Origin of the sequence: Paenibacillus caseinilyticus, assembly GCF_027533645.1 — a bacterium.
In the GTDB taxonomy this organism is placed as follows: domain Bacteria; phylum Bacillota; class Bacilli; order Paenibacillales; family NBRC-103111; genus Paenibacillus_G; species Paenibacillus_G caseinilyticus.
The window spans coordinates 56,794-112,789 of record NZ_JAQAGY010000005.1 but is presented as its reverse complement, the minus strand read 5'-3'; the positions used below and the strand labels follow the sequence as shown (position 1 = coordinate 112,789).

The following is a 55,996-nucleotide window of genomic DNA, read 5'->3' as shown; positions in this document are numbered from 1 at the left end:
TATTCGCTTTTTTCCAACTCGTCTGTCTACTAAAGCTAGAATATTCATTAAGATATCATTACTCTCTAAGCTCTCCTCTACAGAGGTAGACAAAAACTTAGTAGCTGCAACGATAAAATCTGATCTGCTTAATGAGGCCTGTGCTGACAAAAGCTCCTTTGCGCATTCTGATAGTTTTCTACTTCTTGCAATTACGATTAGACGATCCTCCGGAACGACTCCCTTGGTATCTTTTCGGACCGCTTCAATTTCCTCATGGTTGATAGGAATTTGGATATCTGGATCATTCTTAATTTCCTGCTCCGTCTGATACCATCGGATTGAGCTAGTTGTATCACTCATATGGAGTACGTTCTTTTTATCTACGGCAATATAACAAATCCCAGGTTTATCAGGTAAATAACGGTAACCGGTTGCCCGGTATTCGACCCTTCCATATAACGCAGGACAGAGGAACCCCTCCAGATTTTGCTTCACTTTGCTCCAGGTCATGTATTCTCCTATGTTCTCAAAGCCTACTGCCAGGATTTGCGGCTGTCAGGCTTTCTTTTTGAATGATAAGAAAATAGGGGCGCAGCCTAGTTAGGCTGTCCCCTCCATTCCATCAATGATATGCACTCCACATGGTGCCGTATTCGTAAACATCATCCCCATGTGGGCATCATGCTCTTCCTACTACTTCCCCTCATACGCCTTTGTCGCTGCATCCAGCATCGACTGCCAGTTATCGAACCCTGTCTCCCGGGCTACATGCCGGTCGAACAGCTCGCCGTGGAGGTTGTTGATCTCCTCATGCGTCTCCGCCTGGAAGTTGCCTTTCTCCAGGAACTCCGCGAAGCTCTTGTAGCTGGAATGCTTGCTCATGAACGATTCGTTGAACAGCTTATCCAGCGAGATGTGGTTCGGATCTTCCTCTACTGTCTTCTGACCTTGCAGTTCCTTGAGCAGATCGTCGAACGACATTGGCTTTTGCTTTCTCAAATGACCACCCCATCGATTAATTTTGGTTTGCCTGATTACAGGCTGACTGGCTGACTACTTATCGGACTTATTGCCCTTCGGATTGCCGGAGGCGGCGGCTGTGCCGTCCTGGTTCTTGGTGCCCTTACTCTTATATGGCTTCGGCGCGCTCTTGGCCCGATTGGCGCTAGCCTGCCACCGGTTCCAGCCCTTCTTATCGGTTCCCCGGCCGGTGCCGCCCTTGCCTTTTGCTTTACTCAGGCTTATCACTCCATTATGATGGGTACTTCCCAAAGGATCAAGAGCTGCTTTCTGCGCATCGGCGCTGACGCAACCCCATTCTGCCCTAGTTCCCATACCCCGTTGTTCTATTCGGTGCGCTTGACGCTTGGCTCCTGTCCTACTGCTGCTTCTGCAGCAGGCCGGCCCACTCGGCTTGGAGCCAGGTGTCGAACTCCTCGCCCTTCTCGCCTTCGTAGGTGTCGTAGACATCGGTCCGCGTCTTCTGCAGCTTCTCCTTGAACTCCTCGTACGCGTGGCCTTCCGGCAGGCTCTTCTTCAGGCGCAGGAATACTTTGTTCGCGCCTTTCACGAGCTCGCCCTTCTTACGCGGCGGCAGCTTGACGTCTTCGCCGAAGGCTCTCAGCTTGCGGAACGCCGCTTCCTGCACCGGGAACACGGCATCGCCGCGCAGGACATGCTTCAGCACGTTGATCGTCTGGTCCGTGTTGTACTTGCCCAGCTCTTCCACCGCGGCGAGGCGCTCTCTCCAGTTCGACGTGCGGTTAGCGGCTTTCTTCAGTTCATCGTAGTTCTCGGGCAGTTCGTACTGTACTTCTGGTTTACTCAATCTATTCATTCTCCTTTGGTTTGTATCCTGGTGGCGGCCATCTTCATACCATAGTTTGCATCATTCGGCAGAATTTCTCCCGCCGGTCCGGTCCGCAGCGCGAAGAATCTTCGGTGAGCCGCTCTGATCCACGATACTATTCATTATACCGCAATCCTTCCGGATCGTGGAACAATTCAGTTACGGTCCAAGTCAAGCCCTGGCATGCTCAGACGGAAGCTTGAGAACCAGCTCATCTCCCCATACATCCCCAGTTTCCCTGAACCCCATACTTTGATAAAGCTTATAGGCCGCGGCGTTGTTGCGGTGGACGGTAAGCCGTATTTCCCGGCATTGGACGAACCGGTCTTTGATATAGGCAATCATCCGGAGCAGGGCGGTTCTTCCATAGCCCTTCCCTTGGTAACCGGCATCAATAAGAAAGCCATTAATCCAATAGGAGTGAGCTGTGTGTTCCTCATAGGCGTGCATGATAAACCCAATCATAACATCTTCATCATAAATAGCGAAAGGAAGATACTCGACATGGTCCCCATCCGGCTTCACATGAACCTTCGCGAGAGAAACGGCAACCGTGGGAACGAATCCGCTCTGGTCCTCTGTTACGGTTAACCGCAGCGCATCCAGCCAATTGTCTCTTGTTACGGGCTGTAACGTTATATTCATACTAAGTATTATTACACCGTCCCCACGTAAGAAAATCAGATTTCTTTTCTTACCAATACCGCGACGCTCTCGACATGCACGGTGTGCGGGAACATGTCGACCGGCTGCACCTGTACGGTGCGGTAGCCGCCGTCCTCGAGCACGCGCAGGTCGCGGGCCAGCGTCGACGGGTTACAGGAGACGTACACCACGCGCTCCGGGCGCATGGCGAGGATCGTCTCCAGCAGCGCCGGATCGCAGCCCTTGCGCGGCGGGTCGACGACGATGACGTCCGGGGCGATGCCCTTGGCGCGCCACGCGGGGATGACAACCTCAGCCGGGCCGGCCTCGAAGGCGGCGTTGCGGATGCCGTTCAGCCGCGCGTTCGCCCGCGCGTCTTCGATGGCTTCCGGCACGATCTCGACGCCGTAGACCTGATCGGCCCGCTGCGCGAGGAAGAGCGAGATCGTCCCGATGCCGCAGTAGGCATCGATGACGGTCTCCCGGCCGGTGAGCGCCGCGTACTCGAGCGCCTTGCCATAGAGCACCTCGGTCTGCACGGGGTTCACCTGGTAGAAGGACCGGGCTGAGATGGCGAAACGGATCTCGCCGATCGTGTCGTAGATGACGTCGCTGCCCCAGAGGGTGCGCGTCTCGTCGCCGAAGATCACGTTGGTCTGGCGGGTGTTGATGTTCTGCACAATGCTGGTCACGCCAGGCACGTCGCGGCGGATCAGGCCGGTGAGCTTATCCGCGTGCGGCAGGTCGCGGCCGCTCGTGACGAGCACGACCATGATCTCGCCGGTGTTGAAGCCGTAGCGGGCGATGACATGGCGCAGCAGGCCGCGGCCGGTCTCTTCGCTGTACGGGCGGATGCCGAGCTCACGCGCGATCTTCTTGACGGCGCCCACGACGGCGTCGTTGTTCTCATGCTGGATGAGACAGGCCTCCATGTCGATGATCCGGTGGCTGCCCTGGGCGTAGAAACCGCCGACCAGGCCGCCCTCTTCGGTCTCCGCGAGGCCGATCGGCACCTGCGCCTTGTTGCGGTAGCGCCAAGGGTCGCTCATGCCGAGCGTCGGGTGCACGAGGATGCCCTCCTCGCGCTCGCCCACGACTTGCAGCTTGCCGATCCGCGTCAGGTTGTCGATGACGAGCTGGCGCTTCCAGCGCATCTGCGCCTCGTAGCTCAGGTGCTGGAGCTGGCAGCCGCCGCACTGCTTGTAGATCGGGCACGGGGCGTCGATGCGGTCCGGGCTTGCTTCGAGCACGTCGAGCAGCTTGGCGTAGCCGTACTGCTTCTTCACCTTGACGACCTTCAGCCGCACCTTCTCCCCCGGCAGCGCTCCCGGCACAAAAAGGGTATAGCCATTCACCCGGCCTACCCCTTCCCCTTCGTGGCCGATCCCGACGATATCGGCGGTATAGTCTTCGTTCTTCGCGACCGGCAGGCCGCTGAGGTCTTCCGCCTTAGCGGCGTTACCCGGCCGTCTAGGATTTGATTTTGTAGCGGTAGTTCTCGTTGTTGTTTTCCTCGTTCTCGTCATCTTCGTCCACTCCGGGTTTGGTTTTCCATGGCAGCTTCATCAGGTTGATCGCCGGTGTCTTGTAGGTCGACTGGCCGGTCTCATCCACAAAAATATGCAGGTGCTGCGGCAGGTTGGTGAATACGCAGGGCAGCGTGCCGCCGAACTCGCCGTCCAGGTTGACCTGCACATAGTCCGGGGAAGTGACCTGAATCTGCTTCGTCTGCAAGTAGATGACGTTCGGGTCGGCGAGATGCTCGCCGCGCAGCGCCAGGGAGACGACGCGGATGAACTCCGCGAGGTTGCACTTGCGCAGCACGAGCACATCGAACAGGCCGTCGCTCAGCGACGCGTCCGGCGCGAGGCGCTCGAACCCGCCCACGGAGTTGGAGTTCGAGATGAGGAACAGCATGACCTCCTCGTGGAGCTCCACCTCCGCGGTCTTGATATACAGCTCGATGGGCCGCAGGCGGGGCAGCTTCTCGAGTCCCTTCATATAGTAGGCCATCTGGCCGATCATCGTCTTGAGCTTGCTCGGCACCTCGTATGTCAGCTCGGTCATCGACCCGCCGCCCGCGATGTTGATGAAGTACCGCTGGTTCACCTTGCCGACGTCGATCACCCGCGCGTGCTGGTGCAGGATTACGTCCACGGCGGCTTCCCAGTTCCGCGGGATGTTCAGAGCCCGGGCAAAATCATTCGTCGTCCCGAGCGGAATAATGCCGAGGGGCGGCCGGTAATCTTTCTCGGCCATCCCGTTGATGACCTCATACAGCGTGCCGTCTCCGCCCGCCGCGATGATGATATCGAAGCCGCGCTCGATCGCATCGGCTGCCGCCAAGGTGGCGTCCCCTTCGCCGATCGTCGCATGTGTGCTCGTCTCGAGGCCCCCGCGCTCCAGACGCTGCAGCACATCCGGCAGCCGCTTGCGCATCTCTTCCCGGCCCGAGGAGGGATTGTAGATCAGCCTTGCCCGTTTTGCCATTCTCTCTCTCACCCGTTCGTTTCGAAGTTGATAGTGGTTCCGACGCCCATATGGGATAAGGCCCGGCGCTCGATCCAGCGCGGGATGCCGCCGTGAGGCAGCATCGCCGCCCCGTTGTACCGGTATTCCCAGCCGGCGAGCCGCTCCGGGATCACTTCTCTTGTAAAATAGCCTTCGCTCAGGAACACCGGCGCCACGATCACGGAGCAGTCCGGCCGGCGCTTCTTCCACAGGCGCATCTTGAACGGCACCTGATCTGGCAGCAGCATGGCATAATCCGCTTCCGCATAGCCGCCCAGCGCTTTCATCCGTGCTGCGAGCCCTTCGAGCACCCGCCGCCACTGCAGATGGAAGCCCTTCTCGATGCTTCCGTGCCCCACGAGCAGCAGAATCTCGCGCGACGGGTCGGCGGACAGCGGGCCTGCTTTGCCCTGCAGAATCTCCGCCACCTCGGCATCGTCGTCCATGGGAGCGGCGAAGTGCACCCGCGCCCGGATCTCGAAGCGTTCCATGTCGGTCGGCAGCAGCGGCGCATCCTTCACGCCGAGCGCATACGAAATCTCGTCGATGTGCGTGCTCCCCGAAGAGACGAAGAGGGGCACAACGACGAGGTCCGTGCAGCCCAGGCTCTCCAGATGGGTGATCCCGTCCTGGATGAGCCGCCCTTCCACGATCTCGAGGAAGGAAGAATAGATCGGCACCCCGGCCGGCAGGCGCACCGCATCGACCGCTTCGTCGACGAGGCGCACCCAGTCCGCGCTCCGGGAGCCGTGACTTATCACTAATATACCGTATTTTACCACGCCGTATCCCTCCTGACACCCTCCGGGGCCGCCGATCCTCTCATCTTGTCCGGAGCCTGCCGCAGGGCAACGCCAAAAATCCCGCTCGGACCCAGGAGACGGGACAGAGATGCGGGCACCCGCAAGACCCCATAACCATAGGCAGGGCGCCCCTTTCTCCCATACCGCTGCAGAGAAAAAAAGAGCGCCCCGCCTTCCGTTCATGTACCTGCCTGCTCTCGCAGCTCTTAGCGTCCGAGCCGCTCCAACGTCATTTTGTACCCGTCGTTGCCATAGTTGAGGCACCGCTTCACGCGCGAGATCGTCGCCGTCGAGGCTCCGGTCTCCGCTTCGATCTGGTTGTATGTATTGCCCTTGCGGAGCATTCGGGCCACCTCTAACCGCTGGGAGAGCGATTGGATCTCGTTCACCGTGCACAGATCGTCAAAAAATACATAGCACTCTTCTATATCCTTCAGCGTAAGGATCGCTTCGAACAGCTGATCAATCGCCTTGTCGTTCAACTTCTTCAGTTGCATGGTTCCTTCAACCCCTATGATGGTCTGCTGTACGTGCTGCGTCGGCCTGCCATACGGCGGCGATGCGGCTGCATACTTGAACATATTTTCTTCCCATGATGAACGTATTCGACAACCGGGGCAGGATTCCTCCCTTTAGGTTAGCAAAACGTTACTATTTTTATGCGGTAATGGGCTAAACCACCAGCTCCTAGGCAAAAATCCCTGCCACCCGTGACAGGAGTCCATACCGTTCATTCGCCTATCACATACAGTATACAAGGAAACCGACTGCAGAGGAAAGTACGAACGTCCTCAATATGCGACAAGACTATGAAAAAAGGGTTGTGAAACCATGAGCTATCCGAAACAAACGATCATGAGCGGCACTGCGCGCGATCCGAGACCGCATTCCGGCCGGCCTTCGCACTATCACGGCGGCGGGTATCCCGGCCTGCAGAGAGCGCAGACCCGCAGCTTCCTGCAGGGCACGGCGCCAGGAGGCGACTTCACCGGCGGCGGCGTTCCCTTCGGCGGGGGCGGCATCGACTACCCCGGCCTCGGCGGCCAGGTGCCTGCCACGCAGGCGCTCGTCCCGCAGGGAGGCGACGGGGGCGGCGGTCTGGCCGGTCTCCTCGGCGGCGGGGGCGGCGGCCAAGGAGCCGGTGGTGGCGGCGGCGCTCTCGCCGGCTTGCTCGGCGGCGGCACCGGCGGCAAGGGGTTCAACATCGGCCAGATCAAACAGATCGTGGACCGCTTAGGCGGTGTCGAGGGCATCGTCAATACGTTTGGCAAGATGCAATCCGTGGTGCAGAGCGTCTCGCAGATGGCGCCGATGATCAAGCTGCTGCTCGGCTCCTTTGGCAAAGGCAAGAAAGGCGGCGACGATGCCGGCGACGGGCTCGCCCCCGTCCGGCGCAAGCGCCGCAAGCGCAAAGGGCCGGTACGCGGACGCCGCCGCAAAGGCGGTAAGCGGTAAGCGGCTGGAAGCTTGCAGGGAAGGCCGCACCGGTACGTGATGCCGGTGCGGCCTTGTTTTGCGTACTGCCGAGCTGCGGGTCAAGAGGGGAAGTGTCCTTGGCCGGTGCGCTTGGGCAGCACTGCCTCCTCTGCCCCTCCGTCCTTAATCGAAGGCCGATACCGGGCAGCGGACCGGGCGGCATGGCCTGAAGCCAGCGAGTCAGCGGACGAATCTCCAGAAGGGCACTGCCATGTAGGGCGGTGCCCGCATGAAGGGCAGGGAATCCGGCGGCATGGTATCGCCGCATAGCGAACGGCGCGGCTCTTAGAGGCCCTAGGCCCGGCGGGTGCCGCCTGCCTGTTAAGGGAACACCCGCAGGTCCCGTCCCACCGGCCTGGAATATACTTCCCATTGTTCCACAGGCTGGGGAAGCTTAAACCCCGGTTATCTTTTGCCATCGGGACTGGTATCTGCTAAACTTAAGTAAGTATGACACCTCATATTACATACTAACCAAATCGATAAAGAGAAGGATGTGGAGGATTCAATGCTGTTCACCCCGTATACCATCAAAGGACTTACCCTCAAAAACCGGATCGTGATGTCCCCGATGTGCATGTATTCGTGCATGGATGAATCCGGCCTCGTCCAAGATTGGCATAAAATTCACTACCCTGCCCGTGCGGTAGGACAAGTCGGCCTGCTCATCGTCGAAGCTTCGGCGGTAACGCCGCAGGGCCGCATCTCGGTGCACGACCTCGGCATCTGGAGCGACGCGCATACCGAAGGCCACCGCGAGCTCGTGCGGCTCGTCCACGGCCAAGGCGCCAAGATCGGCATCCAGATCGCCCATGCGGGACGCAAGAGCGAAGTGCCGGGCGCGATCGTCGCTCCGTCGGCGGTCGCGTTCGACGAGAAATCGCGTACGCCGGAGGCGCTGTCCGCCGATGGCATCGCCGAGACCGTCGCTGCTTTCGTCGAAGGCGCACGCCGGGCGAAGGAAGCCGGCTATGACGTCATCGAACTCCACGGCGCGCACGGCTACCTGATCAACGAGTTCCTCTCACCGCTGAGCAACCACCGTGAAGACGGCTACGGCGGGGACCGCGACAAGCGCTACCGCTTCCTGCGCGAGATCATCGATGGCGTGAAGACCGTCTGGGACGGCCCGCTGTTCGTCCGCATCTCCGCGAACGAGTACCATCCGGAAGGCAACACGCCGGACGACTACGCGTACTACGCCCGCCTCATGAAGAACCAGGGCGTCGACCTCATCGACTGCTCCTCCGGCGCCATCGTGCCGGCGGCGATCAAGCCGTATCCGGGCTACCAAGTCCCGCTAGCCGAGAAGATCCGCCGAGAAGCCGGCATTGCGACGGGGGCGGTAGGCCTTATCACCGAAGCGCAGCAGGCCGAAGAGATCCTGCAGAACGAGCGCGCCGATCTCGTCTTCCTCGGCCGCGAGCTGCTCCGCGATCCGTACTGGCCGCGCACCGCCGCCAAGGCGCTGCGGGTCGAGCTCGAAGGGCCGAAGCAGTACGGCCGGGGCTGGTAAGCCGCGCGAAGCCGTAAGGCCTCCCTGCTGCCATACGACCATAAAGGATTAGATTGACCCATAACGAACAGCGGCAGCCCATGGACGTGTAGATAAAGTCCTAGGCTGCCGCTGTTTCATTGAATGAACGTTCTCCGGAGTACTATCCTGTGGCCGGATCTTGCCTCAGTACTCGTGTTAAAGAATAACGGCCTCTCCCGCTTTGTAATGCCCCCCATTGTCAAGATACGAATTATTGAGGAATAAGTTATGTCCTCCAATCTCGTAGTCTATTGAATTAGGATGCGATCCGCTCTATCTTGTGCGTGTAGTGTTGGTCGGGCTTAGCACGATTAAGAGACTGGTGAGGGCGCTCCTCATTGTAAAATTGGACATAGCGAGCTATCCCTTTACGCAGCGCCTTGATCCCGAAGCACATTTGTCATACGCCGGTAACCGAAATAAGGGTGCTTCATGTACAGTTCATCGATTCAGTGCATGAGCTGCACATTCTCTTCGCTTTCCCGTTGCTCCTTACCTGGACGGTATACACTTATTCGGTTCACGCTGAGCAGGTCTGCCTGGCGCTTGATGGTAATCTCGGTATGGTCATGCTCCACCATGGCTTCACGGGCTTCCTGCGGTTCATTTGAGACCAGATTTTTTTGAGCCAATCGACCTCAACCGTAAGTTGACCGGCCAGCTTTTCCAGAGGCTCATGTTTGCTCTCGTATTCCTTTTTCAGTTTTTCAGTTTCTTGGGCTTTCTTCTCGAATACCGAGGAAGCACGCTCGAGGAAATCTGCCTTCCACCGCTAATTATAACCGGACTTAATTCGCACTTTGCTGCAATCTCGTTTACGGTCTGCTCTTCACGGAGGACCTCAGGACAACCTATACAACTTTATTCATATAAAGTTTCCCTATAATTACTAATGATGCTCTGAATTTTTCCGTATCGTTCTTCTAATGGTACGGAAAAATCATTCACAAACAACTCATCTTCAGGAAAATTTCTATATAACGTAAGTATAGTTTCAATGCATTCATTCAGTCTCTGCTCATACTCTACGGTCGAGATGTCCCCCCTCTTTGTAATTCTATTAGCAAAAACTTCTTGTAGCTGCCTTTCATTCATTTGATTAATTTGAGCTTTATCGAATGGAACAAATAAAATGTTACACACGATAGAGTTCGGAAACATTTGCTTAATCATAGTTAATCGTTCAAATTGGTTTGGCTCAAAAATTATTGTTTTACCTGATTCTGCTATCATACGTAAGGTTTTACGCTCTACCCCCACATAAAAGCCATAATACTTTCCGACAAAGCAAAGTTTGTCGTCGTAAAGCAACTCAAAAAAATGTTCTTCACTGATGAAAATTCGCTCAGCAGATGTCTCGTCTCCTCGCTTTTGTCTCGTGGTTACAATAGGAACTGTTATAAACGAATCTGGAAATTCTTTAGAGAGCATTCTGAGAATTGTACTTTTACCCGATGCGGAAGGCCCAAACAATGCCACAATTGGGACATTATTCGGTAGAGTGAAATTATTAGCCTTCGTTTTTGTCTCTAAATTCATAAATCATGTCCCCTTATATTTATCAATCTGGAATAAAAAATCACGGATAGCCTGATTAGGTGTGCCCCCCATCAATGGATCTGAATATAATTATGCACACTTACTCCTGTATTTGGAAGTAACAATATTGATTACAAACCCGTAACATATTGAGATAGGCCTTATTGATGTTTATAGCACCTACATTTAGGTTCACGTTAGTCCCGGTAAGAACGACGAGCAATCCTCTGGCGTTGCCGCCGAGCAATGGTCTCGCTGCACTTCGTATGCCGCCGGTCCGGCCGGCTCCCCGATCCGCTCCCTTAATTAATAAAGCTGCTCCCCGGCATCACCCGGAGGAGTAGCTTTTGTTTTACGCATTCATAAACTTCAAGCCCTAATCAAACGATCACGGACTTCTGTCAATGTGAATCCAAGCAGATTTTTCCCTGGCCATAACCAGCCTCAGTACTCGTGTTAAAGAAAAACGACCTCTCTGCTTTCAGAAAGGTCGTTCATTGAATGCCGCTTACGTTGCTTAGGAGATCCCCTTAACCACCTGGGTGAGAGCTTCGTGTACGGACGCAGCTGGACGACCGAGAAGCTTTTCAAAATCATTGCTCACGACTTCGAGTGCGCCTTCCCGAATGCCCTGCTGAATACCTGTAAGAATTGGGATCAAGAAGTCGGGTACGCCCGCGCCTTTCATGATATCAGCATAAGCCGCGTCGTCTACCTGCTGCACAGGAACATGCTTGTTCAATACCACCCCAAGAGCCGACGCAAGTTCTTCTTGAGTCATCAGCTTGCCGGAGAGCTCATAGATCGTATTCTCGTGGCCGTTCCCTGCCAGTACAGCCGCCGCCGCGGCCGCATAATCCTGCTGCATTGCCCATCCCACCTTGCCATTTCCTGCCGAGGTCACCCATGGGGCGCCTGCAAGTACGCCCTGAATGCTTGAAATTTCATTCTCCAGGTACCAGTTGTTGCGCAAGAATGAGTAAGGAATTCCTGTTTTCAGAATCGCTTCCTCTGTTGCTTTATGGGTGGGGGCAAGGAAAATATTGCTGTCCTGTGCATTGGCAAGACTCGTATAAGCAATAAATTGAACCCCGGCATGCACAGCCGCCTCTACCGCATGGGTATGTTGCCGAATCCTTGTTTCGTTGTCTCCATCAGCGGAAATAAGCAGCAAGCGGTCGATCCCTGCAAAAGCAGTGGTTAAGGTTTCAGGACGGTCGAAATCCCCCTGACGCACTTCCACTCTGCGTGCTTTAAATCCCTCTGCTTTCTCAGGATTTCGAACGCTGACCGCCAGTTGGTTGGCCGGTACGGATTTCAACAGCGTCTCTACCACTTTTGTCCCCAATTTGCCTGTTGCGCCAGTCACTAGAATTTTCATTGTCCATTCCTCCAATAATGTTTTGTAATTAAGCTTGTTACAACCATTTCGATTACAACAAAGCCATATAATAAAAGCTCTATGTTGATGAGCTTTTACTTGAACTTGTCGATGAGCTGGTTCAATGTCGTTTGTGCCAGCCTTTGTTCCATGACAGATTGAGCGTCTTTCAATTCGGCTTGAAGGACATTCTCGATATTCCGCCCAACGGGGCATGCAATATTAGGATTCTCGTGCATACGGAACAGTTGGTTCTCCTCCGTCACATTTACCGCACGATAAATGTCCAGCAGTGTAATTTGGGCGGGATCCTTGAGCAAGGTAGCGCCTCCCACACCCGGACGGACATCCACTAACCCCACTTTTTTCAACATCCCCATAATTCGCCGGATGATCACGGGATTCGTATTGACGCTGCCCGCTATAAAGTCGCCCGTGCAATCCTTAGGAATGACTGCAATGAGGGAGAGGATGTGCACTGCAATAGAAAAGCGCGTACTAATCTGCTTCAATAAGTATCACCACCGTTGTAACCAGTATAGTTCTAACTAAACGATTTGTCAATGTGAAGATCTCGCTCCCCTGCAGAAGCGGACATCATGATGAGATTGCCCTTAAGCGCAACTAATCGATACTACAGAAAAAGGGATCAGCTGCCGCGGCACGCTACCCCCTGGTTCCTTACTGGTTTTCTCCGTTACTTGGACTCTGCTCCGATTAAGCTTTTTGTGCGAAGAACACGGCAAAATCCAAATATTTGTACATACAATCCACTTCCGCAAACCCGGCTTCCCTCAGCCATCTAAGTTGATCGCCCGTTTTTGCATTTATATCTACTTTTCTTCTTTCGATAGAAGCCTCGATCGCTTCATGGGAGAGGCCGCTCTGCGAAATATATTCCAGCCACCGCTGTCGATAATAGGCATCCGCCGCTGCGGTTTCACCCTGCGCCTGATCGGCATTCACAAAGATACCGCCATCCTTGAGAGTCTGATGTATCGTCCGAAACAATTGTTTTTTGGCGGCGTGAGTCAAATGATGGATCGATAAAGACGAGATTACAATGTCATACTGCTCGGTAAATGAATAGTCGGAATAATCAGCAACGACATAAGTAACATTCGCAGCATCCCCGAACCTCGAACGGGCGCCCTCCAGCATGTTCTCACTAACATCGATCAGGGTAAAATGCGCATTAGGGTATTTCTGATAAACAAAACCAGAAAACAGCCCCGTTCCTGAGCCTAAATCAAGTATTCGCGGGGAGGCGTCGGCACTCTCCACCAGGGACAAAGCCATCCCATAAAACTCATCAAAACACGGAATAAGCTGACTTCTCTGACGGTCGTAATCGCCGGCGACGGCATCAAATAACTTTTTTACGGATTCGTTCATGGGGCCTGCCTCCTACACCATTTTCCATATTGTAAATAACCAAACCCTATATGTTAAATATATATAGCTTATTCACTATATAGTTAATGCCTATAATTCTGTGACGCCGGTTCTTACGGCCTTAGCAAATGGAGCCGCCATCTACGCCATTGGGCGATATCGCTGGTATTCAAGGCGTTAGAAGGCGCCCACAGCCAGCAGGGATCACCCCAAGGAGTCCTGCATCATTCAGATCGCGGCAGCCAATACGCCTCACTTGAGTATCAAGCATTGCTGGAAAAGCACAAGATGACAGGCAGCATGAGTCGCAAAGGGAACTGCTATGATAATGCTTGTATCGAATCTTTTCATAGTGTGATCAAGAAAGAATTGATCTTCTTGGAGAAATTCAGGACGCGGCAGCAGGCTCGCAAATACATATTTGAATACATCACTTGTTTCTATAATGGTAAGGGAATCCATTCTACCATAGGATACGTCACGCCCAACCAGTACGAACGCATGTACCGATCCGCAGTATAATTCTCTCGGTTTTATGTGTCTACTCTATTGACAGAGGTGCAGTAAAAGGTTAGTCCCTTTTTAGCCATAAAAATATCCCCTCCAAGTAGTCACTCTTTCCTCATCATAACATGATGGTTTTTTTGAGAGTGTCTACCTAAAGGGGATGATATCACTATTGCGGCTTTTAATTGGACGTGTCTCGTCACAACACTTAGTTAGCAGTACACTTGGGTCTTTATACCTTTACCGCAACCTCGTGCTCCCGCAATGTTGCGATCGGGTGGAGAAAGGAATGGTCGAATGGCATCAAATTCTCACCCTCCCGCACTTTGTTCACCCAATCCGGGTTGACGAGCGCACTCGTCCCAATGGCGACGAGGTCCGCGTCGCCTTTCTCCAGCAAGGACTCTGCTCTTTCCGGATCGCCCAGCTTCCCATTCGCGATGACTGGGATGCCGCCCCCGTGTCGTACGGCCAGCTCGGCAAGCGTAGGTCCGCCTTCCGAGAAGGCGGGGTTGAACGCTTTGTACTCCGTCGTATGGATGTAGCTCGGAGATGCTGCGGCCAGGTTCCTGAAGATGATCTCAGCCTCCTTCTCGCCGCCTGCCCATTTATGGTAGAAATCATTCACTTTCCCTTGCGAGATCCGGACGCCTACCGGATAGTCCCGACCCACGACTGCTCGAATCGCTTTGATGACTTCGACGATTATCTGGATACGCCCCTCGACCGAGCCACCGTATTCGTCCGTTCGACGATTCGTATAATCCGTAATAAATTGATCGAGCAGATAGCCGTTTGCCGCATGGACTTCGATGCCATCGAAGCCGATTTCTTGGGCGCGACGTGCGGCTTGCACGAAGCTTTCCACTGCACTACGAATTTCTTCGCGGGTCATTTCTCTCGGGACGGCGAATTCTCCGCTGCCCCCGTGTTCTTCAAGCATCATACCCAAAGGCTTCATGGCGGATGGAGCGAGCGGCGTGAATGCATCGTGTTGAACGAGTGCGCCTGCGTGCATCAGCTGCGCGACGATTTTGCCACCCTCTTTATGCACGGCCTCGACGACTGGCCGCCATGATTCGGCTTGCTCGTCGCTCGCGATGCCGGGCTGGTTCATGTAGCTTCGGCTGGCTGCCATTTCCGGATAAATCCCTTCCGTAATAATGAGACCGAAGCCACCTTTCGCGAAGCGAGCATAATAACGGGCCATGCGAGCATTCGCCAATCCGGACGGCTCTGCGCTCGTCCTGGTCATCGGAGACAGCACGGCCCGAGTAGACAGTGTCAGTTCCCCTAATTGAAACGTCGAGAAGAGATAAGGATAGCGTATCATTGTAAATTCCTCCTTTGTTATTAACAAGTGAAGTTCATTCTAGAAATGATTGTAAACTGCCGTTTCCATATCGTAAAATGATCATTAGAGATGGAGTCATCAATAATATTGATGTCTGGAAGATAGAGGTGCTCGACGATGGAACTAACGGATTTAAAAATGATCATGGTCATTATGAAAGAAGGCAACATTACGCGGGCGGCAGAGAAGCTGGACTATGTACAATCGAATATTACGATGAGGGTTCGCAAGCTGGAGCAGGAATTGGGCGTACAGTTGTTCCATAGACATACGAAGGGCGTCGAGCCGACCGAGAAGGGACGCCTCTTCTGCCAATATGCGGCGGACATTCTGCGTATGGTCGATGAGGCGACCCGGGCCGTCCAAGATCAGGATCAACCTTGCGGGCCGCTGAGAATCGGCGTTGTGGAGACGATCACCTCCTCAGCGCCGTTTATTCGGGCATTAATCGATTTCCAGAGCAGATGCCCTGAGGTTTCACTGTCGCTCGAAACAGGCACCTCTCCGAGCAATTACGAGAAGGTGGCGAACCGAGAGCTGGATGGCGCATTTTGCACGGGCGAATACGATTTATCCCAGATGCAAGTCGGTTATGAGGTACAGGAGCAAATCTTCCTGCTGACGAATGCTCTAGCACAGGAAGCTCCTGCTTCTTCCGAATTGGCGAATGCGGCGTGGGTCGTTTTTCCTGTAGGATGTCCGATACGCGCCGCAAATGAAGATTGGCTGCTGAGCGAGGGTGTACCGCACCTGAATAAGATCGAAGTCAGCACGCTCGATACGATGCTGAATTGCGTACGCGCAGGAATCGGTTACGCGCTGGTGACTAATACCGTCGTTGCTCGGGATGACGACCTGGTTCACGTTCATCCCGTCCCTGAACTGTACCGGTTCGTGACGACGCGATTGATTGCCCGTAAGGAGCCGTTTCAGAATAAAGCGTTCGACGCTTTTGCTGCATGTGTCAGGGCAGCTGGGGGCGAAGCATGAACCAGCCATTTTTACAACAATTTTAGAGGGGCCATTAAGGCCCCCCTGCCAGCGCCCGCAGCGTATCCTGGCGAATGACGGCCGCCGCATAGTACGGCGGGAAGAAATGCTTGTCATCCTTCAGCACCTTCAGCTTGAACTCCTGTATTCGGCCGTCCGTCGCAAAGGCGTCGTTCACGTCCACCGATCCTTCCCGTACGGCGGCGCTGTAGGTAAGACCGGCGTCTAGTCCCTTAACCATCTTGAAGCGGATGCCGTAGGCCGCTTGCAACCCCTTGCAGCCGTCCGGCCGCTGTCTTTTTGTTTCTCAAACCTCTTTTGTTTCTCAAACCTCGTATTTCTTAATAATAGGAAGGCTGCCCGTTACTTTAATGAAAAAAGCAGCCGATCGCATAACCAGCTGCTGCAGTGGTTTATTCAGCTATCGTTCCCAGTTTAGTTCAACAATGCTGCCGGTCGATATGCGGCGGCCTCCCTGTTGTAGTGAATGAAGCTATGGCCCCCTGTGAGCTCAAACTAAACTCTTAAGAGTGCTATTTTATTAGCTTTTCAATTCATCCCTCTGCATCTCCATTAGGGATTAACTTGCAGACAGATCTTCCCCAAATAATGGCTGTTGAGCGTTGCATGAGCTATAAAGGCATCCTCCAGAGTAAAAGTATGGCTGATGTGAACCGATAGTCTACCTTGGATGATGTAACGATGAAGTCTACCCATGATTTCAGGATCTGGTTCGCCGTTATATCCTTCTACTCTGATTCCTGAGGATATCCGTAATTCAGGGCGTATCCCATGAGGATATGCGACGCGTCCGCTTGCACGGATACAACCGAGTGCATGATTCGCGGTCTCTCCTGCTGCGGTGAACAGTGCAGCGTCGAATCCATCCGGGGCAAATTTCATTGCCATCGAAGTGATATCCCCGCCTTTACCATTTACAACCGCATCGCAACCAAGCTTCTGTACCATGGCAACACCGTCTTCACCCGAAGCAATTGCAAATACACGGGCTCCCATGCTTCTCGCGAGCTGAACCGCCATATGTCCTACCCCTCCGCTTGCACCGAAAATCATAACAGACTCTGCTTGTTGAAGTTTCAGTACATCTTCCAGCCCGCGCAAAGCGGTAATCCCGACTCCAGATATGACCGCAGCTTCCTGCTTGGTTAATCCATCTGGAATACGGGACACATATTGGGATTCAACGGCTGCGTACTCTGCATAGAAGCCTCCTTTAGGATTCAGAAACCCAGGTGCATAGACCAGATCTCCCAAGTTCACATTGGAAACCTTCTCACCCCGTGCAACAACCGTACCCGATCCTTCCGAACCGAGAATGTAAGGTAATTTCGGATTTGCACCTAGCATTTCCGCGTATCCGCCTTGCCGTTCGAATGCGTCCCACTCTCCCACACCGGCATATGCTAATCGAATCAACACGTCATCCGGACCCATTTTAGGCACATCGATCTCCTGCAGGCGTAACTCTTCTGGACCGCCGAATCTATGCAGAACTACAGCTTTCATTTTATCTGGACTCTTATTCACGCTTACCTCCTCCAATCAGCACATGTTTATCCTGCTTACAACAATTTATCATAATAACATGTCAATAATTGTCATAGTTAATAGGAAAGGCATGCCTCATTGATGTCCAAAAACAAGCTGCTGTTCGACCTTATTATGTATGTAAATTCAAGTCCCCGTTTACCGCTCAAGATGTAGCTCATGAATTCAATGTTTCCGTACGGACGGCTGAATAAGTGAGGTGGGCATTCCGCTCTATACAGAACCAGGCCGCAACGGTGGTCGCGCATCGAACAATCGGATATTCTTTAACGAGAACGGAGCATTCCTTAACGTCCCCCCCCCCCCCCCCCTAAATACGTTAAGTATAACTACAGATTAGCGAATGTACGTTCCTTTGCTAATTCCACGCTAAACTGCCCGTTACTTCAATGAAAAAGGGAGCAGTTGTCGCGGCGGCAAACTGCTTCCTGGTGTTGTGCTATCGACTCCCGATAGTTAAATTCTACTTTGGGATATCCATTATCTATCCGCGGAAGTAAGCACAAAAATAGACGGTACGCGATTAGGCAACCGTCTATTCTTGATTTCCGAAGGGAGCTCTATGAGTGTTGGGGATCTGGCGCTGATCGTACACAACAGTACATTCTATGAAAATACATCAACCTTGGAACTGTGGCTTGCCCCAGGTAACAATGCACAATTCCGAACTCAGTCCAATCAAGGCAACACAGCGGTGTAGGCGGCGGAATGACGAGCACAGGGGTTATCCTGGTTCTCTTCAGCCTGCTCGTGGGCGCTTTTTAAATACATAAGTTAATTTAGATGGCAGCCTTGTTTTGATTGTATGGTGCTAACGGCCAGTCGCCTTCTTCGTTGTGCTATCTCCCAGATAGGTTACAGTTTCCGCAGAGCCAGCGTTACCCCCAATAGTTTTTCATGAGGTCCGTGACCCAGAGCGGTTGCTTGATCTCCCGAGGTTGAGCAAATTCCTTCATTACAGGTTTTAAATCTAGTACTGGTGTCTCATTTATGGCATCAAGTCCTTTAACATAAATCTTTTTGCCTTCACGCTTTATTAATTCTACTGTAGTTAGTCCGATTTTGTTTGGTCTATTCTTTCCTCGTTGGGCGAAGATTCCTACTTTCGGATACGCTTTGTTATTCCGTGGGTGTCTTGCATCAATTTCGATGTTATCATCTTTTACTTTGTCAAAGTAAAAGATGACTTCTACATGTGAGAAATCCTCAATGCCCACAAGACTCTGTTCAGTATATCCATCTGCAAGCTCAATAGAGGAGATAACTTCACCCCAATAATCATCTTCTGTTGTTTCTCTACTATTTCTGACATAAGCAACCGGTTTCATGGTAATCATAATGTTTACCTCCCAATTTGAAGAAACAGCAAACGCAGCGAGCCTTTCTCAATAATACTTGTATCTCCCCCCACTTTTTGTTTCATTTGATGAAACAAGGTTCCGCTTGTTGGTACTATCTATTATACAGTCAAAGTTCCATTAGTTCAACAAGTCTGCCATTTAGTTCAATGAAATAGGCAGCCGATCACGTAGCCGGCTGCCGTCATGTCTTTATTGAACTAACGACTCCCGATAGTTCAATGATTCGTGCTGATGCTTGTCAAAAATTTTTGACAATAAATACCTTTAATTGTATTATAAAGGTGTAAAAACCTTTTTACAGGGGGGATCTGGATGGGATTATTAGTACAAATTCTCATAGGTATCTATTATGCTGTTGTCATTTTCGCTTGCATGTACATATGCGGCCATAAATCAAGCGGGGGTGACGAACGCCAGAAAGAAATCCGCAAACAAGCAACGCAAGCAAGCTGGATTGGAATGATGTTCTATGGCATAGAAAGGGGAATAAGAGAAATCCCTTTAGTAGAGCAGTTTTATAAGGAAACGATAATCGTGGGACCTTTTATACCGCAAAGCTGGGTGAGTAATTTACAAAATGGATTTGATGTTGTTTTGGTTGGACTTGTCTTTTATATTATTTTTTATATCCAGGCCAGAAGGAAACTGTCTTAATGAAAAATCGCATTAGACAACTGAGAGAAGAACATAAATTATCACAAGGCGATCTTGCTGCAAGGTGTCGTGTTTCCCGTCAAACAATCAATGCTATTGAAAACAATAAATACGATCCGACCTTGGAATTGGCTTTCCGCCTAGCCAGCGTGCTGGGTGTGAAAGTCGACGAGTTGTTTATTTATTGAGATAAGGGCAGTGGTTATGGCTGTCCTTTAAACATATTACAATTCTTCACTATCCTGCCCGTTACTTCAATGAAAAATAGAGCAGCCGCCGCGGCAAACTGCTCCTGGATCATTCAACTATCGTCTCCAGATAAGTTGAATCATTTTCTGAATTAATCACTGAAATCTTTAAACAGAGACTCCAATTCTTTAACATCATAAAAGTTTCCGTCATTTATAAATTTTTCAACCTCTACGGTACCATCTTCCAAAAATTCTATCTCCCACCGCTGACCAGGAATAGCAACTTCAACCATGATGGCTTCATTTCGGACTTTGTTTAATTTATAAAATATCTTACTATCCTCTAATTTGTTAAGAAAAGCAATTAACTCTCTTAGGCTCACGTAGATCACCTCACGCTTTCTGAACAGAGGGCGAGTAAAATACATCACTATGCATATGCTTGATTTTGTCCCAGTTCCCAGGATTGGTCGTGTCTAAAGCGCGGTGCTCCAGAATGGCTTGATATAGAGCGGTTTTTTGTTCCAAATGGGCAACGTGCTGTTTGGCTACTTCGAGCTTAACGAGCGCGTCTTCTTTATGCTCCATCATGAGTGCGTAGCGTTGCGGAATGGTCGAATCCCCTTCGAGACAGAGATCTATGTACATTTTAATCACTTCAATCGGCATCCCGGATTGCTTGAGGCATTTGATGCCATGCAGCCAGTTGATCGATTCTTCATCAAACATCCGAATATTGTTGTGATTACGCTGTACGCTTGGCACCAGACCTTTATCCGTGTAAAAGCGTACTGCGTGCTCGGTGAGTCCCGTTATTTGGGCGGCTTCTTTGACCGTATGCATGTGAAATCCCCCTGGGAAAAAATTTTGAATACAACTTGACTTCGTGTAACACGAAGGTTCTAAGCTTAGTGTAGCGCAAATGAGTTGTAAGTGGAATCCCCGCTGCAGCGCCCGATTCAGGGGATAAGCGCCGTTTGCTGTTCTACATTCGAACACTGGGAGGAATTACAATGCAAACCGTAACATTAAACAATGGTGTAAAAATGCCGATCATCGGCTTCGGTGTTTACCAAGTTCCTGATGCTGAAGAATGCGAGAACGCCGTATATGAAGCGTTGATGGCTGGTTACCGCCTAATCGATACCGCCGCCGGTTATCTGAATGAGGAAGCGGTCGGTCGCGCGATCAAGCGCAGCGGTATACCACGTGAAGAGCTGTTCATCACAACCAAGCTTTGGGTTCAGGATGCCAGCTACGAGAGAGCCAAGCTGGCGTTCGCCAAATCCCTGAAGAAGCTCCAGCTCGACTATCTGGATCTATACCTTATTCACCAGCCGTTCGGCGATTACTACGGCGCTTGGCGTGCGATGGAAGACCTGTACCGCGAAGGCAAGATCAAAGCGATCGGGGTCAGCAATTTCCTGCCTGACCGTTTGATGGACCTTATCGTGCATAACGAAATCGTGCCTGCCGTCAATCAGGTCGAAACGCACCCGTTCTACCACCAGATCGAGAGCGCCGCTTTTATGAAAGAGCAGGGAGTGCAGCACCAGTCGTGGGCGCCTTTCGCTGAAGGACGTAATAACTTGTTCGGGAACGAAGTGCTGGCCTCGATCGCAGAAAAACACAACAAGTCCGTCGCCCAAGTTGTGCTTCGCTGGCTTGTTCAGCGTGGAGTCGTTGTAATTCCGAAGTCGGTGAAGAAGGAACGGATCATCGAAAACTTCAATATTTTCGATTTTGAGTTAAGCGCGGACGACATCGAACATATTTCCACACTCGATACGCGGGAAAGTCTTTTTTTATCGTACCGCGATCCGGAAGTAGCCAAGATGATGGGCAGCTGGAAAGTCGATCTGTAAACTTTGATTAAACCGTAAACTCATCATGCGTCTATTGTCATCTATTAAGATAAAAAACCTTATATCTTCCTGCCGTTTTTGTAATTTGTATTATTTATAATGTCGTAATACTCTATAGGAAGCTGCGATTAGGAGGAATTCGATTAGGAGGAATACGAATGATCCAAATGAAAATCTCCACATATAAAGAGGCTGTTCAGCTTATTAATGAAGTGGGCATCTTGCCACTGGCACCACTTATTCCAAACCATCCCTCACTTTACGAAATCACTTATGGCGAGCAATGGTTAACGGGGACTGAAACGGATCCTTGGCTTTGGCGAACTCGACTTCCCAGTGATGGCGCAGCGGCTTACGGTAAATTCATTAAGAAAAAACCGGTTCTCATTTCACGCGAATTGTTCCCATTGGTTAAAGTCATTCTCGGAAGCCATATATCTATTGAAGTTCGTTATCAACAAGGTCTGATTTCGAAGGATGCTTTAGCGGTTTATCGACAAATCAGAGAGGAAGAAGGCATCGAAACCAGGTCGTTAAGATTAAAAACGAGAATGCATGGCAAAGAAATGAAGAAGACATTCGAACGGTCCCTTTTGGACTTGCAAGCAACTATGGATATTGTTATTTCTGGTGCCAAAGAAAGTCGGATCATTTTAGATAAGAATAGCGCGTGGAAGAGTACTTCATTCGAGTCAACCGACCATTGGATGGGGAACGTCGGCATACTTCCTTCTGATATTCGTGTGGAGCTTGCTAAGAAGGAACTGAAGAACGGCTTAACAGGGAAATGCAGTGCTCAGGCATTGGGATTTCTCAATAAATTATTTCAACTTGATTCCTAAATCCCTGATAATAACAACATATAGGAACTGCTGAATGCAGCTCCTATAAAATCATCTCCATTTGAATCCTCCGATCCAATTTCCTCCTCGTTCACATTCATATCCGTTCTGCTGATATATCGCAATCTGATCTGTTTGCCCACAGTTTAATTCCACCTTTTTCATGATAGTTGAGAACGGTCGCCCTCTCTCTAAAGCACTGCGATATTCGCATACACCGCCTATATAAAAACGCTACTGACAAAGGAATGTCAGTAGCGTTTTACCACTTTTTCGGCTTCTTCACGAATTCGAGTCCGGAATGATTCTGGCTCGAGCACCATCACATCGGCTCCCCAGCCAAGCACCCACCGCACCAATTCGTCCAATTGGCGTACACGTAAGACCACATGAAGCCCCTCTTCATCCTCTTTCATGTCTTCCATGTAATAATTGTTCGATTCTTTCACCTTATCTGCCAGGTCATGATTAAATCGAAGGCGGACCCGCAAGTGCCGATGATCCGTAGGCTGGTACTCCCTTAAGTTAAAATGGGCCGGCCGTTCGAAACGGTCTTCCAGTTCGAGAAGTTCGGTCATTCGGGACAAGCGGAAATGACGAATGTCTTGGCGCAGATCGCAGCGTGCCACGAGTATCCACGATCCTTGAACAAGCACTAGGCCATAGGGAGCAACGGTACGAACGCTATGGCGATTCCCTTCGGAATCCGCAAATCCTTTTGCATAGTGAAATCTGATCTTACGCTCATCTAATATCACTCGGCGAATCTTCTCGAGATAGTCCCTTTCTTGCGACGGCGTGACCTGCTTACCGGAAGAGAGTAAACGCATAGAATTGCGTACACGAGAGGTTTCAGTGCGAATGCCCTCTGGTAGAATGGCTTCTATTTTCCTGCGGGCAGCTTGAGCCCTGACATGGTAATCATCATCAAATCGCTGCTCGATAAAGTCCGTTCCCATGAGCAAGACCACAGCTTCTTCTACCGAGAAACTGACCGGCGGCAGGAAGTAGCCTTCCATCAAGGAATATCCGGTCCCCGGAGCTCCTATGATCGGCACGCGCGCTTCGCTGAGTGCCTGAATGTCGCGATAGATCGTTCGCACACTTGTCTCAAATAGGGCCGCCAAATCTTCGGCCCGTACCACTTTTTTTCTTTGCAGCTCCAGCACGATAGCTAACAAACGGTCTGTTTTGTTCATAGACTTCCCTCCCGCGGGTTTCTTCCAAACCACTTGCCGTTACTTATGATAAGGTTCTCCGCGCTGTTTGTCATGGCAAACTATTGCCTGGATAATTTTTTCATTGACATCCCAGTAAATGGACTATATATTGATTTTGATAATCATTATCATTTAGAACCCCTGCTGCTAATCCGCCTGTTCGAGGCTCCGACCTATGGAGTTGATACCGAGTTATTCGACACAATTTAAAAAACATACACGATAAAGGATGGCTATGCAAATGAACGCAAATCGGAAAATGACACTAGGAACCTTACTGATTTCGGCAATACTTATGATCGCACTGGTTGGCTGTTCAAGCCAGGAATCAAGTCCAACATCTACACCGTCATCGACTGAGAACACTTCGGCAAGCACCGCAAAGACTACAACAGAGCCCGCTTCCAAAGATGCAAAGACGGACTATCCGATCGTGATCAAGCATGCCTTCGGCGAAACTAAAATTCCAAGCAAGCCTGAACGCGTGGTTACGATTCAATGGGCGAATCATGATGTCGCTCTCGCTCTCGGCGTTGTGCCTGTCGGCTTCTCGGCGGCGAATTACGGCGTTCAGGATGGCAGCGGGCTTTTGCCTTGGACAGCCCAAAAGCTCAAAGAGCTCGGTGTAGACAAACCTCATATTTTCCAAGATACGGATGGGCTTGATTTTGAGGCGATATCAGACGCAAACCCGGATGTCATTCTTGCCGCTTACTCCGGTATCACCCAGGAAGACTATGATATTCTTAGCAAAATTGCTCCGGTGGTGGCTTATCAGACTAAGCCTTGGGTGACTACATGGCGTGAGCAAGTCCTATTGAATGCAACAGGCATGGGCATGAAAGCTGAGGGCGAACAGCTCATTAAGCGTACCGAGAACCTGATTAAAGAGAAAGCAAGCAAATATCCCGATATGCAAGGCAAAAAAGTGGTCTGGGCCAACTTCTCGGCTAAAGATATGTCTAAGATCAATGTATACACACCTGCAGATCCCCGCGGTGCTTTCCTGCAAGAGCTGGGCATGGTCTATCCTGAACGTGTAACGAAACAGATTACGGATGCCGCCAGCTACTCCTTTAATTTGAGCGCCGAGAATGCCGACATCCTTGGCGACGCAGATATCTTAATCGGATATGGCGATGAAAGCTTATACCAAGCAGTGAAAGCGGATCCCTTGCTCGGCAAAATTCCAGCGGTCCAAAGAGGTTCTGTTGTGTTTATTGGTAACGGCACACCTATGGCAGCTTCCGGCAACCCGAATCCGCTTTCGATTGCTTATACCATTGATGATTACCTCGAATTAATCGGAGGTGCCCTTAAGAAGATCAATGAATAGTTCATCGGTTTCAGCAAACAAACGGCTAAGCCCGCCGATCCCGCGGAATTTCACGTTAGTTCTCGTCATTTGTGTTGTTTTGCTCGGCATATGCGTGTTCGCCTCTCTGGTCTTGGGCTCCCGGCCGGTGAGATTTCATGAACTGATCGACGGTTTATTTCACCCGGGCGTAGATTCCTACGGGGCAGACGTGGTGCGCAAGCGGATTTCCCGAACGGTATTCGGATTATGCTGCGGTGCGGCACTCGGCGTCTCCGGAGCGCTGATGCAAGCGGTCACTCGCAACCCGATTGCTGACCCGAGTATCCTGGGAGTGAACACCGGCGCATCCTTGTTTGTGGTTTGCGGCATTGCGTTCTTGAACATAAGCACCGCGAATCAATATATATGGCTAGCTTTGGCCGGGGCTATGCTTACCGCCGTTTTCGTATTCGGAATCGGTTCCATGGGGCGTGGCGGTGCAACGCCCCTTAAGCTTGTTCTGGCGGGAGCCGCCACAAGCGCCGCGCTGTCATCGCTAGTCAGCGCAATCATGATCCCGCGCTCTTACGTCATGGATCAATTCAGGTTTTGGCAGGTGGGAAGCGTCGGCTCAGCCCATTGGAGCGCGATCGGCACCTTTACACCGTTTCTGATCATCGGCATACTGATCGGTATCATGGCTGCGCCGGCACTGAATGCGCTGGCACTAGGAGAAGATGCCGCGACCGGGCTGGGCGTTCGAACAGGAGTACTGCGGTTCGTTGCGGCTTTTGCCGGTGTTCTTCTGTGCGGAGCGACTACTGCGCTGGCAGGTCCTATCGGCTTTATCGGGCTATTATCCACGCATGTCATACGCCTGATGCTTGGCCCTGACTTGCGATTTATTATACCGATGTCGGCTATTTCGGGGGCGGTCATTCTGACTGTATCTGATGTCGCCGGCAGGCTCATCGGCAGTCCCGGAGAGCTTGAAGTCGGCGTAGTTACGGCATTCATTGGAGCTCCGATCCTAATCCTATTAGCTATGAGAGCGAAAGTGCGTTCATTATGACAACTAAATCGATTGCCTTTATTAGGGCGGGAAGACGTCAAAGACACCGCCGATGGATCCTTGTTACCAGCTTATTGGCGTTCCTGGCTTGCCTGCTTTGCTGTGCCATGCTTTTACTGGGGAGCACCATCTATCCCATTAAAGATGTGCTCCGAGCGCTTTCGGGCGAGCAGCTCAAAGGTGTGTCTTTTGCGGTGAACACGGTACGTCTACCGAGAATGCTGGCAGGCCTTTTGGCCGGATTCGCTTTCGGGCTGGCCGGAACCACCTTCCAGACCATGCTGCGCAACCCGCTCGCGAACCCGAATGTCATCGGAATTACTGCCGGCTCCAGCGCAGCGGCCGTTTTTTGCATCATCATCCTTCACACCAGCGAAACGGTTGTATCCATTGCTTCGGTGATTGCCGGCCTTGCCACGGTTATCCTTATTTATTTGTTATCCAGGGGAAGGGCCTTCTCGGTCGGGCGAGTCATCCTGGTCGGCATAGGCATACAGGCCATGCTAAGCGCCGTCGTATCCTATCTGCTGCTCGTCGGCGCACAGCAGGATATTCCCGCAGCGCTCCGATGGCTGAGCGGCAGCCTCAATGGCTCCCAGATGCACGAGCTTCCATCGCTTGTGATATCGGTTTTGGTTTTTGCGCCTATTATTATCTTGCTGGGCAAACCGCTAAGTATATTGGAGCTTGGCGAACAATCGGCCGCTTCTCTTGGAGTGAGTACGGACAGGACAAGAATTGTGCTTATTCTGAGCTCCGTCTGCCTGATCGCTCTGGCTACCGCTGTCACAGGTCCCATTGCCTTTGTCGCTTTCCTTTCGGGACCGATCGCCAAACGATTGGTCGGATCCGGCTTTTCGAACGCTATTCCGGCCGGTCTGGTTGGCGCGAATTTGGTTTTGGCAGCAGATCTGATTGGGCAATTTGCCTTTGAGGTCCGGTTCCCAGCAGGCATCATCACCGGGATCCTCGGAGCGCCGTATCTGATCTTCTTGCTAATCCGAATGAATCGAAAGGGAGATTTATAATGAAGCCGACACATCTTTTTCAGGCCGAGCAGCTTGTTGCGGGCTATGATCATAAGACGGTTGTCCAAGGCGTAAGCCTGGAGATCCCCAGCAACAAAATTAGCGTTATTATTGGAGCCAATGCCTGCGGCAAGTCTACGCTGCTTAAAACACTGGCAAGGCTTATCAAGCCTGCATCCGGCCAAATCACCCTTGACGGAAGGCCGCTCGGCAAATTCCCGCCCAAGCCATTGGCGCGGGTTCTAGGACTGCTGCCGCAATCCCCCATTGTTCCGGAAGGCATTGCTGTAGCGGATTTGGTTGGGCGAGGGAGGTTTCCGCACCAATCCTTACTCAGCGGATGGACCAAGAAGGATGATAAGGCCGTGGCCGATGCGATGGAGATGATGAATATCACGGAGCTTGCAAACCGTCATATGGACGAGCTGTCAGGCGGTCAAAGACAGCGTGTCTGGATTGCCATGGCTCTGGCGCAGCAGACCGATATATTATTCCTCGATGAACCGACCACCTTCTTGGATATCACCTATCAGGTCGAAATTCTTGACCTGCTCACAGACCTTAACCGAAAGCAAGGAACGACGATTGTCATGGTGCTTCATGATATCAACTTGTCCGCCCGTTATGCAGACCATATTTTTGCGCTTCGTCAAGGACAGCTCGTGGCAGAGGGCGAGCCATCCAAGGTGATTACAAGCGCCTTGGTGAAAGACATTTTCGGACTGGACAGCACGGTGATCGAAGACCCCATCTCGGGCTCTCCTCTTGTGGTGCCCATAGGGCGATATCATGTGAATTAATAAGGGCGCTCGCGTTGAGCGCCTTCTTTCTTTGATTCCCTTCGGTTCATCGTGTAATTGTGGTACGGTTCCCCGCCTGGTTCAATTGTTGGCTTCGATCTCTGCACCCGTGAAGATACCCATGCCGAAAAAGATAAGAACGGGTTGATTGCCAGCTTCTTCAACTGTAACTAATCCATCACGTGCGTTGCAAAAGCAGCGATCGCGGTGTTAGCGGCAAGTTTATCATACGGTGACAACAAAAAGAGCCGCAGAATACCGGCGGTCATGCCGGTGCCCTGCGACTGTGTGGCGCGTATCGGATCAAGAGACTTCGTTCATTGGGTTTGCTCGTCCGCCGAGGGGCCATACATGCCCGGCACCGGAATATCGAGAAGCCGCAGGTAAACCCCGAGCTGCGCCCGGTGGTGGACCATGTGGCTTAAACCGAAGGTGCGCAGCGCGATCGCCCGCGGAGCGCGGAGAATGATATGGTCGCCGTGGCGCAGCGTCCATTCCTCGCCGAGCGTGTTCTCGTCACATTCGGCGAGCAGCTGCTCAAGCTTGCCGACGTTGGCGTCGAATTCCTCCAGAACGTCAGCGCGTTGTTCCAAAGCCTCACGCCGCAGCGGTACGGTCGCAAGATCGAACTCCGCATACTGAAAAATGGCGATTTGCCAGTTCAGCAGGTTGACCAGGTGCGTAGCCAGCCCGCCGAGCGTCATCGATTTCTCGTGCGGCTTCCACGACATATGCTCCTCGGGCAAGCGTTCCAGAATGCGGCGCGTAGCCGCCAGTTCCTGCGCTGCGTCACCGACGATCAGTTGTTTGGCCATACATCCCTCTCCTCCCTCATTTGCGTTATTCAGCCCAAGAGCTGAATAACGGCATATCTTCCTACCCCAGAATAACCCTTTTTTTCCTTCTATACAACTCGCTTGGAAAAGAACCCCGAGCTCTACACGAATTCCTTCCTTACGCTATCTGCCATGGTTGTGGGGATTAGCGAGTGCCGCCAGAATCAAAAGCAGCCGCTCACCTTTCAGACAATGTAACTGCGTCATCCTCCCCCTTACTTCAACGCGAAGCAGGGAGCAGCTGCCGCGCCGCGGCATCCGCTCCCTGCTTACTGCGCTATCGATACCTGAATTTGATTCCGCCCATTTAGTGAATATCGTGTTTTTTGAAGTTTCCGCCTTTCACTTCGGCAACATCGTACACCATAACAAAAGCACTCGAGTCGATTTCGTAAATGATTTCTTTCATTTTGCTTTCTTCCAAACGGTTAATGACGCAAGTAATTTCTTTGAACTTTTCGTTGGAATATCCGCCTTGCACCAGGTTATATGTAGCCCCCCGCCCCAAGCGGTCACGAATGGTTTCTACCATGATTTCGGGATGTTTGGTAATAATGATAAAGGTTTTGGCTCCGCTTAAGCCTTCTTCAACGATATGAATCACTTTGGAGGCAATATAATAAGCAATCGCTGACAAAAAAGCCCCTTGAAGGCCGAATACCGTCGAGACGACGATAAACACAAACATATTGAGGAATAAGATCAGATCGCTTGTACCAAAAGGCAATTTTCGGGAAAGCAATACGGCTAACATATCAATACCATCCAATGCACCGCCATTCCGTAGTGCCAACCCCATTCCAAAACCGATAATAATCCCACCGACAACGGTGATCAGCAGCGTGTCACCTTCAATGATGGGTGAGATGTGATGCAAAACGGCCGTGCCGACGGCCAGCGAGGCAATACCGATCACGGAATAAATGGCAAAACTTTTTCCGATTTGCTTGTAGCCCAAAAATATAAATGGAATATTAAGAATAGCGATCAACAGCCCTAGCGGCAATCCGGTAAGTTCGAATCCAACGATGCTTAAACCCGTTACACCGCCGTCGGACACATTATTTGGAATCAAAACGGCCTCTAGCCCATAGGCTGTGATGAATCCCCCAAGTATGACAGCAATTCCTCGTAAAACCTTTTTTAATAAGGCAAGTTGTTTTTGCTCCGTCTTCATCTATTGACCCCATTTCGTTTTAAATACTCCTTCTGGTTATTGATTATTTTCCAATCAAAAAGTAAGCATGGTTTAATTTTACCTGATCACAGTACAAATATCACATTATCTCCAGCAGGGATGCCATAACATGCGATCGCTTGCGTAAACTGCCCTTTAACGCGGCGAAGGCAGCCGATCGATTCTCCGCCGGCTGCCCTCGTTTTTATATGATTGTTCTCGCAAGCCTTTACTACTACTGCCCCAGCGATACAAGGCTCGTTCAAAGACGCATTAAAACCATTTCACCTCAATGTATATAAGATAAATATTCAAATGCGGTTGCTCCATACACGCTTTTGAAGTGTTTATTTAAATGGGTTAAATCAACAAAACCACACTCAGCTACTGCTGAATAGACATCCCCATTCTTTTCGATTAACCGCTTTGCACGTTCGATCTTGCAGTTAAGAAAATATTGGTATGGTGAAATCCCAGTATGTACCTTGAATAATCGGATTAACTGAAATTTCGATAAATGAAGCTCGCTGCAAATATCATCAAGCTTGAGTACATGCTCTAAGTTGGCATGTATCATATCCTTTGCTTTTTTAAGCAGTGCGTTATCCTTCTTGCTGTCTGTAGAAAGATTGCTTGGAACAAGGCGATTCGTAAGGGATAGGAGCAATTCACTGCATAACGCCTCTTCTTTTTCACTTAATATGGCATAAGAAAGACTTAATATTCGTTGTTCAAGTCTATAGTCATACACAATAGGAGTTGAAAAACGTACGATATCCTTTTTCTCAATAGCCTCTAAGAGCAATTGGGGCTCAATATATAACATCACATAATCCAGGCCTGTATGATCGTGTGCCATGCCGTCATGGGCCTGTTCCGGGTTAAACAGCATAATCCCGCTTTGATAGGATAATTGTAAAGTGCCATCCATGTTATAGTGCTGGATACCACGTAGTGTAACCCCTACTGCATACTCCTGGTGAGCGTGCTTTTTATACTTAAACTCCGTCATACTTGCTGATAATGCTGTAATCCCTGCCGATTTTTTATAGACGAATTTGTCCATTTGCAACACCTCTGTATAAGCTTGCCTACATCCATATCATAATGGCAGCGTAAGCTAAAAATAAGGCCATCGTTACATTAACCGTCTTATTATGCTTCTGTAAAAACGCCTTGAAGAGCGTACCGAAAAGCACCCATGTCGTAAAAGCTAAGAATCCAATAAGCGTTATAGCCAGTATGCTGATTGACACCGCAGAAACCGCGTTATAGTAGGGCATAACAAATGTCGGGATTACCGTTATTGTGAATATCACTACCTTGGGATTCAAAAACTGCATAAGAAAGCCAGATAGAAAGGTAGCCGTTTGGTTAACCGTCGAGGTTGATTTATCCGTTTGGTAGAGCTGATAAGCTAGATAGAACATATAACCGCTTCCTATGATCTGCATCAACACTACTAATTTCGGTATGATCGTTAGAAGCATCGTATTCAAACCAGCAGAGATGACAAGTAATAAACCAAAACCCATCGTTGCCCCATAAGAATATTCCATCGCCTGTCTTGCTCCAAATTTATGCACGGTGGATAATATAACAATATTCGTTGGTCCGGGTGTAAATGTAGCAATCAAACAATAAATCAAAAAAGATGTAATATCCATGAGAACGCTCCCTTCAAGCTCTTCTCATATCCTACATCTTACAACGAAATCGCATATAGTATATTATTGCGGCTGCAGTTATTTCTCCGCCATGGATCTGCCCTTACAGGTAAGACCACAACCATGCGCTTGATTTCTTCTTCATCCTTCAGCCCGGGTATTTACTATGCTGCCTCTTTCATGCTTACCTCGACCGGAAATAGATGGGATGTCTTCCACATCGCCCAGCATCGCGCCGGCAATCGTCAGAACATCCCGATTCAAAATGCAGATGGTAGGGCCCATGCAGCCAGCTTATTCTTGGCGTCGCCCCGCTGATGCGCAGTTGCTCATTCAACAGTGCAGCGGCATCCTGTGCCTTCTGTTCTTTGGCCAGCTCGAACACCGTGCGCAAAGATGCTAATTTATCTAATGGCTGGCACCTTTGATCGATACTTAAAAAAAATTATATATACCTTCTTGGTAATATCTATATTCTTCATCTGTTATCCTCAATCTACCATAGGATTCATAAAATAATTCTTTATCACCCTTTTGATCAAATACATCCTGTTTAGGCCTGATCGCAAGCGCGATATCAAATCGCGGATCACCGAATGCAGCTCTGGGCCAATCAATAATGCCAATTACATTATTGCAGTTAACCAATACATTATTTGTGTGAAAATCGCCATGAATCAGAGTATTGTCAATCGGTTTAGGTCTATCCTTTTTCAGTCGCAAAAGCAATTCTTCCGTGCCATCCACATCATAATTAGCAACATTCCAGCTTGCTTTCATGAGCATCGTATCTAACCAAGATTGCTCATTCTTTTGCAATCCAATAGGGCATTGGCTTTCATGGATTTGCTTTAAACATAAACCATAGTTAGATATAACTTTTTCTCTATCCCTAGGATTAGGATTATCGCTCAGGAAATGTCTCAAGCTAATTCCATCTATATAATCCATGAGCAGCCATCTTGATTTATCCTGAATATGGAAAGCATATGCCTTTGGGACGGGTAGTCCAGTAGTCGAAAGATATTGCAAGGCCTTATGTTCCTCTGATAACCATTCATTAAATAAACCATGCTCCGTCTTTTTAATAATGAACTGGTGATCACGGGTGTCAATCTTAACAACAAGCGAAGTATGCCCTTGCCGAGGGAATGAGATGTTTTGAATCGCACCTATTTGATCTACAAGTTCAACAGGAATATCATGTACGTCCATCGCGCTCTCCTCTTCAAGATTATGGAATGGGCCAAGTCAAAAGTAATAGCTCACTTCCAAATCGCCATAAAACTCCGGATTGCTCTTTTCCTTTTTTAAGATGATTTCAAGTACCAATTCCTCTTGACCTTCCATTTCTCCGCATCGGATACTCACAGAATACCAACCTCTTTCGATAGCAAAAGTAAGAGAGTTGTTTGTATGGATGGAGTCTATATTCTTGAAATAACCTACCCCTGCAACCCGAAGTTGGCCTGACTCCGTGTGGAATACCCAGCCGGAAGAGCTTACCTTCGTTTCATTCTCATTTAATAATAAGGACCTTTTATCATCATGGAACGCAATATGAAATTGATAATAGCTAGTATTAAGACCTATTACAGGTATAGCAATTCCATTCTTAGTAATATTGTCGCCATGCTCCGTTTCAGTGAAGTATTGAAGAACATCCCTATCTTGTAATTGATTTATCTCCAAGTAATTTTGTAATAAGACAGGTTCATATAGTACAAACCCGTTCAGCTCCGAAAACAAACTTTTTATATTACCCACACCCTATCATAGATACTTGATAGACCATACAAACCCCATTTTTCATTCTGATTCCGGCGGTTCACTTAGCATCCATGGAATATTCGCTTCAAACTCTATCCGGATTGTGGGTTCAGGAAAATCCTCTGCGATTAATGACGGAACGGTTCAGGTTCAACGATGGCTCCTCCCATCCACTGGACGCTGGAAATGTTGGCGCGCGCGCTCAACCTCTACCCGGGTCGCGCAACCCTCGGCATGATCGTTGATTAACCCCATCGCTTGCATGAAGGCATACACCGTAGTAGGCCCGACGAATTTCCAGCCCTGCTGTTTGAGCTCCTTCGACAGCGCGATCGATTGCGCCGAGGTCGATGCGGTCTGCGGCGCTGCCAGCTGACTCCGGTCCGGCTCGTACCGCCAGATGAAGGCGGCTAGCGAGCCTTCGCGTTGAATGAGCTCCTGCACCCGCTGCGCATTGTTAATAACCGCCTCGATCTTGCCGCGATGTCGGATGATGCCTTCATTTCCGAGCAATCGGCCCAGGTCACGCTCCGTATAGCATGCGATTCGGTCGAAATCAAACTGATGGAACGCCTCGCGGAAGTTCTCGCGTTTGGCAAGGATGGTACGCCAGCTCAGTCCGGATTGGAATCCCTCCAGACTTAATTTCTCGAACAACCGTCGATCGTCGCTGACCGGAAATCCCCATTCGGTGTCGTGATAATGCGGAAATTCCGGCGCGGCGCCGCACCAGCTGCAGCGCGGTTTGCCATCTTGCCCCACTATCGTCGTGCTCATAGGCCCCCTCCTGATTCGTGCGCAAGCTGCGTGGCGTTTGCCATACAGCTCAACCAGTCACACATCTGCTCGACCTCATGCTTAATGAATCCCTCGTCCCGAAACGCTTGCGCCAGCGTGGCGACCCCTTGGCTGCGGGCGAGGAGATGCATCGCCAGCTCGTCGGCGTCTGCTTCGCGGCCGAGCTGCACGAACTGCCGGCTCAGCCAGGAACGAAACAAGGAGAACAGCTCGCTTGCCTCCGCCTTCGAGGCATGATTGAGCTTCGCCAGTTCCGTGCAGAGCGTGCCGACCGGGCAACCGTACATGGTAATATCAGCCTGGTTGGCAATCAGAATATGGATAAAGCTCTTGATCCGATCCTCGGGCCGCTCTCCTTCGTCTTCCCATTGCACCAGCATGTTCCGGGTATTCTCCAGCCGCAGCTCAATCACGGCAGCCAGAATCTCGTCCTTCGATTTGAAGTGATAATAGAAGTTCCCCTTGGAAATTTGCACAGAATCGGCAATATCCGCGAAGGATGTATGCTCGTAACCCCGCTGATAGAACAGCCGGTCGGCCGATTCGACGATGTGCTCGCGAGTTATTTTACCTTTCATGCCTAACACCTCCGTCGCCGACCACACCTCCAAGGTCAGTCGGCTTACTTATGCTTCCTCACCGCAGTAAAAGGAATAATCGATGTAACCCTCTTCGCCGCCTTGGTAGAACGTGGCGGGATCGGCTTCATTCAATGGCAGGCCCTCCCGATAGCGGCGCACCAGATCCGGATTGGCCAAGAACGGGGCCCCAAAAGCAACCAAATCCGCGGCGCCGCTGCGTAACGCTGTTTGGGCACGAAGCAAGTCATAGCCATTGTTAGCGATATACGTACCCGCAAACTTCGAACGCAAGGCTCGATAGTCCAGCTCACTGTTCCTCGTCATCATATCACCTTCGAGCACATGCAGATACGCCAAACCGCGCGGACTGAGCTGCTCGGCAAAATACGAGAAATGCTTCTGCGGGTTGGAATCCGACATGGAGTTGAACCGGTTCTCCGGGGTCAAGCGTACGCCTACACGCTGGGCCGGCCACACCGCACAAACCGCATCGAGGACTTCGTTCAGCAGGCGCATCCGATTCTGCACGCTGCCCCCATACGCATCGGTGCGGCGGTTGCTGCCGTCGCGGAGGAATTGATCGATCACATAACCGTTCGCGCCGTGTACCTCCACGCCATCAAAGCCGGCTTGTTTGGCCATCTCTGCAGCGCGTTGGAACTGCGCTGCCATCTTCGGAATTTCAGAGGTCTCCAGCGCGCGCGGCATCACATAATCGTGCTTTCCGGTATAGGTATAGACCTGTCCCTCCGGCCGCAGTGCCGACGGAGCCACTGGCGTCGCGTGGTCCGGCTGCAAGCTCGGGTGGGAGATCCTCCCGCAATGCTGCAGCTGAAGAAAGATACGTCCGCCGGCGGAGTGCACCGCATCAGTCACGCGGCGCCAGCTGACAGCTTGGGTATCCGTATAGATCCCCGGGGTGAACGGGTAGCCGACCGCCTCCGGTGAAACGGGGGCAGACTCTGTAATGATGAGACCGGCACTGGCACGTTGTTGATAGTAGGTCACCATCATGGGCGGCACAACACCGCTAGCATCGGCGCGATTACGAGTCATCGGTGCCATGACCATCCGGTTGGACAGTGTCAGATCACCCAGCTGAACAGGCTCAAATAATTCATTTGACATTATGATCTCATCTCCTTCAAAATTCTGCAACACAATTAGGACGAACGTCCAATTTAATGAGATATTAGCACGATCGTCCTAATTCGTCAATTGAAAAAGGACTGCAACGGGATGCCGCCTTACAACCCGTTCCAGCCCTCAAAGCATTGCTGCGTTATCCTCCATAGACACCGCTTCCATAATCCTGCACACCCTACACATTCTGGGGAGCAGAATGGTAATTCCGTACCCGAGCCTTTCTTGCTGTGAATATCTACCCTCCCGTTCATCGCACGGATGAGGCCGAAGGCCACCATGGTCCCGACAAGCACCGCTGAATTGCGCAGGCTTCCGTACAAAGCTGCTACCACCAGCGCCGTGAAACGAAGATCCAAGTAATACCCGTCCGCCTGTAATCTTCCGGACCCCCGCAGGTCCTTCCCTTGAACTTCGGCGCCCAAAAAAGGCCCGGAGGCGGCACCTCTTTCGGTGCGATCCGGGCCTGTCAGTTATCACAAAAATGTTCGGTCGTTACGCGTTCGTCTTCGCCTTGATGACCTCGAGCGGCTTGTGGTTGCCGTACTTCGGATACTCGCGGGTCGACGGGGCGGCCCACTTCGCAGCGTTGGAGAGCACGCGGCGCACTTGTTCGTTGTAGTACGTCGGGTAGGTCTCGTGCCCTGGGCGGAAGTAGAAGATCTTGCCTTGGCCGCGGGAGAAGGTGCAGCCGCTGCGGAACACTTCGCCGCCTTCGAACCAAGACACCATGATGAGCTCATCCGGCGCCGGGATGTCGAAGTGCTCGCCGTACATCTCTTCTTCTTCGAAGTCGATGTATTCGCCTATGCCTTCTACAATCGGGTGGCCCGGGCTCACGACCCAGATGCGCTCCTTCTCGTCGGCCTCGCGCCACTTCAGGTCGCAGGAGGTGCCCATCAGCGTCTTGAAAATCTTCGAGAAATGGCCGGAGTGCAGCACGATCAGCCCCATGCCATGCAGGACGCGGTCCTGCACGCGTTTCACGATATCATCGCTCACTTCGTCGTGGGCCATATGCCCCCACCAGAAGAGGACATCGGTGTTGTCGAGCACTTCCTGCGTCAGGCCATGCTCCGGCTCATCAAGCGTCGCGTACGTGACCTCGACTTCGTCGCCCAGCCCTTCGCCGATGGCGGTATGAATGCCGTTCGGGTAGACGGCGCGGACTTTCTCGTTCTTTTTTTCATGACGGAATTCATTCCATACGGTAACGCGCAGTTTGGGCTGTGCCATTAGCGGATCCCTCCAAGGTTTGATTGATATGGTGAATAGGATGATCAGATACCACTGAGTATATTGATTCTTTACCCAAAAAGATATGCTCGATCCTGCCTGGGTCTTATGCAAAAATGCCATGGTTGTTGATTCGTGATATACTGGGGGTGTCAGGCCTGGATCCTTCATCAGGCTGCGCTTGAATACGTATACATATTATGGAAGTGTCCATGTTGGTGGAGCGAGGTGCACGAGACCTGTTGATGAATGCGGCGCTGGACTCGCCTCTCGAGGCGATCAATGAGGAAGTTGTGGTCTATCAGAATCCGCTGCTGCGGCTGAAAATCTGGGAGCTGTTCTGGGACCTGCCCACGTACGGTATTCCGGAGCGGTGGCACTGGCATTATCATAAAGAAGTAGAGTTTCTCGTCGTGCTCGAGGGACAGCTCGGGGTGCAGACGAAGGACGACTCCTGCACGCTCGGCCCCGGCGATGTCATGCTGCTCGGCGCGTCACAGCTGCACCGCACGTATAAACCGGATGCGTCGGCGATCCGGCAGGTGGTGTTCCAGCTCGACCTGTCGCAGCACTTCGACCAGAGCACGATGCCGTATCTCTCCGCGTTCTCCGAGCTGACCCGGCCGCTCGGAGAACTCAATTATATTTTTCGGGAGAATGAGGCGGCCCGCCGGGAAGCCTTCGGGCTCGTGATGGACATCTACGAGGAGTCGCAGAACCGGCTGCGGGGCTATGAGATGGCGATCTCGTCATCGATCAAGCGGCTGATGCTCCTGCTGCTGCGCTGCGATCACCGCGGCGTCCTAGGCGGCACGGACGACAGCGAACTGCTGCGGCTGCGCCCCGCCCTCGACTACGTCGACCGCCACCTCGGCGAGAAGATCGCGGTCGAGGACGTATGCGGGCTGCTCAATCTCAGCTACCACTATTTTATCAAGTACTTCAAGAAGGCGATGGGCCTCTCCTTCGTCGACTACGTGAACTACAAGCGGGTCAAAACCGCCGAGCGTCTCCTGCTCACCCGCGATCTGAGCATCATGGAAGTCGGCTTCGAGGTCGGCATCCCGAACATGGCCCAGTTCTACAAGCTCTTCAAACGGCACAACCAGTGCTCGCCGAAGGAGTTCCGCCAGCGCATGCGCAGCCAGGCCGGCCTCGGCACCGTAGAAGACGCCAGGGTGTAGGGCCTTGGCGGAGGGCCGAAGCCGCGTAATGGCGCGGATGATGTGCGGACGCGTAGGCTGGTGGGGGCGCGCGGAGCGCGGACAAAGCGTGCAGACAGATCGGGGTCGCAGCGTCGCAAGCGGTGCATGGACAAAGCGTGCAGGCGGTGCGTGGTCGCAGTGCCGCCCGGCCGCTGCCAAAGAAACCGGCGGTTTTGATTAAATATCAAAACCGCCGGTTTCTTTGGCGTATGCTATGCTGCTGTGGCGCCTCCATACTTTTCCGTCATAGCAGCGTTATTTATATCCCTGTGAGCGGGTGCGCCTTTCAAGTTCAGCCGGATACGGCCGGAACCACATGTTCCTTAATCAGTGTCCACCTATCACGCGGATTAGGAATGAACTCGGATGCAATGGCTACGACCAGGTCTTTGTCCGGTATGCAGCAGATGACATTCCCGCCATCGCCAAGTGCCAAGTATGCGGAAATTCCGTCCTCTTCGCGCAACCACCAAAGGTATCCGTAATGATTGGGGTTCATAGCTGTTGATTCTTCTATCCATGTCTCCGGAATAACCTGATGACGGTCCCACACCCCCCGGTTCAGATATAGAAAACCAAACCGCGCCATATCCCGGGGAGTCAGCGTAAGTCCCCATCCTCCTGTGGAGTTGCCCTGCGGGTCTTTCACCCATCCCTTCACCTTATCTCCGAATAAGTCATCAAATCCAAATGCCTCCATGTCATTATCCGGGATCGCCTTCATTCCGATAGGTTTGAATAAGCGTTCGACCGCAAACTCCCGGGCGCTTTGTCCTGTGCTGCGGGTGATGATAGCCGACAGCAGGTGCGCCCCTGCGGTGGAATATTTGAAAGCTCCCCTGCTCCCCTTGTGACCCAGCATATCGAGAGCATATGAGGTCCAGTCGGGCTGCATGCACATCTTGTCCAGCGGCTCGTGCCAGTCTGCGAATGAATAGGGGGCTGTCATCGTAAGGAGGTCGCGTATGGTGATTTCCCGTTTCTGCTTATCCGCAGCATCCGGATCGTATTCAGGAAAAAAATCCAGTACCTTCTGGTCGGCATCCGTGATATATCCTGCCTCTATAGCCATACCCATGAGGGCGGATAGGATGCTTTTCGTCACGGAGGCCACATGGTGCGCCGCGTCCGCTCCATAGCCATGATCATATCGCTCATAGGCGATGTATCCTTTTCTCACAACAACGATCCCGCTTATATTGCTGTACTCGGATGCTATCACGGGTTCAAGTTCGGCAAGCTTCTTCTCGTCCATTCCCACGGCAGCCGGGTCTGCGGATTGCCATGCTGCTGTCGGCCAGTAGTTTCTTTGCATGATAGATCCCTCCTACAAGAGTCCTACAAGAGCGTTAAGCAGGTCATCCTGCTATTTTTTCATTACAGGAAAATACACCTCGGTAACCGACTCCTCCGGGGCGGCGGTTTGATGGGGACCGGTTACATATACTTCATAGGGGGATTGCATCCATTCATATCCTTCCTTATCCGCCCATTCTCTCAGCTTGGCATAGACCGATGCCAATTCGGGATAGGCACCCTTTAATACGGACTTCGCACACAGGCCTCCAGGCAGTTCTCTCGTGCCTTTTACAACCTCTTCCACCGGGATCGCAAACTCTGTATCATTGCCGGCCGGATCGTATTCAGGGCTGTGGTAGATCGTCATTGGCGTGCCAAGCAGGGTAAGTTTTTCCCCAGCGATCTTGGTGTACAGTCTGCTAAAATACGGTCCGTATCCTGACATGTAGTCATCCCTACTCATCATCTGCCGCATGGAGAGGATGTTCATAGGCCGGGTTTCAACGAGCTGCACTTCGATATGGTCGAGGTAGGACATCATGGCTAGGCCCTTCTCTAAATTTAAAATGTCATCGCTCATTTGGTTCAGGGTATATTCAAGAACACTGACCTTCTCCTGTATCTCCCCCCTCTTGCGGCGAAGAGCAGAACAAAGCTTCTCATCGGATATATCCTCTTCCCATTCCACCATGGCTTTGATGTCTTCCAGCGAAAAGTGATACGATTTCAACCTGTTGATCAAGAGCATCTTTTGGAGCTGTCCGATGGAGTAATACCTATATCCATTCTCGGGGTTAATCTCATCCGGCTTAATTAATCCGATCTCATCATAGTATCGAAGCGTCTTGGTAGATACTTCACAGATCTTCGAGAATTCTCCAATCGATAGCAAGAGGCCTCCTCCCTTCGTCGTGTGTTCCTACGGATTGCCTGCTTTGTATTGTACACTCTACCCCTTACCCTAAGGGCAAAGTCAACTGCAATGATCTCTGCGATTCTATGGTGGTCAGGCAATCCGGCCTGGAAATACAAAAAGCCGCCCATCCCCGTTACCGGGAATGAGCGGCGTGTGCTTCACAACCATCATCTGTCTCTATCGTTATTTATCATACCGGACTGCAGCCGATTCTACAATACCCCCGGGAGCGGATTCCCATGATGATTTTGTAAAGCGGCCGCAGTCCTTCGGGCTCCGGTTCCCCGAAGAGTAAGTGCCCTCGAGCGCTCATACCTCCTTAGAAAATACGCCGCTCCCAACCCATCAGCTTTGCTATCGCCTCGACATAGTAGTAATCGCCGTAGATCAGCGAAACGTCTACATTCTGTCCGGCGGGCTTGTGGCCCGTGCCGGAGAGCAGGATCGCCTCGTGCTCCGGCCGGTCCCACGTGCCGTAATGACGTGTGAGGCCCAGCAGGATGCGCTCGGCGCCCTGCCGGTAGACGGCCCCCCCAGGGCCCGGCAGCGCATCCGCCAGCTCCAGCAGGCCGGATGCGGCGCAGGCCCCCGCGGACGTATCGCGGGGCTCGGCAGCGAGATCATCTGCTGCGCGGAAGTCCCAGTGCGGCACGCCGTCCTCCGGCAGGCATGCCAGGAAGTAATGCGCCACCCGCTGTGCCGCCTCCAGATAATGCCGGTCCCCCGTATAGCGGAACGTGTTGGCCATGCCGTGGAGTGCCCAGGCGGCCCCCCGGCTCCATGAAGAATCCGGCGCCGCCCCTTGGCCGCCCAAGGATTCGATGACCGCGCCGGTATGCGGATCGAACGACACGATGTGGTTCACGGAACCGTCTGCGCGGATGAAGTGCTCCACTACCGTGTCGGCATGAGCCCGGGCAATCTGCGCGAAGCGGGAGTCTCCGCTCTCTTCGCTTGCCCAGAAGAGCAAGGACAGGTTCATCGAGGAGTCTACGATGGACCAGCCAAGCTTGTCGCCGTTCCACGCCCGGATGAACCGTCCGGCGAGATTGAACCGGCCGGCCAGGAAGTTCGCCGCCTGCAGCCCGCGCCGCAGCCCATCCTTATCGCCTGTCAGCTTATACTTGATGACCGCCGTCGGAAGGAACTGGAACCCAACATCGTGATGGTAATTGTTGTCCTCGATCATGCGGCGCTCCATCTTCTCATCCCACGGCCATGCCGCTTCGCGGTACGCCGCTTCTCCCGTCATGTCGTGCAGGATCCACAGCAGGCCCGGCCAGAAGCCCGACGTCCACCAGTCTATCCGCAGGTCGTCATATATTCCTTCTTCCGGCCTTGCCACGTGGGGCGACTTGCCGCCGATTTGGCCGATCATCCGGCTTACCTTGGTCTGCAGCAGCGTCCAGACTTCCGGCAGGATCTCCTTCAGCTGTGCCTCGTCTCTCCACTTCGCAGCTCCACCCTCCGCCTGCACGGATCGTGCATTCCCCGCTCTATCCGTCATCGCACTCGCTCCTTCGTATATTCATTGTGAGAGCAGCCGGCCCGGATATACGGGTTATTCACTTCGGGCCTCGTCCGGTACCATGCCGGCCCCTCGTAATACTATCCAGCGTATTGTACGAAGGCGGCAGCTCCACCCGCTCCGACGGGACGGTGTAATGAGTCTGCAGCGGCCCGCCACACTCTCCACGGCCCGCCGAGCCCCCCTGCAATGCTCCCACTCCTGCGTCAATCTCCGGCCGATCCTTTGTGCGGCCTTACCCTTCCATCCTGACGATCTATCCTTGTCTTGTTCCCAGCATACCAAAAAGAGCGCCCCCAAAGTATGGCTCTCTTATGCTAAAATGTCGTTAGAATACGATGAAATGAATCCGCCTGGAGGGGAGGCACCTGCCGTGAAACTGATGAATTACATGAACCTGAATACACATCCCATTGTGCTATCTTTCCGCAAGAAGCGGACTTCCGGTATTGTGGATTATTACCATGCGCACCAAGGGCTCGAGCTGCTCTATATCCATGAAGGAAAGGGAACCGCCGTTGTAGAGCAACAAATCATCGAACTCCGCCCTGGCCTTGTCCTGGTCTTCCGGCCATATCAGCTGCACCGGATTCATGTACAGCCGCTGCCTCAACAGCCTTACGTCCGCTCGCTGTTCGTCCTCGAACCCCCCGTACTGGACGATGCCCTAGTCCCATTCGCCGGACTGCGCAGCTTCCTGCAGGGCTTGTGGAAGGACCCGCTGGCCCCCCGGGTCTTCGACAGCGAATCGCCGGCCGCCGGGGAGGCGCTCTTGGCGCTTCATGCAGTCCGGCTGGCGCAGCCCGCCCCGCACGCAGGGGCGGAAGAGCAGCTGCTGTTCCTCACCGCGTTCCTGGACTATATCCGCAGCGCCTGCCGCCCCGTCGCCCCGGCCGCCGCCGGGCATTTTCCGCTCTCCCGCGGCTCCGCTGCGGCCGAGAGCATGATGGCTTGGATCGAGAACCACTTCGCGGAGCCGTTCGAGCTGGCGGCGCTGGCCCGGTCCGTGCATCTGTCGCCCAATCATGCCTCGGCCGTCTTCCGCCAATCCGTCGGGAGCTCCCTCACGGAGTATGTGACCGCCCGCCGCATCCGGCAGGCGTGCTGGCTTCTGCGCACGACCGACCTCTCCGTGCAGGAGATTGGCCAGGGCGTGGGGCTCGGGAGCTTCTCGTACTTTTGCCAGCTATTCAAGAAGCACACCGGGCTCTCGCCGCACCGGTTCAGGAAGGGACATCCGTGAGCGGCGGCAGGGAAGCCTCCTCCCGTTCCGGCCCTCCCCCGCGGCCCCGGACGCTGCTGCGGTACTGTGTAGGGGAGAGAGCCGTCTGCTTTTTGAACAGCCTCGAGAAGTAAGGCAGCTCCAGCCCGACCCGCTCCGCCACTTCCGTCACGGCAAGGTCCGAGTCCCGCAGCAGTTCCTTCGCCCTCTCCATCCGCTTGCGGTTGATGTAAGCGATCGGGGAGAGACCCATCATCGTTTTGAAGTACGGCATGAAATAATTGGGGTGAAAATGCACCAGACGCGCCAGTTCTTCCACCGTCATTCCCTCGCTGAGATGCGCGTCGATATAACGGAGCACGGAAGTGATCTTGCCTTCGGCGGCGGAGGGGGCCAGCGCAATTCCCTGTCCTTGCTGTCCTTGCTGCCCGAGCGCCTCTTCCATGTAATAGGAGACGAGCTCGAGAAGCAGCGCCTTGATGCGCAGGGGCGCGGTCAGCGCCTGACTGCGGTAGAGCGTCTCCAAGGATTGGAACTGCTGCTCCACCCAAGCCTCCTCCCGCGCCCGGATGCAGCCCGGCAGATCCAGCATCTGGAAGAGGTTCACATCCCCCACCTTCGCTCCAAAGTGGCACCAATACTTCCCGAACCTGTCCTCGTCGCCGCATAACCCCAGCTCAAGCTTCGCCCCTGCCGGCAGCAGCAGAAGCTCCCCCGGCTGCGGATGGAACAGGCGGCCCCGCAGCCGGACCCACCCGCTCCCCTCGCGGATGAAGTAGAGGCGGTTCTCTTCCGGATTCTCGAAGCGGTAACGCCAGTTCGTTCCTACCTTCGTATAATGCACCGTATCGAGCGTCATCTGCGCATTGTCCAGGTAACTCCTCATGACCTGCAGCTGCTCCTGCTCCATCTTCCCGGCCTCCCGTACAGCATTCGTGCTTCCATCATACCCCGAATACAGGGCGCTGCCTATAGGGGCTGGGGGACCTTGAGGGAGCAGGGGGAGGGACGGAAGAGCCGGGAAGCGGGAGGGCAAAAAAGAGCTGCCGTACCTCCTTGCACCACACGTGCAAAGAGGTACGGCAGCCCAATGGCCGGTACAGCGTAAGGCAGCAGCTTGACCGCAAGAAGGGAGCGGCCTGGCGGTAGCGCGGCCTGCATGCTGTGCCGCTTCCGCGCACACGGCCTGCGCCTACTTCGCGCTGCCGACCGGCACGGCCTGCGGCCTACTTCGCGCTGCCGCCCGGCATGGCCTGCGGCCTACTTCGCGCCGCCGCCCGGCACGGCCTGCGCCTACTTCGCGCTGCCGCCCGGCACGGCCTGCGCCTCGGCCTCCAGCTGCCGCAGCGCCGCCTCCGGCGTCTGCCTGCCGGCCGCCGCCGCCTCGAGGCGCTCCGCGGCGAGCAGCGGCAGCACCCCGGCCAGCTCGGCCGGCAGGACGCGGGCCTCCTCCGGCTGCGACGGACGCAGCCGGTAGAATGCCTCGGCATGCTTGCCCTGCAGCAGCCGCAGCGTGAGACCCGGCAGCCGTGCGGGCAGATGCTGCTCGCCCGCTGCCGCGGCCCGCCCTTTCGCCGCCTCTTCGCCGGCGATCCACTTCACCAGCGTCAGCGCCGCTTCCTGCTGCTCCGACACCGCAGCAGCCGCATACACCTTGCGCAGCGCGAACGTCGTGGAGACCTCACCCGGCCCGACGGACACCGTCGGTTCGGTTGCAACATTCCAGTCCTTGGAGGCCTCGGATGCTCCAGTCCTGGAGGCCTCATCCAGACGCCTCGCGAAGTCGTAATCGCCCAGCACCATGGCGGCCCGGCCTTCCAGGAACAGACGCACGGCACTCCCCTCCGCGGCCGGTGCGCCGCCGGGTTCCGCTTCTCCGGAAGCGTGCCCGCCTTGCCCGCCGTCCTTCTCAATTCCCGTCGGCTGCGCGGCCACGGCTCGCTTCGCTTCCTTCTGCATCCTCCCGGTATAGACAGCCCCGCGCCGCACAGCCTCTACCGCCTGCCCCCAGAGACCGCTCCACTGCGCCGACTGCAGGCTGAAGCGGCCCGCCGGATCCAGCAGGTCCAGCCCTCCGCCCGCCGCGGCGTTCAGCATGCCGTCCACCAATCCGGTATCCTCTCCGGCGGCCAGTCCGTAGATGCGCTCCCCTTCCTCCGTCTGCACGGAGGCGAACCGGGAAGCAGTGCCGAGCAGCTGCTCCCAGGTCATGCCGTCGCGGGGAGCGGGCACACCGTAGCGGCCGAACAGCGCAGGATGGTAGTACAGAGCCAGCTGGTCATACTCCGGTGCGATGCCGTACAGCCCGCCGCCTCCCAGGCGGCGCAGCGATTCCATGACGCCGGTATGCATCCGCCCGGCCTCCCAGCCTTCCTCCCGGGAAGCCTCCTCCAGCGCCAGCAGTCTCCCTTCCTCCGCCAGCATGCTGAAGGTCCGGCCGGCAGCGAGCTCCAGCACGTCGGGCTTCTCGGCCCGAAGCCACGCTGTCCAGGCCGAATCCTCCTTCTCCGGCTCGAATGCGGACCGGCCTCCCAGCGGAATCACCCGCAGCTTCGCATTCGGATATCGCTTCTCGAACGCCTGCCCGTAAGACGCCATGAAGTCCGCAGCCGAGTCTGAAGCCACTTTGAGCACGATAGGCTTGCCGCCGTTCAGCGCGCTGCCTTCCGCTCCCGGATCTCTGCCGATCCGCCCGGCCCAACCGGCCAAGGAGTCCGCCTGGGTGATGCCGATGGCCAGCAGCAGGCCGCAGGCCAGGACCGGACTCCAGCGGATCAGCCTGCGGCGTGTGCGCGGCACCCGGCCCGACGCAATCCGCTGCATCACCCGGCCTTCCAGCTCTCTCGAGTAGCCGCCTTCCCGCAGGGGAGGCCGGCCCCCCAGCTCCTTTTCCCACGGCGGGGTTTCCCTTTTGCCTCTCATCTCCGCTCTCCCCCTTCCCGCTCCAGCAGATGGGATACTTTGGCCCGGGCCCGCGACAGCCTCGACTTCACCGTGCCTTGGGATACGGCAAGAAGCTCCGCAATCTCGGCATAGGACAAGCCGTGGTGCGCATGCAGCAGGAGCACCTCCCGCAGCTTGCGGGGCAGCTCCAGTACCGCTCCCCATACCTCTTCGGTGACGAGGGCGGCGACTGCCTGCGATTCCGCGGACGGGCCGTGCTCCTCACGCCGCGGCGAACCGAATGGGATCACCCGGCGGAACCACGCCGAGCGCCAATAATCGCGCACCAGGTTGCGGGTGATCGCCAGCAGCCACGTACGCACACTGCACTCGCCGCGGAAGCTGTACATCTTTTCATAGACTTTCACGAACACATCCTGTGTAATATCGTCGGACAGCGCATGATCGCGGGTCAGGAAGAAGACGTAATTCCATACGTCCTCGCCATAGGCCCCCATCAGCTCCGACAGCACGCAGCTCCGGTCCACTCCGCCGGAGAGCGATTTCAAATAGTCGAACGCCACCCGGCTCACCTCTCTGCTCTATTGGACGGAGCAGCCGGGGATAAAGTTCCCTTTTCTCTCCGCGGGCCGCTCTTCTTCCTCATTTCTTGGGAGCTGACCCCGCTCTTGGCCGCGATCCACCGCCCCTTCTGGCGAGGGCATCCGGGCTTGTTTCACCCCTAGACCCCCCGGGTAAAAAGAGACAAGCAAGCACAGAACACACTCTTCCATAAAGGGACAAAACAGACAAAGGAGCGTGAGTGGCAATGAGTTGGATTATTATGATTATCATGGCGATCGTCATCGGTGTTATCGGATCTGCGATCGCCCCGGGACGGATGCCGGGCGGCATCATCGGTTCCATGATCGCCGGATTCGTAGGCGCTTGGATCGGCGGCATGCTATTGGGCAGCTGGGGTCCGCAGCTCGGCGGGTTCTCCGTCGTACCGGCCATCATCGGTGCAGCCTTGTTCGTCCTGGTCCTCAGCCTGCTGGCCCGCGGCATGAACCGCGCTGCTTAAGATCCCGGGTTCCGGATCCCTCGTACAGGCACAGACACAAGCAGCCTATCTCCATATACCAAATCTAAGGAGTGAATGATTATGAGTACAGTGAACACGTCTACGGAAAGCAGAAGCAGCTCCCTGCTGCTCGGTACGGTTGTCGGTGCAGCTACAGGCGCCCTGGTGGCTCTGTTGATGGCTCCGAAGACAGGACGCGAGCTTCGCAGCGACCTGATGGAAGTGGTGAACACCATCCAGACCAAAGGGGCCGAGTATATGGCCATGGCCAAAGAGAAGGCGGCTGATACCGCGTCCATGGTGAAGGAGAAAGCGTCCGATACGGCTACGATGGTAAAAGAACGCGGCTCCGAGCTGGTCGAGAAAGCCCAGCAGGCCACGACATCGGTGGCGGACGCTTCCCATGAAGCCATCGACAAAGCGGCTAATGCTTCCGAGCAGAAGCTGAGCGGTGCCGCCGACTCGGCGCACAAGGCACTCGAATCCGCTTCCACCGCCGCCCAGAATTCGCTGGACAAGGCGGAAGACGCCGCGAACAAAACCGCTGCATCCCGCTATTAATTCATAGCCGAAGCCCAGCGTCCCGCTCTCCTTATGGAGAGCAGAGCGCTAGGCATGCGAAGAGCCGTTCCTCCCTCATCACTGATGAGAGAGGAACGGCTCTTTGCGGCGGCTGCCGCACGCTGGTGAATCCGAGGGGCGTGCGCTGCGCAGGCGAGGGGCGCAGCCCGGACCTATGCGGCTGCTGAAGACCCGGCTTACTTGGAGTCAGGAGACTCCGGAGGCTTCCCCAGATAATGAAGCAGCCGTTCCCGGTCTCTCTCCATCAGACTGTCGGACTGGCTCTCGATGAAGCGGAGGCCGCTCGCCGTGTCCGTCCCGTTCTCGAGGATGTCGGTGACCGACTCGGTCCACAACCCCCTCAGCTCCCGGTCGAACGGAGCGGGCGTCTGCCGCTCGACTCGCGTCAGCCCGTAACGGTACAGTTCATCCATCGGTGTCAGATCCATGAAGGAACTCTGCCGTGCCGGTGCCTTGAGCTGTGTCGTCATGCAGGCAAAATCCCAGGCAAGCTCCTTGCTCTGAGACCGGCTCGGGATCGCAAGCGACGAGCCGCCGCTCCAGCCGTACAGATTCAGCGGCAGCCTCGTCATGCTCCACAGCCCCTTGGTCTGAGGCGCCCATTGCTCCAGCGCCTCCACGCCCCAGCGCCCCATATAGAGCATCGCCAGCTTGCCGCTGCGGAGCGCCTCCTGCCCCGGCTCCGTCCGCACGGAACTTCGCAGGGCCAACCCTGCCCGGCGGACTTCCTTGGCCAGATCGAGCGTGAGCTGGTAGACCGGCTGATTCCGGGCGAACGACAAGTCCTCCCGCACGTAATTCCCCTGCATGGCGGACACCTCTACCGGCTCGGAATCCCATTGAAAAATATAATGGTCCTTCTCTTTGAGCCTCCGGGCCACATTCAGCCAATTCTCCGGCGTCTCTAGGTAGGCGCCCAGCGCCTCCGGATCTCCCGGCAGCCCGGAGTCCTCGAGCAGATCACGCCGGTAATAGGTCGCTGCCGTTGGGAGCTGGACCGGAAGGGATATCAACCGCTCGCGGTCGAAGGAGGTATAGAGCTTCCACAGATTGCCGGGAATCGCCTCCTTATACGCGGCAGCCGCGTAAGGGGGCTCCTCCAGGTTCTCCAGACCTTCAATCGCATTGAACTCCCCGATGTCCTCGTTGCCGATGAGCAGGAGGTCAGGGGGCGCTGAGTCGGCAAGGCCGTTCAGATAGGCCTCCACATAGTCCTTCTGCGGGAAGGTCGCCACATTCACCTGGACCTCCGGATGCTTCGAGCGGAACGCCTCCGCCTCGCGGGAGATGTCGTAATAAGTCCAGATCGTCAGCTGCGGTACCGTGGCAGCGACCTGGTAAGCACGCTCCAGCTGGGCGGCTTGCGGCAGCTGGGCAGCCGTGTCGCCGGCGGCCGGTCCGCAGGCCGTGCCGAGGAACGCGAGCAGCGTGAGCGCGGCGGCAGCCGTCAGCCGGTTCCCCGGCCATGGATAATGTCTCATCTTTTCTATCCCTCCCTTCTCCCGCCTCCTGATTCGCCATCCCTTCCTTAGAGCAGTTCGCTCAACAGCTGCTCTAACGGTATGCGCGGCAGGGGTTTGCTGTAGTAATAGCCTTGCATTTCATCGCATCCGAATCCGTGCAGGCACGCCAGCTCCTCCTGCGTCTCGACCCCTTCCCCCACAACCTTCAGCTTCAGGCTGTGGGCCATCGTGATCAGGGCCTGTACGATCGATGCGTTACTCATGTCCCGGTCCATCCCGTGGACGAACGACCGGTCGATCTTGAGCGTATGCGGCATCAGCCGTTTCATCTGGGCGAAGGAAGAGTAGCCGGTGCCGAAGTCGTCGATCGCCAGACGAATGCCCATATCCTTGAACTGCTGCAGTGCCTCCATCGCCCGCTCCTCGTGGCGGATGAAGGATTCCTCCGTAATCTCGAGCTCCAGCAGCTGCGGCGGCAGCCCCGACTCCCGCAGGATCCCGGCGACCCGCTCCACAATATCAGGCTGTTCAAGCTGGCGGGGGGACAGATTCACCGCCATGAGCAGACCCGGCGCCCGCTCCTGCAGGCGCTGCCCTTCGAAGCAGGCCTCGCGCAGCACCCATTCGCCGATGGCCCGGATCTCTCCCGTCTGCTCGGCCAAGGGAATGAAGCGCGCAGGCGGAATGTATCCCTCCTGCGGATGATTCCAGCGGATGAGCGCCTCCACGCCGCTGATCTTCCCGCTCAGCCCGTTGTACTGGGGCTGGTAGAACAGTTCGAACTCGCCGGCGGCTAGCGCCCGGTGCAGTGCCTGTTCGAGCTGGAGACGCTCCGCCGCGCTGCCGTTCATCGTCTCGGAATAGAAGGCATAGTGGCCTCCCCCGCGTTCCTTCGCTTCGTACATCGCATCGTCCGCATTCTTGAGCAGGCCGTCGGCGTCATCCGCGTCGCCCGGGAACAGCGAGATACCAATGGAGCAGCGGACGAAGATCTCCTGCCCCTGCAGCATGACGGGCTCTGTCAGCGCCGCCAGAACGGCTTCCGCCGTCTCCGCCACTTCGCTTCGCTTCCGGCAGGAAACCAGCACGACGAACTCGTCGCCGCCGAACCGGAAGACCGGCGCATGCCTCACCCCGGCTGCGAGCCGCTGCGCCACCGCAATGAGCAGCTCATCTCCGGCCGAATGTCCGAACGTATCGTTGACCTGCTTGAAGCGGTCGAGATCCAAGAAGAGAATCCCGAGCAGCAGTCCCCGGTCAGCGGGCTGCTCCATCCACTCGCTCAAGTATTTGCCGAAGTGCAGCCGGTTCGGCAGGCCCGTCAGCATATCGTAATAAGCAAGCTGCTCCAGACGCCGCTCCGACTCCTTCAGAAGCTCGGTCTGGGTCTGGAGCCTGCCGTTCATCCGGACCGTCTCACGGAACATCTTGAGCAGCTCGCCCGACATCGCCCGGAAGTTGGTCGTCAGGCGGCGGACCTCCGTTACCCGGGACTCCGGCCAATGAATTTCTTCCTCTTCCTTGAGCTTCCGGGGAAGATCGGCCGTAGCCTGACCCAGCAGCTGCAGTACCGAGGTGAGACGCCGGGATGCGCTCAGCGTGAACATCACGGCTGCGAAGAGGAAGAGCAGCACGAGAGTGTAATTCAGCAGGTGCAGCGCTTGAAGCTCATGGAGATACACGTCCATCGGCACTTCGAGCAGAAGCACGTAGGGCAGACCTTCCAGCGGCTTGCTGTAATAGAAGCTCGACTCCTGCCAGGCCGCTATCTCGAACAGTTGTTGTCCCGGAGCCGGTCTACTGAGATAGAGACCCGGCTGTTCCTGGGGAAGCAGCTGCCATCCCGATTTCCATTCCCAAGGCTTCCTTATCCTCTCAGGCACATTCGAAGCTGCGACGATATTTCCGCTGTCGATCACATAACTGCGGATCCCTTCTTTATCGCCGAGCTTCACCAGCACCTCGTTCAACCGGCTGAGTTCGAGCAAGGAATGAAGCTTCAATCCGCGGAGTTCTTCGTCATTCCAAGTCCGCAGTTCCTGTTCCAGTTGAATGGCCTGCCCTTCGGTCAGCCCGCCGGTCCGCTCCAGCATCATAGCATTCTGGTACCAGCTAACAATGGTCATGAGCAGAACGAAGGGCAGTAGAATCGCTGCCATGACGAGATGGAACAGAATCCGTTGGTAGGAGATGCCGCCCGCAGCATCCGGCGCGCGATACCCGGCCAGCCGATACAGCGGCAGGTAGGATATAGCTATATCGGCGAGGAGGGCATTGAACGCCCCGTACATACTCGATTTGAAGAGCAGCAGCAGCGTTTCGGGGCCCGCATGTCCTACATCCGCATAATAAGCAGCCGACAAGATCAGCCAGCCCGCTGTTCCCCAGTAGAGCAGATCGGCGATGAGCAGATATTGCTTCTTGTTCCGGAGGATCCAGCCGGTGAGGGCCACCTCAGGCACAAGGAAGAAGGCCGAAAGCGGAAGCCCCACGAGCACTTTGCCGGTAACAACCGCCAAGACGGTAAGCACGACAGCCGGAACAATACCGAAGAGCCGTAATCCGATCATCAGGAATACGCCGGCAAAACTAAGATAAAGTCCGAAAATCATCGGTACGGTGTGTGTAAGGGCCACAACAGCCAATCCATAAAGCACTGCCCCTAGCAGGAGGGGGCGGATCCGTTTGTGCAGGTTCCGGCGTGTGAATTTCATGATATCGGTCCTATCCTGGTCTGAATGGGGAGCGGTTTACCGCATGTTCCACTAAAGCTACTCTTTCTATATCGGCGAAAGCGAAGTGGGATTATAGGCGAAGGTGATAACGGAGAGCAGGCCAGCCATTCCCATAATAAATTCGAATATTCTGTCAATTTAGCGATTCGGGCTTGGTAATCCTTGGACGGCATAGTACAATATAGACAGGTAGTTACAGTCCTGCGCAGCCCTTTCCTTCGTTAGTACGCTTTTCTGCCGCGCGGTGGATGAGCCCCTCCCCCCTTTACCAAACTTAGTATGTACTTTATTGCCGCCGCAGCGAGCATCATCTTTGAAGTTTGTGCCGCAAAGTTCGATACTTGCGCTCGATGCAATAAACCGTGAAGGGAGATGAGGTGCCATGAGCAAGCTGGAAGAAGGACATAAGAGAATTGTGGACCTGCTGGAAGAGGGGACGCTCCGGCTGGAGCTGGATCCCGAAGATGGAAGGCTGAGACTCCGTGACGAAGCCTCGGGGGAGTGGCGAGAGCTGCCGGCCGTCGCCTCTGCGGCTGCTGTAAGAGGGGGAGCTGACGAAGGAGGAGCACAACAAGAGCAAGCCGGTGAAGCGGATCTCGGTATCCGGTGGCATTGGATCCCCGTGTTCATCGTGATCTTCCTGATCTCCGCAGGGGCCATGCATTGGATCACTTCACAGCCATAACGCACGGCTGCCGCTCTGGGCCCTTCTCCTCCGGCGGACAACAAAAAGCCGGGGAGCTTATCCCCGGCTGAGCTGTTCGATCCATCCCTCTTCTGTCTGCCCCTCGTGAAAACAGGCGGCGACCGGAATCCTCTCCCGCTCCGGCTTCACGAAGTGCCCGTTCTCTAGATAGTAACCGCGTTCCTTGGCCGCTGACAGCGACCGGCAGAAAAGCTCAGCCGAGCGGATCGCCTCCTCTTTGTCCGTAAACGTTTCCAATACATTGCCGAAGCCCAACGGGTTCGTCGTCGATTGGATCGCCAGAATATACTGCTTCTCCGGCGTTTCCCGCACCAACACTTCACTGCCGCTGCATTTGATACTATGCTTGACTGTCATGACTCCCACCGCCTTATGGAATATTGGGGCTCGTCGTCCTTGTTTATTATTACCCGGTGGCCTGACGGCTGAACCCGCGGCGGACCAATTGGTTCAGAATTTTCTGACTTTTACAGACCCATCTATGCCTTCTTCCGCCTCTCCCTCTATCCCTCAGTCCACACCCATGCAAAAACGCGCCTCTCGCAGGCGCGTCTATGTCCCCATTCCCATACTGTTGTTACCGTCCGGTTCCTGGAAGTAAGCCTTAAGCTTGTCGAGCGCCCGCTTCTGGATCCGGGAGACGCTCATCTGGGAGACCCCCAGCTGATTGGCGATCGTCCGCTGTGACTGCCCTTCCACATAAGCCAGCTGCAGCACCTTCTGCTCTTCGGGTTTGAGATGCACGAGGGCTTCCTGAAGCGCAAGACGGTTCTCCACTTGGCTGTATGCATCGCTTGGGGAGCCAATCACATCCCCGATCGTCGAGCCGTTATCTTCGGCCGATAGAGGCGTATCCAGCGATACGTAGTGGTAATAGTCCCGTCCGGCAAGGATTTCGATGGTTTCCTCGACGGAGAGGTCCATGGCCGAGGCGATCTCGTCGACATTGGGCGACCGCTCGAGCTTCACCGTCAAGGTATCGACCACCTGCTGGATCTGGTTGCCCTTCTCTTTAATGCGCCGCGGCACTTGTACGTACCAGGACTTGTCACGCAAATAGTTCTTCATATGGCCGATGACGCTCTTCATCATATAGGCCTCGAACTGTACGCCGAGCGTCAAATCAAACTGCTTCAGCAGCTTGAGTACGGACATCTGCCCCACTTGGTAGAGGTCTTCGAAGAGATCGGGGCGATTGCGTGACATTTTACCGGCCGCCATTTTCACCATCGGCTCATACTGCTGGAGCAGCACGGTCGCGGTATCGTTGCAGCCGGTTTGCTGATATTTTACGATGAGCTCTTCAGCGCTCGCATTTGCCAATCGCTCCGAATTGATCTTCATACCATTTCCTCGCTCCTGGATACCCGCTTCGTGAGGACCACTTCGGTTCCGATGCCCGTCATCACTTCCACGTCATCCATCAACGCCTGCATCAGATAAATGCCGAGTCCTCCCACATTGATTTCATTCAGCGTCTTGTCATGCAGGGATTCGGCGCGCTGCGCTTTGTCCTCGAAGTTAAAGCTCGGCCCGAAGTCCTTCACGACAATGCGCAGACCGTCATTCATCTTCTCGAACCGCACTTCCATCTGCCCCGGATTGCCGGGCTCATATGCATGCACGACGGCATTGTTACAAGCTTCGGCTACCGCCACTTTCATATCTTCGATCTCTTCATAGGTGAAGCCGAGCTTGGAGCTGATGCCATACAGCGTCAGCCGGACCAAGTCGATGAACTCCGCTTCTGCAGGAACAGTGAGACTTACTACTTGAGATTCGGGTTTCATACGGTCGCTTCGATCCTTTCCTATCCGTTAATGGTCCGTGCTTGCGTCGCGTCGTTGGCGGCTTCGTTCGTCTGCAGGAATGCGGTGATCCCCGTCAGGTCGAACAACCGTTTGATCTTAGGTGGGATGTCTTCTACCGCGAAAGGTGCTTTGAGCACGTCCCGGGCCTTTAATACCGATACAATCACACCGATGCCGGTGCTGTCAATATACTGCAGCTCCCGCAGGTTCAGTACGAGCTTACGCGACGTATCGGCGATGAACGTATCCAGCGCGCAGCGAAGCTCCGCTACTTTGGACAGATCCAGCTCCCCTTGCAGATATACGGTGTTGGCACTTTCCGTTCTTTGTGTTTCGACTCCGAATGCTTGCGACCTATCCATATTGTTCCTCCCCCGGCTGCAGCTTGTCTCCGACATGAAGAAGTCGGCAGCCCTGTTAATCTTCCTTTAATTACCCCAGGACTGCCGTGCTGAAACAGACGGCGCATATTTTTTTGTAAAAGTTTTCGGAGAAGGCGTTTAGGCCTTGCTGAGCCCCTGGCTCTTCGCCGACTTGCGGTTGCGGAAGGAATTCCAGAGGTCGATCACGACCGGCACGGCCTGCATGACCTTCACGACCTTGTCCTCGGACGGACTGCCGGCCAGCTTGTTCGTTTCGACCACCTTGCTGCGCACGGTTCCGGCGACGGAAGCCGATGCTTGCTTCAAGGACGAAGTGATCTCCTCCACCGCATCCCCCACGTTCTTCACGGAGTAGACGACCGAATCAATGGAGTGCAGCTTGTTGCGCACATCCACCGTCACCTCGTTGGTGTGGCGGAGCACTTCGGTCGCTTCGGCGCTGATGCCGCTGACCTGCTGCTGAATCTCACGCATGATCCCGTTCGTCTGCGTCAGCAGGGCCGATACCGAGCGGAGCGTCATAATAAGGAAAACGACGAGTGCTACGAAGGCGATAGCGGCGATGGCTACGCTGGCCTCGATGATCCAGTTGTTGTCCATGTGTTTCCTTCCTTTCCTGTCCCTTTGATTGGTTGGTGTTGGACTATGTTTACCCCGGGGTTCCGGGCTTGAAACCCCATCCTCCTCCTGCCGCAGATCCAGGGCACCGGGCTGATTCAGACCCTGGCAGCCCGGGTTAAGGATAGACATGCCAACATTAACCACCCGGCCCGGCAGAGGCCGGCACCTACACCAATCCATATAATCTCAGGAGGGATACCGTCATGGCTAAAGTACTCGAGAAAGAAAAAGAACTGAAAGAAAAAGCAGCGAGAGAGTCTTCTTCTAAAGAAGCGTCTTCCCGAGAATCCTCTTCCAAAGGATCTTCGCGCTCCTCTTCTTCCAAGGATTCGCAGAGCGAGCTGCTCTCGCTGATCAACCAGCAGATCGCCAACTGGGCGATCCTTCATATGAAGATCCATCAGCACCACTGGTACGTCAAGGGGCCCAACTTCTTCCCGCTCCACGTGAAGTTCCAGGAGCTGTACGAGGAAGCATCCCTG

61 protein-coding genes and 2 pseudogenes (2 of these 63 running past the window's edge) are annotated in these 55,996 nt (G+C 54.0%); 18 read left to right on the top strand and 45 right to left on the bottom strand.

Features of this window, described 5'->3' with window-relative positions:
* The 9 genes from O9H32_RS09705 to O9H32_RS09665 form a co-directional block, all read right to left on the bottom strand.
* Positions 1-492, bottom strand: partial view of an SF0329 family protein gene (locus tag O9H32_RS09705; RefSeq protein WP_269865829.1) — the 5' portion only. It extends 78 nt beyond the left edge of the window; 492 of the gene's 570 nt are visible here — the first part of the coding sequence; the start codon lies at positions 490-492; its stop codon lies off the left edge, out of view.
* Positions 493-675: 183 nt separating this feature from the next.
* Positions 676-963, bottom strand: a complete 288-nt coding sequence (locus tag O9H32_RS09700) for a hypothetical protein (RefSeq protein ID WP_269866060.1) — start codon at positions 961-963, stop codon at positions 676-678.
* A gap of 72 nt (positions 964-1,035) precedes the next feature.
* Positions 1,036-1,221 carry a DUF3934 family protein gene (locus tag O9H32_RS09695; RefSeq protein ID WP_269866059.1) on the bottom strand — a complete coding sequence of 62 codons (186 nt, stop codon included), beginning with the start codon at positions 1,219-1,221 and terminating at the stop codon, positions 1,036-1,038.
* A 139-nt stretch (positions 1,222-1,360) separates the two neighbouring features.
* Complete coding sequence (locus O9H32_RS09690) at positions 1,361-1,810, bottom strand: HEAT repeat domain-containing protein (RefSeq protein WP_269865828.1); 450 nt, start codon at positions 1,808-1,810, stop codon at positions 1,361-1,363.
* A gap of 192 nt (positions 1,811-2,002) precedes the next feature.
* Entirely contained in the window at positions 2,003-2,476 is a 474-nt protein-coding gene (locus tag O9H32_RS09685; protein WP_269865827.1) for a GNAT family N-acetyltransferase, read from the bottom strand.
* Positions 2,477-2,511: 35 nt separating this feature from the next.
* On the bottom strand, positions 2,512-4,002 hold the full coding sequence (gene rlmD, locus O9H32_RS09680; protein WP_269865826.1) for a 23S rRNA (uracil(1939)-C(5))-methyltransferase RlmD: 1,491 nt from the start codon (positions 4,000-4,002) through the stop codon (positions 2,512-2,514).
* The gene (locus O9H32_RS09675; protein WP_269865825.1) at positions 3,947-4,966 is read right to left on the bottom strand and encodes a diacylglycerol kinase; all 1,020 of its coding nucleotides are present in this window, start codon (positions 4,964-4,966) and stop codon (positions 3,947-3,949) included. The genes rlmD and O9H32_RS09675 overlap by 56 nt, the downstream gene beginning before the upstream one ends.
* Positions 4,967-4,974: 8 nt before the next feature.
* Positions 4,975-5,769, bottom strand: coding sequence for a sirohydrochlorin chelatase (locus O9H32_RS09670; protein ID WP_269865824.1), 795 nt, complete (start codon positions 5,767-5,769; stop codon positions 4,975-4,977).
* A 227-nt stretch (positions 5,770-5,996) separates the two neighbouring features.
* Positions 5,997-6,287: a YerC/YecD family TrpR-related protein gene (locus O9H32_RS09665; RefSeq protein WP_010494821.1), complete on the bottom strand. Its 291-nt coding sequence runs from the start codon at positions 6,285-6,287 to the stop codon at positions 5,997-5,999.
* A 334-nt stretch (positions 6,288-6,621) separates the two neighbouring features.
* On the opposite strand from O9H32_RS09665, the gene O9H32_RS09660 reads away from it, so the two are divergent.
* Positions 6,622-7,245, top strand: a complete 624-nt coding sequence (locus O9H32_RS09660; protein ID WP_269865823.1) for a hypothetical protein — start codon at positions 6,622-6,624, stop codon at positions 7,243-7,245.
* A gap of 529 nt (positions 7,246-7,774) precedes the next feature.
* On the top strand, positions 7,775-8,782 hold the full coding sequence (namA, locus tag O9H32_RS09655) for an NADPH dehydrogenase NamA (protein ID WP_269865822.1): 1,008 nt from the start codon (positions 7,775-7,777) through the stop codon (positions 8,780-8,782).
* A gap of 277 nt (positions 8,783-9,059) precedes the next feature.
* Here the strand turns inward: namA and O9H32_RS32885 are convergent, their stop codons facing one another.
* The 6 genes from O9H32_RS32885 to O9H32_RS09630 all read right to left on the bottom strand — a co-directional run bounded on the left by O9H32_RS32885 (position 9,060) and on the right by O9H32_RS09630 (position 13,118).
* Positions 9,060-9,200, bottom strand: coding sequence for an integrase core domain-containing protein (locus O9H32_RS32885; RefSeq protein WP_406627292.1), 141 nt, complete (start codon positions 9,198-9,200; stop codon positions 9,060-9,062).
* 52 nt (positions 9,201-9,252) lie between these two features.
* A complete protein-coding gene (locus O9H32_RS32880) occupies positions 9,253-9,435 on the bottom strand; it encodes a hypothetical protein (protein WP_406627291.1) in 183 nt (60 codons plus the stop codon).
* Positions 9,436-9,664: 229 nt separating this feature from the next.
* Positions 9,665-10,342 (bottom strand): nucleoside/nucleotide kinase family protein, encoded by a 678-nt coding sequence (locus tag O9H32_RS09645; protein ID WP_269865821.1) that lies wholly within the window; start codon positions 10,340-10,342, stop codon positions 9,665-9,667.
* 517 nt (positions 10,343-10,859) lie between these two features.
* Positions 10,860-11,723 (bottom strand): SDR family oxidoreductase, encoded by an 864-nt coding sequence (locus O9H32_RS09640; RefSeq protein WP_269865820.1) that lies wholly within the window; start codon positions 11,721-11,723, stop codon positions 10,860-10,862.
* Positions 11,724-11,818: 95 nt separating this feature from the next.
* On the bottom strand, positions 11,819-12,235 hold the full coding sequence (locus tag O9H32_RS09635; protein WP_269865819.1) for an Rrf2 family transcriptional regulator: 417 nt from the start codon (positions 12,233-12,235) through the stop codon (positions 11,819-11,821).
* A 205-nt stretch (positions 12,236-12,440) separates the two neighbouring features.
* Positions 12,441-13,118, bottom strand: a complete 678-nt coding sequence (locus tag O9H32_RS09630; RefSeq protein WP_269865818.1) for a class I SAM-dependent methyltransferase — start codon at positions 13,116-13,118, stop codon at positions 12,441-12,443.
* Between the two features lie 129 nt (positions 13,119-13,247).
* Between O9H32_RS09630 and O9H32_RS32875 the strand changes: the two are divergent.
* A pseudogene (locus O9H32_RS32875) lies at positions 13,248-13,640 on the top strand (transposase); the annotation flags it as partial.
* A gap of 217 nt (positions 13,641-13,857) precedes the next feature.
* On the opposite strand, the gene O9H32_RS09625 reads toward O9H32_RS32875, so the two are convergent.
* Positions 13,858-14,958 (bottom strand): NADH:flavin oxidoreductase, encoded by a 1,101-nt coding sequence (locus tag O9H32_RS09625; protein ID WP_269865817.1) that lies wholly within the window; start codon positions 14,956-14,958, stop codon positions 13,858-13,860.
* Positions 14,959-15,096: 138 nt separating this feature from the next.
* On the opposite strand from O9H32_RS09625, the gene O9H32_RS09620 reads away from it, so the two are divergent.
* Positions 15,097-15,969: a LysR family transcriptional regulator gene (locus O9H32_RS09620; RefSeq protein WP_269865815.1), complete on the top strand. Its 873-nt coding sequence runs from the start codon at positions 15,097-15,099 to the stop codon at positions 15,967-15,969.
* Positions 15,970-16,003: 34 nt separating this feature from the next.
* Here O9H32_RS09620 and O9H32_RS09615 read toward each other — a convergent pair.
* The 3 genes and pseudogenes from O9H32_RS09615 to O9H32_RS09605 form a co-directional block, all read right to left on the bottom strand.
* Positions 16,004-16,252: pseudogene (locus tag O9H32_RS09615) on the bottom strand (glycine betaine ABC transporter substrate-binding protein); the annotation flags it as partial.
* A 290-nt stretch (positions 16,253-16,542) separates the two neighbouring features.
* Positions 16,543-17,517: a quinone oxidoreductase family protein gene (locus O9H32_RS09610; RefSeq protein ID WP_269865814.1), complete on the bottom strand. Its 975-nt coding sequence runs from the start codon at positions 17,515-17,517 to the stop codon at positions 16,543-16,545.
* Positions 17,518-18,416: 899 nt separating this feature from the next.
* Positions 18,417-18,875 (bottom strand): SAM-dependent methyltransferase, encoded by a 459-nt coding sequence (locus O9H32_RS09605; protein ID WP_269865813.1) that lies wholly within the window; start codon positions 18,873-18,875, stop codon positions 18,417-18,419.
* 336 nt (positions 18,876-19,211) lie between these two features.
* Between O9H32_RS09605 and O9H32_RS09600 the strand changes: the two genes are divergently transcribed.
* On the top strand, positions 19,212-19,553 hold the full coding sequence (locus O9H32_RS09600; RefSeq protein WP_269865811.1) for a hypothetical protein: 342 nt from the start codon (positions 19,212-19,214) through the stop codon (positions 19,551-19,553).
* Entirely contained in the window at positions 19,553-19,741 is a 189-nt protein-coding gene (locus O9H32_RS09595) for a helix-turn-helix transcriptional regulator (protein ID WP_269865810.1), read from the top strand. Before O9H32_RS09600 ends, O9H32_RS09595 begins: the two co-directional genes overlap by 1 nt.
* 152 nt (positions 19,742-19,893) lie before the next feature.
* Here O9H32_RS09595 and O9H32_RS09590 read toward each other — a convergent pair whose 3' ends face one another.
* Both O9H32_RS09590 and O9H32_RS09585 read right to left on the bottom strand, forming a co-directional pair.
* A complete protein-coding gene (locus O9H32_RS09590; RefSeq protein WP_269865809.1) occupies positions 19,894-20,127 on the bottom strand; it encodes a hypothetical protein in 234 nt (77 codons plus the stop codon).
* 10 nt (positions 20,128-20,137) lie between these two features.
* The gene (locus tag O9H32_RS09585) at positions 20,138-20,587 is read right to left on the bottom strand and encodes a MerR family transcriptional regulator (protein WP_269865808.1); all 450 of its coding nucleotides are present in this window, start codon (positions 20,585-20,587) and stop codon (positions 20,138-20,140) included.
* 170 nt (positions 20,588-20,757) lie between these two features.
* Between O9H32_RS09585 and O9H32_RS09580 the strand changes: the two genes are divergently transcribed.
* Together O9H32_RS09580 and O9H32_RS09575 are read left to right on the top strand one after the other, a co-directional pair.
* Positions 20,758-21,609 carry an aldo/keto reductase gene (locus tag O9H32_RS09580; protein ID WP_269865807.1) on the top strand — a complete coding sequence of 284 codons (852 nt, stop codon included), beginning with the start codon at positions 20,758-20,760 and terminating at the stop codon, positions 21,607-21,609.
* 158 nt (positions 21,610-21,767) lie between these two features.
* Positions 21,768-22,451: an AlkZ-related protein gene (locus O9H32_RS09575; protein ID WP_269865805.1), complete on the top strand. Its 684-nt coding sequence runs from the start codon at positions 21,768-21,770 to the stop codon at positions 22,449-22,451.
* A gap of 251 nt (positions 22,452-22,702) precedes the next feature.
* On the opposite strand, the gene O9H32_RS09570 is transcribed toward O9H32_RS09575, so the two are convergent.
* The gene (locus O9H32_RS09570; protein WP_269865804.1) at positions 22,703-23,650 is read right to left on the bottom strand and encodes a helix-turn-helix transcriptional regulator; all 948 of its coding nucleotides are present in this window, start codon (positions 23,648-23,650) and stop codon (positions 22,703-22,705) included.
* Positions 23,651-23,912: 262 nt separating this feature from the next.
* On the opposite strand from O9H32_RS09570, the gene O9H32_RS09565 reads away from it, so the two are divergent.
* Genes O9H32_RS09565 through O9H32_RS09550 form a run of 4 tightly spaced genes read left to right on the top strand, consistent with a single transcriptional unit; the run spans position 23,913 to position 27,868 of the window.
* Positions 23,913-25,007 carry an iron-siderophore ABC transporter substrate-binding protein gene (locus O9H32_RS09565; RefSeq protein WP_269865803.1) on the top strand — a complete coding sequence of 365 codons (1,095 nt, stop codon included), beginning with the start codon at positions 23,913-23,915 and terminating at the stop codon, positions 25,005-25,007.
* On the top strand, positions 25,000-26,040 hold the full coding sequence (locus O9H32_RS09560; protein WP_269865802.1) for a FecCD family ABC transporter permease: 1,041 nt from the start codon (positions 25,000-25,002) through the stop codon (positions 26,038-26,040). The genes O9H32_RS09565 and O9H32_RS09560 overlap by 8 nt, the downstream gene beginning before the upstream one ends.
* The gene (locus O9H32_RS09555) at positions 26,037-27,068 is read left to right on the top strand and encodes a FecCD family ABC transporter permease (RefSeq protein ID WP_269865801.1); all 1,032 of its coding nucleotides are present in this window, start codon (positions 26,037-26,039) and stop codon (positions 27,066-27,068) included. The genes O9H32_RS09560 and O9H32_RS09555 overlap by 4 nt, the downstream gene beginning before the upstream one ends.
* Positions 27,068-27,868, top strand: a complete 801-nt coding sequence (locus O9H32_RS09550; RefSeq protein ID WP_269865800.1) for an ABC transporter ATP-binding protein — start codon at positions 27,068-27,070, stop codon at positions 27,866-27,868. The genes O9H32_RS09555 and O9H32_RS09550 overlap by 1 nt, the downstream gene beginning before the upstream one ends.
* Before the next feature lie 317 nt (positions 27,869-28,185).
* Here O9H32_RS09550 and O9H32_RS09545 read toward each other — a convergent pair whose 3' ends face one another.
* The 10 genes from O9H32_RS09545 to O9H32_RS09500 all read right to left on the bottom strand — a co-directional run bounded on the left by O9H32_RS09545 (position 28,186) and on the right by O9H32_RS09500 (position 37,076).
* A complete protein-coding gene (locus tag O9H32_RS09545; protein WP_269865799.1) occupies positions 28,186-28,683 on the bottom strand; it encodes a DinB family protein in 498 nt (165 codons plus the stop codon).
* A gap of 328 nt (positions 28,684-29,011) precedes the next feature.
* A complete protein-coding gene (locus O9H32_RS09540; RefSeq protein WP_269865798.1) occupies positions 29,012-29,881 on the bottom strand; it encodes a YitT family protein in 870 nt (289 codons plus the stop codon).
* 289 nt (positions 29,882-30,170) lie between these two features.
* The gene (locus O9H32_RS09535) at positions 30,171-30,947 is read right to left on the bottom strand and encodes an AraC family transcriptional regulator (protein WP_269865797.1); all 777 of its coding nucleotides are present in this window, start codon (positions 30,945-30,947) and stop codon (positions 30,171-30,173) included.
* Positions 30,948-30,972: 25 nt separating this feature from the next.
* Positions 30,973-31,548, bottom strand: a complete 576-nt coding sequence (locus tag O9H32_RS09530; protein ID WP_269865796.1) for a LysE family translocator — start codon at positions 31,546-31,548, stop codon at positions 30,973-30,975.
* Positions 31,549-31,983: 435 nt separating this feature from the next.
* On the bottom strand, positions 31,984-32,763 hold the full coding sequence (locus tag O9H32_RS09525) for a phosphotransferase (RefSeq protein ID WP_269865795.1): 780 nt from the start codon (positions 32,761-32,763) through the stop codon (positions 31,984-31,986).
* A 36-nt stretch (positions 32,764-32,799) separates the two neighbouring features.
* Complete coding sequence (locus tag O9H32_RS09520) at positions 32,800-33,315, bottom strand: hypothetical protein (protein ID WP_269865794.1); 516 nt, start codon at positions 33,313-33,315, stop codon at positions 32,800-32,802.
* 153 nt (positions 33,316-33,468) lie between these two features.
* Positions 33,469-34,095: a DNA-3-methyladenine glycosylase I gene (locus O9H32_RS09515; RefSeq protein WP_269865793.1), complete on the bottom strand. Its 627-nt coding sequence runs from the start codon at positions 34,093-34,095 to the stop codon at positions 33,469-33,471.
* Entirely contained in the window at positions 34,092-34,694 is a 603-nt protein-coding gene (locus O9H32_RS09510) for a TetR/AcrR family transcriptional regulator (protein ID WP_269865792.1), read from the bottom strand. The genes O9H32_RS09515 and O9H32_RS09510 overlap by 4 nt, the downstream gene beginning before the upstream one ends.
* A gap of 48 nt (positions 34,695-34,742) precedes the next feature.
* Entirely contained in the window at positions 34,743-35,825 is a 1,083-nt protein-coding gene (locus O9H32_RS09505) for an alkene reductase (RefSeq protein WP_269865791.1), read from the bottom strand.
* 510 nt (positions 35,826-36,335) lie between these two features.
* Entirely contained in the window at positions 36,336-37,076 is a 741-nt protein-coding gene (locus O9H32_RS09500; RefSeq protein ID WP_269865790.1) for a ThuA domain-containing protein, read from the bottom strand.
* Positions 37,077-37,321: 245 nt separating this feature from the next.
* Between O9H32_RS09500 and O9H32_RS09495 the strand changes: the two genes are divergently transcribed.
* The gene (locus O9H32_RS09495) at positions 37,322-38,260 is read left to right on the top strand and encodes a helix-turn-helix domain-containing protein (RefSeq protein WP_269866058.1); all 939 of its coding nucleotides are present in this window, start codon (positions 37,322-37,324) and stop codon (positions 38,258-38,260) included.
* Between the two features lie 313 nt (positions 38,261-38,573).
* On the opposite strand, the gene O9H32_RS09490 is transcribed toward O9H32_RS09495, so the two are convergent.
* The 3 genes from O9H32_RS09490 to O9H32_RS09480 form a co-directional block, all read right to left on the bottom strand.
* Positions 38,574-39,596, bottom strand: a complete 1,023-nt coding sequence (locus O9H32_RS09490) for a serine hydrolase domain-containing protein (RefSeq protein ID WP_269865789.1) — start codon at positions 39,594-39,596, stop codon at positions 38,574-38,576.
* 51 nt (positions 39,597-39,647) lie between these two features.
* Complete coding sequence (locus O9H32_RS09485) at positions 39,648-40,472, bottom strand: MerR family transcriptional regulator (protein WP_269865788.1); 825 nt, start codon at positions 40,470-40,472, stop codon at positions 39,648-39,650.
* Positions 40,473-40,815: 343 nt separating this feature from the next.
* Positions 40,816-42,024, bottom strand: a complete 1,209-nt coding sequence (locus O9H32_RS09480; protein WP_269866057.1) for a glycoside hydrolase family 88 protein — start codon at positions 42,022-42,024, stop codon at positions 40,816-40,818.
* A 382-nt stretch (positions 42,025-42,406) separates the two neighbouring features.
* Here O9H32_RS09480 and O9H32_RS09475 point away from each other — a divergent pair, with 382 nt between their 5' ends.
* The gene (locus O9H32_RS09475; protein WP_269866056.1) at positions 42,407-43,267 is read left to right on the top strand and encodes a helix-turn-helix domain-containing protein; all 861 of its coding nucleotides are present in this window, start codon (positions 42,407-42,409) and stop codon (positions 43,265-43,267) included.
* Here the strand turns inward: O9H32_RS09475 and O9H32_RS09470 are convergent.
* The 3 genes from O9H32_RS09470 to O9H32_RS09460 form a co-directional block, all read right to left on the bottom strand.
* The gene (locus tag O9H32_RS09470) at positions 43,248-44,156 is read right to left on the bottom strand and encodes a helix-turn-helix domain-containing protein (protein WP_269865787.1); all 909 of its coding nucleotides are present in this window, start codon (positions 44,154-44,156) and stop codon (positions 43,248-43,250) included. The two genes, O9H32_RS09475 and O9H32_RS09470, sit on opposite strands and share 20 nt — an antisense overlap.
* A 383-nt stretch (positions 44,157-44,539) precedes the next feature.
* A complete protein-coding gene (locus O9H32_RS09465; protein ID WP_269865786.1) occupies positions 44,540-46,168 on the bottom strand; it encodes an ABC transporter substrate-binding protein in 1,629 nt (542 codons plus the stop codon).
* Positions 46,165-46,713 carry an RNA polymerase sigma factor gene (locus O9H32_RS09460; protein WP_269866055.1) on the bottom strand — a complete coding sequence of 183 codons (549 nt, stop codon included), beginning with the start codon at positions 46,711-46,713 and terminating at the stop codon, positions 46,165-46,167. The genes O9H32_RS09465 and O9H32_RS09460 overlap by 4 nt, the downstream gene beginning before the upstream one ends.
* A 245-nt stretch (positions 46,714-46,958) precedes the next feature.
* Between O9H32_RS09460 and O9H32_RS09455 the strand changes: the two genes are divergently transcribed.
* Both O9H32_RS09455 and O9H32_RS09450 read left to right on the top strand, forming a co-directional pair.
* Positions 46,959-47,213, top strand: coding sequence for a GlsB/YeaQ/YmgE family stress response membrane protein (locus tag O9H32_RS09455; protein ID WP_269865785.1), 255 nt, complete (start codon positions 46,959-46,961; stop codon positions 47,211-47,213).
* 81 nt (positions 47,214-47,294) lie between these two features.
* On the top strand, positions 47,295-47,774 hold the full coding sequence (locus O9H32_RS09450) for a YtxH domain-containing protein (RefSeq protein ID WP_269865784.1): 480 nt from the start codon (positions 47,295-47,297) through the stop codon (positions 47,772-47,774).
* Positions 47,775-47,971: 197 nt separating this feature from the next.
* Here O9H32_RS09450 and O9H32_RS09445 read toward each other — a convergent pair whose 3' ends face one another.
* Complete coding sequence (locus tag O9H32_RS09445; RefSeq protein WP_269865783.1) at positions 47,972-49,276, bottom strand: ABC transporter substrate-binding protein; 1,305 nt, start codon at positions 49,274-49,276, stop codon at positions 47,972-47,974.
* A 47-nt stretch (positions 49,277-49,323) separates the two neighbouring features.
* The gene (locus O9H32_RS09440) at positions 49,324-51,972 is read right to left on the bottom strand and encodes a putative bifunctional diguanylate cyclase/phosphodiesterase (protein WP_269865782.1); all 2,649 of its coding nucleotides are present in this window, start codon (positions 51,970-51,972) and stop codon (positions 49,324-49,326) included.
* Between the two features lie 403 nt (positions 51,973-52,375).
* Here O9H32_RS09440 and O9H32_RS09435 point away from each other — a divergent pair, with 403 nt between their 5' ends.
* Complete coding sequence (locus O9H32_RS09435; protein ID WP_269865781.1) at positions 52,376-52,678, top strand: hypothetical protein; 303 nt, start codon at positions 52,376-52,378, stop codon at positions 52,676-52,678.
* 57 nt (positions 52,679-52,735) lie between these two features.
* Here O9H32_RS09435 and O9H32_RS09430 read toward each other — a convergent pair whose 3' ends face one another.
* From O9H32_RS09430 to O9H32_RS09410, 5 genes are all read right to left on the bottom strand, one after another.
* Complete coding sequence (locus O9H32_RS09430; protein WP_269865779.1) at positions 52,736-53,056, bottom strand: hypothetical protein; 321 nt, start codon at positions 53,054-53,056, stop codon at positions 52,736-52,738.
* A gap of 195 nt (positions 53,057-53,251) precedes the next feature.
* Positions 53,252-54,043, bottom strand: coding sequence for a sigma-70 family RNA polymerase sigma factor (locus O9H32_RS09425; RefSeq protein ID WP_269865778.1), 792 nt, complete (start codon positions 54,041-54,043; stop codon positions 53,252-53,254).
* Positions 54,040-54,489: an anti-sigma B factor RsbW gene (gene rsbW, locus O9H32_RS09420; protein ID WP_269865777.1), complete on the bottom strand. Its 450-nt coding sequence runs from the start codon at positions 54,487-54,489 to the stop codon at positions 54,040-54,042. The genes O9H32_RS09425 and rsbW overlap by 4 nt, the downstream gene beginning before the upstream one ends.
* 20 nt (positions 54,490-54,509) lie before the next feature.
* Entirely contained in the window at positions 54,510-54,872 is a 363-nt protein-coding gene (locus O9H32_RS09415) for an STAS domain-containing protein (RefSeq protein ID WP_269865776.1), read from the bottom strand.
* 138 nt (positions 54,873-55,010) lie between these two features.
* Positions 55,011-55,493: a DUF948 domain-containing protein gene (locus O9H32_RS09410; RefSeq protein WP_269865775.1), complete on the bottom strand. Its 483-nt coding sequence runs from the start codon at positions 55,491-55,493 to the stop codon at positions 55,011-55,013.
* A 224-nt stretch (positions 55,494-55,717) separates the two neighbouring features.
* Here O9H32_RS09410 and O9H32_RS09405 point away from each other — a divergent pair, with 224 nt between their 5' ends.
* Positions 55,718-55,996, top strand: the start of a protein-coding gene (locus O9H32_RS09405) for a Dps family protein (protein WP_319946932.1). Its footprint extends 297 nt past the window's final position; only the first 279 of its 576 coding nucleotides appear in the window; the start codon lies at positions 55,718-55,720; its stop codon lies off the right edge, out of view.

Bases quoted from the DNA above. Each gene is read 5' to 3' on its own strand.
- O9H32_RS09600 (WP_269865811.1), top strand. From the start codon at position 19,212: ATGGGATTATTAGTACAAATTCTCATAGGTATCTATTATGCTGTTGTC.
- O9H32_RS09545 (WP_269865799.1), bottom strand. From the start codon at position 28,683: ATGGCCAAACAACTGATCGTCGGTGACGCAGCGCAGGAACTGGCGGCT.
- O9H32_RS09475 (WP_269866056.1), top strand. From the start codon at position 42,407: ATGAATTACATGAACCTGAATACACATCCCATTGTGCTATCTTTCCGC.
- rlmD (WP_269865826.1), bottom strand. From the start codon at position 4,002: ATGACGAGAACGAGGAAAACAACAACGAGAACTACCGCTACAAAATCA.
- O9H32_RS09525 (WP_269865795.1), bottom strand. From the start codon at position 32,763: ATGGACGTACATGATATTCCTGTTGAACTTGTAGATCAAATAGGTGCG.
- O9H32_RS09625 (WP_269865817.1), bottom strand. From the start codon at position 14,958: ATGATACGCTATCCTTATCTCTTCTCGACGTTTCAATTAGGGGAACTG.
- O9H32_RS09470 (WP_269865787.1), bottom strand. From the start codon at position 44,156: ATGGAGCAGGAGCAGCTGCAGGTCATGAGGAGTTACCTGGACAATGCG.
- O9H32_RS09675 (WP_269865825.1), bottom strand. From the start codon at position 4,966: ATGGCAAAACGGGCAAGGCTGATCTACAATCCCTCCTCGGGCCGGGAA.
- O9H32_RS09700 (WP_269866060.1), bottom strand. From the start codon at position 963: ATGTCGTTCGACGATCTGCTCAAGGAACTGCAAGGTCAGAAGACAGTA.
- O9H32_RS09665 (WP_010494821.1), bottom strand. From the start codon at position 6,287: ATGCAACTGAAGAAGTTGAACGACAAGGCGATTGATCAGCTGTTCGAA.
- O9H32_RS09425 (WP_269865778.1), bottom strand. From the start codon at position 54,043: ATGAAGATCAATTCGGAGCGATTGGCAAATGCGAGCGCTGAAGAGCTC.
- O9H32_RS09660 (WP_269865823.1), top strand. From the start codon at position 6,622: ATGAGCTATCCGAAACAAACGATCATGAGCGGCACTGCGCGCGATCCG.
- O9H32_RS09595 (WP_269865810.1), top strand. From the start codon at position 19,553: ATGAAAAATCGCATTAGACAACTGAGAGAAGAACATAAATTATCACAA.
- O9H32_RS09450 (WP_269865784.1), top strand. From the start codon at position 47,295: ATGAGTACAGTGAACACGTCTACGGAAAGCAGAAGCAGCTCCCTGCTG.
- O9H32_RS32885 (WP_406627292.1), bottom strand. From the start codon at position 9,200: ATGTGCTTCGGGATCAAGGCGCTGCGTAAAGGGATAGCTCGCTATGTC.
- O9H32_RS09605 (WP_269865813.1), bottom strand. From the start codon at position 18,875: ATGATTACCATGAAACCGGTTGCTTATGTCAGAAATAGTAGAGAAACA.
- O9H32_RS09535 (WP_269865797.1), bottom strand. From the start codon at position 30,947: ATGGACAAATTCGTCTATAAAAAATCGGCAGGGATTACAGCATTATCA.
- O9H32_RS09440 (WP_269865782.1), bottom strand. From the start codon at position 51,972: ATGAAATTCACACGCCGGAACCTGCACAAACGGATCCGCCCCCTCCTG.
- O9H32_RS09455 (WP_269865785.1), top strand. From the start codon at position 46,959: ATGAGTTGGATTATTATGATTATCATGGCGATCGTCATCGGTGTTATC.
- O9H32_RS09530 (WP_269865796.1), bottom strand. From the start codon at position 31,548: ATGGATATTACATCTTTTTTGATTTATTGTTTGATTGCTACATTTACA.
- O9H32_RS09515 (WP_269865793.1), bottom strand. From the start codon at position 34,095: ATGAGCACGACGATAGTGGGGCAAGATGGCAAACCGCGCTGCAGCTGG.
- O9H32_RS09550 (WP_269865800.1), top strand. From the start codon at position 27,068: ATGAAGCCGACACATCTTTTTCAGGCCGAGCAGCTTGTTGCGGGCTAT.
- O9H32_RS09500 (WP_269865790.1), bottom strand. From the start codon at position 37,076: ATGGCACAGCCCAAACTGCGCGTTACCGTATGGAATGAATTCCGTCAT.
- O9H32_RS09640 (WP_269865820.1), bottom strand. From the start codon at position 11,723: ATGAAAATTCTAGTGACTGGCGCAACAGGCAAATTGGGGACAAAAGTG.
- O9H32_RS09585 (WP_269865808.1), bottom strand. From the start codon at position 20,587: ATGCATACGGTCAAAGAAGCCGCCCAAATAACGGGACTCACCGAGCAC.
- O9H32_RS09620 (WP_269865815.1), top strand. From the start codon at position 15,097: ATGGAACTAACGGATTTAAAAATGATCATGGTCATTATGAAAGAAGGC.
- O9H32_RS09495 (WP_269866058.1), top strand. From the start codon at position 37,322: ATGAATGCGGCGCTGGACTCGCCTCTCGAGGCGATCAATGAGGAAGTT.
- O9H32_RS09505 (WP_269865791.1), bottom strand. From the start codon at position 35,825: ATGTCAAATGAATTATTTGAGCCTGTTCAGCTGGGTGATCTGACACTG.
- O9H32_RS09465 (WP_269865786.1), bottom strand. From the start codon at position 46,168: ATGAGAGGCAAAAGGGAAACCCCGCCGTGGGAAAAGGAGCTGGGGGGC.
- O9H32_RS09410 (WP_269865775.1), bottom strand. From the start codon at position 55,493: ATGGACAACAACTGGATCATCGAGGCCAGCGTAGCCATCGCCGCTATC.
- O9H32_RS09565 (WP_269865803.1), top strand. From the start codon at position 23,913: ATGAACGCAAATCGGAAAATGACACTAGGAACCTTACTGATTTCGGCA.
- O9H32_RS09430 (WP_269865779.1), bottom strand. From the start codon at position 53,056: ATGACAGTCAAGCATAGTATCAAATGCAGCGGCAGTGAAGTGTTGGTG.
- O9H32_RS09445 (WP_269865783.1), bottom strand. From the start codon at position 49,276: ATGAGACATTATCCATGGCCGGGGAACCGGCTGACGGCTGCCGCCGCG.
- O9H32_RS09435 (WP_269865781.1), top strand. From the start codon at position 52,376: ATGAGCAAGCTGGAAGAAGGACATAAGAGAATTGTGGACCTGCTGGAA.
- O9H32_RS09555 (WP_269865801.1), top strand. From the start codon at position 26,037: ATGACAACTAAATCGATTGCCTTTATTAGGGCGGGAAGACGTCAAAGA.
- namA (WP_269865822.1), top strand. From the start codon at position 7,775: ATGCTGTTCACCCCGTATACCATCAAAGGACTTACCCTCAAAAACCGG.
- O9H32_RS09645 (WP_269865821.1), bottom strand. From the start codon at position 10,342: ATGAATTTAGAGACAAAAACGAAGGCTAATAATTTCACTCTACCGAAT.
- O9H32_RS09630 (WP_269865818.1), bottom strand. From the start codon at position 13,118: ATGAACGAATCCGTAAAAAAGTTATTTGATGCCGTCGCCGGCGATTAC.
- O9H32_RS09490 (WP_269865789.1), bottom strand. From the start codon at position 39,596: ATGCAAAGAAACTACTGGCCGACAGCAGCATGGCAATCCGCAGACCCG.
- O9H32_RS09570 (WP_269865804.1), bottom strand. From the start codon at position 23,650: ATGAACAAAACAGACCGTTTGTTAGCTATCGTGCTGGAGCTGCAAAGA.
- O9H32_RS09540 (WP_269865798.1), bottom strand. From the start codon at position 29,881: ATGAAGACGGAGCAAAAACAACTTGCCTTATTAAAAAAGGTTTTACGA.
- O9H32_RS09510 (WP_269865792.1), bottom strand. From the start codon at position 34,694: ATGAAAGGTAAAATAACTCGCGAGCACATCGTCGAATCGGCCGACCGG.
- rsbW (WP_269865777.1), bottom strand. From the start codon at position 54,489: ATGAAACCCGAATCTCAAGTAGTAAGTCTCACTGTTCCTGCAGAAGCG.
- O9H32_RS09560 (WP_269865802.1), top strand. From the start codon at position 25,000: ATGAATAGTTCATCGGTTTCAGCAAACAAACGGCTAAGCCCGCCGATC.
- O9H32_RS09580 (WP_269865807.1), top strand. From the start codon at position 20,758: ATGCAAACCGTAACATTAAACAATGGTGTAAAAATGCCGATCATCGGC.
- O9H32_RS09685 (WP_269865827.1), bottom strand. From the start codon at position 2,476: ATGAATATAACGTTACAGCCCGTAACAAGAGACAATTGGCTGGATGCG.
- O9H32_RS09575 (WP_269865805.1), top strand. From the start codon at position 21,768: ATGATCCAAATGAAAATCTCCACATATAAAGAGGCTGTTCAGCTTATT.
- O9H32_RS09415 (WP_269865776.1), bottom strand. From the start codon at position 54,872: ATGGATAGGTCGCAAGCATTCGGAGTCGAAACACAAAGAACGGAAAGT.